This is a genomic window from Micromonospora sp. NPDC050495, from assembly GCF_040655175.1.
In the GTDB taxonomy this organism is placed as follows: domain Bacteria; phylum Actinomycetota; class Actinomycetes; order Mycobacteriales; family Micromonosporaceae; genus Micromonospora.
In genome coordinates this window covers 1-42,621 of record NZ_JBFAJK010000044.1, presented here as the reverse complement: position 1 = coordinate 42,621, position 42,621 = coordinate 1, and the positions used below count along the sequence as shown (strand labels likewise).

Here is a 42,621-nt window from a genome sequence, read left to right as displayed (position 1 = left end):
ACCCCGGCGCGCGCCCGAGTCCCCGCCCGCCCCGTCGGGCCTCCCGGGCGGGGTTGTGCACAGACCGGCGGGCGGGCGCGGCGCGCGCCGCGCCCGCCCGCGATCCGCTCAAATGGCGAAGCCGCCGTCGGCGTCGATCACCGCACCGGTGACGTAACCGCCGTCCGGGCCGGCCAGGTGGGCCACCACGGCGGCGATCTCGCTGGGTGCCGCGTACCGGCCGAGCGCCGTCAGACCCGCGATGAACTCGGCGTTCGGTCCGTCCGCCGGGTTGGTGTCGGTGTCGGTGGGGCCCGGGTTCACCAGGTTGACGGTGATCCCCCGCGGCCCCAGCTCGCGGCCGAGCCCCTTGGTCAGGCCGATCAGCGCGGTCTTGCTCATCGAGTAGAGCGCCAGGCCCGGGAAGGGCGCCCGGCGGGCGACGTTGCTGCCGATGGTGATGATCCGGCCGCCCTCGCCCAGGTGCCGGGCCGCCGCCTGGGCGGCCACGAAGGGCGCCCGGACGTTGACCGCCAGGGTCCGGTCCAGCGCGTCGACCCCCAGTTCCTCGACCGGGCCGACCAGGAAGACGGCCGCGTTGTTCACCAGGATGTCCAGCCGGCCCAGCTCCCCGACCGTCCGGTCGACCGCCTCGCGTACCGCCCGGGGCTCGGCGCTGTCGGCGGCCAGCACCAGGGCCCGCCGCCCCGCCGCCTCGACCTGCTTGCCCACCACGGCGGCCCGCTCGGCGTTCGTCTCGTAGGTGATGGCCACGTCGGCCCCCTCGGCCGCCAGCCGCCGGGCGACGGCCGCGCCGATGCCCCGGGCGCCGCCGGTGACCAGGGCGACCTTTCCGTCCAGTGTCGTCATGGGACAAGCCTCGCCGGGCGGGGCGGGCGCGTCTGGCGGCGATCGGACGTCGCGTCGACCGCCCGGCTCACCGGTCGCCGTTGGGGGGTTCGACCAGGCCCCGGCGGTAGGGGCCCCAGGCGACGAAGCGCTCGAACAGCTCGCGGGGGGTCGGCCCGTCGTGCGGATTGAGCCGGAACAGGTCGTGGGTCGCCTCGTGGTAGAGGCCGGAGAGGTAGACGGCCAGGTCGACGGGATGGTCGGCGTACTCGACCTTGAGCAGCAGCCGGGCCTGCGCGCAGGGCCACGGCCCGCCGCAGGCCCGGCACAACCAGAGCGGCCGGATCGGCAGGTGCGGCGGCTGGCCCAGCGGATACGGCCGCGGCCGGTCCGGGTGCGGCCCCAACCGGGGTACGGGAAGCATGGCGCCACTCATGACGGCCCTTCTGTCTCGCGGAACGCACGGGGTCGGGGCCGCCCCGGCATCGGGGGATCGGGGCGACCCCGAGGCGGGCCGGACGGGAGGCGGCCCACCGGTGACAGTCTGTTGAGGACGGCACTACGCTCGGAAGGCATCCGGCCCCTCCGGGTGGCGGCTGAGCAGGGCCGGGACAGGTCGCGGGAGGCCGTGGGAAGTGGTGTGCCGAGCCGGGCGGAGGCAGGGGAGAACATGGGCGGGTCGTGGTTGGACTTCATCGCCGGCGAGTTGCGCCAGGCGCGGCTGCGGGCCGGCCTCAGCCAGGAGGACCTGGCAAAGCTGATCAACTACTCGGCTTCCCACGTGTCCGGTGTGGAGACCGGCCAGCGCCCGCCGAAGGCCGACTACCTCGCCGCGATGGACCAGGCGATGGAGACCGGCGGCATGTTTGGCCGGCTGCTTGACCGCGCCGTGCTGATCGAGGGCGTTCCGGGGTGGATGCGCGGGTGGGTCGACGACGAGCGGAAGGCCGACCTGCTGCGCTGGTACGAGCCCGCCTACATCCCGGGCATCCTGCAGACCGAGGCGTATGCCCGGCTGACGCTGGCGGACAACCTGTCGCGTTCCGAGCAGCTCGAGCAGCAGGTCGCCTCCCGGCTCGGACGGCAGGTGATTCTCACCGGCCAGCACCCGTGCCAGCTGGTCGCCGTCCTCGACGTGATGGTGCTGCGCCGGCCGCTGCGGGGGCATGCCGAGCTGATGGGGCAGCAGCTCGCCCATCTCGTGAAGATGGCCGAGCTGCCGCACGTGCAGATCCTGGTGGTGCCGGAGGAAGCCGGGCTCTACCCCGCGCTGCAGGGCGGCTTCATCCTGGCCACGCTCGGCGACGGCTCGGTGGTCGCCTACCTCGACCAACAGGTCCGTGCGCAGATGATGCACCGGACCGAGGACATCGTGGTCCTGCAACGGCACTGGGAGGCGGTCCGGGGGGAAGCCCTGTCCCGCCGCCAGTCCCTCGACCTGATCAAGGAGGCGGCGTGCTCGTGGACCTGACCGGTGCCCGGTGGCGCACCTCGACCCGCTCGGGACCGAACGGTGGTGCGTGCGTCGAGGTGGCCGACAACCTGGCGGGCGTCGTCGGGGTGCGGGACAGCAAGGACCGCACCGGTCCCACGCTCACCTTCGACCCGCCGGCCTGGCGCGCGTTCGTGGCCTTCGCCAAGCGGCGCTGACCTCGGCCGGGATCAGCCCAGCCGGCGGGCCAGCCAGGGCAGCAGCGCGTCGCCCTGTAGGCGCTGGAACGCCCGTACGGTCGGGATGCCGGGCGGTGGCGGCTGCCGCGCGCCGTCCAGGAAGAAGCCGGCGAAGCCGGCCAGCACCCCGGTCACGTCGGCCGGGTCGACGTCGGCGGTGAGCGGCCAGGCCCGCAGCAGCGCCTCCGGGTCGTGGCCGCCGTGGACCTGCACGTTGATCAGCACCAGCAGGCTGTCCAACCAGGCCGGGCCCCGGCAGGCCCACGGCCAGTCGACCACGCTGACCGTGCCGTCCGGGCCGATCAGCAGGTTGTCGGCCCGGACGTCCAGGTGGCACAGGGTCTGCCCGGCCAGCGCGGCGAGCCCGCGTTCCGCGGCGGCGCGCAGCCGCGGCAGCCGGGACCGGGCCCAGCCGTCCAGGTCGGCCGGCGGGTCGGCGGCGATCCGGTGCCAGCCGGCGAAGTCGTACCGGAGCTGGTCGGCGGCGTTCGGCGCGGCGGGCACGGTCGCCGGGGTGAGCACGGCGGCCATGGTCTCCAGGGTGGCGAGCACGGCGGTCAGCTCGGCGGCGTCCCACGGCGTCACCGGGTGTCGGCCCTCGACGTCGGTGAAGACCAGCGCCACCCAGTCGCCGTCGTCGTAGCTGCCGAGCAGCCGGGGCGCCGGCGTGGTCGCCGGCAGCCCGGCGGCGACCAGCGCCTCGGCCCGGTGCAGGGCCGGGCTGCGGTCGTTCTGGGCCGGGCTGACCGCCTTGACGAACGCGCGCCGGCCGCCGGCCGTGCGGACCCGGTCGGCGGTGCCGGGGGAGAAGCCGCCGGACTGCGAGACCGCGGCGGTCACCCGGTCGCCGAGGATCTCCTCGACCGCGGCCCGGACGTGGCCGGGCAGGTCGGTCCAGTGGATCCGGGTCTTCGTCGCGCTTTCCACCGCCTCACCGTGCGCCACGCCGCCCGGCCGGGCAACCGATTACCGCGGCCCGGCGGTGTAGCGCAGGACGACCACGCCACTGTCGAAGGGTCGGGTCTCGGTCAGGGTGAACCGGTGCGCGGCGAAGCCCCGGTCGACCAGCGGGATGCCGCTGCCGATCAGCACCGGGTTCAGCTTGACCACCAGCTCGTCGACCTCGTCGAGGAGTTGGCCGGCGAGGCTGCCGCCGCCGCAGAGCCAGATGTCGCCGCCGGGCCGCTGCTTCAGGTCGCGGACGAACGCCACCGGGTCGCCGTCGACGATCTGCACCTGCGGGTCGTCCGACGGGGGCAGCGACCGGCTGAACACGTACTGCTCGAGGTGGGCGTACGGGCTGGTCACCCCCAGTTTCAGGGCCGGGTCGTAGGTGGCCCGGCCCATCACCACCGCGTCGAACCGGCCGGTGGGCGGCGACGCGATGCCGAGCTGGGCGTGGGCGAATGTGGGGAAGGTCTGGGGCCATGCGGCGGTCAGGTGGGCCGCCACGTCGGGCTCCAGCGGGAAGAAGTCGTAGGACCCGTCGGGGGCGGCGATGAAGCCGTCGAGGGTGCTGGCGACGTAGTACACGAGCTTGCGCAAACCGACTCCGATGTCCGGGGCGACCACGACGACTGTCGTGGTTGAGCGAATGTACAACACCTGTCGTGGTTGTTGCTAGGGTGGCGGCATGGCCAGAAACCCGGCACGCCGTACCCTGCTCGCCGACGCCGGGCTCCGGGTGCTCGCCGCCGCCGGGGCGCGCGGGCTCACCCACCGCGCGGTCGACGCCGAGGCGGGCGTGCCGACCGGTACCGCCTCCAACTACTTCCCGTCCCGGGCGGCGCTGCTCGCCGGCCTGGCCCAGCGGATCTTCGAGCGGCTGGCGCCCGATCCGGCGGTCCTGGCCGAGCTCGGCCGGCGTACCCCGTCGCTGGAGCTGGTGACCGACTACCTGCGCTACATCGTCGAGCGCACCACGCGCGAGCCCGACCTCACCCGGGCGCTGTTCGAGCTGCGCCTGGAGGCCTCCCGCCGGCCCGAGCTGCGGCAGGCGCTCGGCGACGTGCTCCGCCGGGGGTACGCCGACGACGTGGCCTTTCACGTCGCCGCCGGGCTGCCCGGCGGCGCGTTCGAGGTGGCGCTGCTGCACTACGCGGTGGACGGGTTCCTGCTGGACCTGCTCACCACCTCCGTCGACGCCGGGTTCGACGCCGAGCAGGTGGTTTCCGCCCTGGTGTCCCGGCTGGTCGGCACCGTCCCCGGCGGACCACCGCCAACCGCCACCGGCCGATCGTGATCAAACCAGGTATGTCCCCGGGGCCAGCGGGAAAACCGGCGCGGAACCAGCCTCGGGGAGGAGCAACGGATGAGGGATGGCGCCGGACTGACCATCGGTGTGCTCGGCTCGTACGGCGGACGCAACCTCGGCGACGAGGCGATCCTGACCGGCCTGCTGGCCGATCTGCGCCAGCAGGAGCCGAACGCCCGGATCATCGTGTTCTCCCGGAACCCCGCGCACACCGCGCTGGCCCACCCGGACGTGGAGGCGGTGCCCTGGGAAGGCGTCAGCCGGGTCGACTCCTCGGCCATCCTGGCCCAGCTCGACCTGCTCATCCTCGGCGGTGGCGGCATCCTCTACGACAAGGAGGCCCGCCGCTACCTGCGGGTGGTCCGGGTCGCCCAGGAGCGCGGCCTGCCGCTGCTGACGTACGCGGTCGGGGTCGGCCCGCTCACCGAGGGGGTGGACACCGGCATGGTGCGGGAGACCCTGGCCGGGGCCACCGAGGTGACCGTGCGCGACCAGGAGTCGCGGATGGTGCTGGAGGAGGCCGGGCTGCTCAACCCGATCACCGTCACCGCCGACCCGGCGTTCCTGCTGGAGCCCGAGGAGTTCCCGGCGAGCTGGCTGCGCGAGGAGGGCGTACCGTCCGGCAAGCGCCTGGTCGGGTTGAGCGTGCGGGAGCCGGGCCGGGCCGCCGAACGGCTCGACGTCGACGGCTACCACCGGCTGCTCGCCCAGATCAGCGACTTCCTGGTGCACCGGATCGACGCGTACGTGCTCTTCGTGCCGATGGAACGCGACGACATCCGGCACTCGCACGGCGTCATGTCGCACATGGTCGCCGCCGAGCGGGGCCGGATCCTGCACAACGCCTACAACCCCCGGCAGGTGCTCGGCCTGATGAAGCACTTCGACCTCGCGGTCGGCATGCGCCTGCACTTCCTCATCTTCGCGGCCATGATGGGCACCCCGTTCCTGCCCCTGCCGTACGCCGGAAAGGTCTTCGACCTGGCCCAGCGGCTCGGGGTGCCGGCGCTGCGCGGGGTGGAGCGCGAGGTGGAGGGCCCGCTGCTGGCGGAGGTCGACCGGCTCTGGGACGAGCGGGAGGCGCGGGCCGACGAGACCGCCCGACTGGTGGCCGCCGTCTGCGAGCAGGCCCACGGCACCTCCCGGGTGACCCGGGGCGTGCTGGACAGCATCCGGTCGCGCAGCCTCACCCGGGTCGGTGCCTGAGTCGCCGCTCAGACCGCCGGACCTCGCCAGGCGTAGATCCACGGATGGCCCTCCTGGTCGTCCGACTCCAGCTCGTAGATCTGCGCCTCGGCCAGCCCCGCCGGCCCCAGGTGGTGGTGGGTCAGCGGCGGCCGGCCGTTGGTGTCCAGCTCCACGGTGACCGTCTCACCGTCGGCCCCGCCACCCACCAGGGGGATCTGCACCGTTGATGCCATGCGCCCATCCTGCCCCGGCGACCGCCGGGGCAGGACGCGAATAGCGGGGCTGCGAGCCGGCCGGGCCCGGGACTAGGGTCCGGAGATGGCGAACCCGACGATCGACCCGACCCTCGGTCCGGTCCTCGCCCGTACGGGTGACGAACGGGCGGTGCTCGACGCGTTCCTCGACTTCCACCGCGCCGTCGTGCTGCGCAAGGCGGACGGCCTGGCGCACACCGAGGCGGCCCGGCGTCTGGTGCCGTCCCTGACCACCCTGGCCGGCCTGCTGAAGCACCTGGCCCTGGTCGAGCGGAACTGGCTGCCCTGCCTCTTCGCGCCGGGGCCCGGCGACGTCTACCTCACCACCGAGGAGGAGGCCCGGGCCAGTTTCACGCTGGCGCCCGGCGAGACCGTGGCGGGCCTCGCGGACGCGTACCGGGCGGCCTGCGACCGCTCCCGGGCGGTCGCCGCCCGCTTCGACCTGGACCACGTGGTGCCGCACCCGCAACTCGGCGAGGTGTCGCTGCGCTGGGTGCTGGTCCACCTGATCGAGGAGACCGCCCGGCACGCCGGCCACGCCGACATCCTCCGCGAGCTGACCGACGGCGAGACCGGGGCGCTCTGACCCCGGATCACTCGAGCGGCAGCAGGCCGGCCGGGTACTCCATCCCGTCGTGGGCGCACGCCGCGGCGGCGACCCGGGCGGCGTACCGGGCGGCGTCGAGCGGGGACGCGCCGCGCAGCCGGGCGGCGATCAGGCCGGCGGCGAAGGCGTCGCCCGCGCCGTTGGTGTCCACCACCGGACCCGGCGGCGTACCGGCCGGCACCCGGATCGGCGGCGTGTCCGGGGCGTGCAGCGTCGAGCCGGCCGCCCCACCGGTCACCAGCACGGTCCGGGGCGCCAGCCCGGCGGCCACCTTGCCGGCCCGGTCACCGAGCCGGACGTCGCTGACGAAGACCAGCCCGGCCGCGTCGGCGAAGGGGCGGTGGTAGTCGTTCTCGCCGTCCCAGTCGTGCAGGTCGGTGGAGAGCGTCACCCCGGCGGCCAGCGCCGTGCGCAGCACCGGCAGCGCGTCCCGGGCCCAATCCATGATCGACACATGTACGTGCGCGGCGTCCCGGACCAGCGCGGTCAGCTCGGCCGTGGCGAACGGTGCCGGCCCCGACCAGGGGCGGGGATCGTAGAGGGACATCCGCCGGCCGGCCGGGTCGACCAGGTTCACCGACCGGCGGGTGCCGGCCGGGGCGGCGGCCAGCACGGTCCGTACCGAGGTGCGGGCCAGCGCGGCCCGGACCACGTCGCCGGCTGGATCCGCGCCGAGCACGTCCACCAGGGTCACCCGCAACCCCAGGGCGTGCGCGGCGAGCGCCACGCCCGCGCCGGTGTTGCCGATCCGCAGGTCGATCGGGGGCACCGCCAGCGAGTCCGCGGCGGGCAGCGGCAGGGCCGGCACCCGGGCGCGGATGTCCACGCCGAGGCCACCGATCACGAGCAGATCGACCATGGCGCCGACAGTAGTCCGGCCCGGCCGCCTATCCTTGCCCCGGACGTCGTCGAGGGGGAGTGCGTGCTGGTCATCCACGGGGTGTGGCTGCCCGGCGGCGGGCTCGCCGTGTGGGGCGAGGAGAGCACCCGGCCGGCCCGGGCGCCGCGCCGCCCCGGCCGCGCCCCGCGCGAGCGGCCGCACCCGTTCGCCGCCGACCACGCCACGCTGGCCGCCGCGCTCGGTGGGCCGCCGGGCCCGCCCGCCGCCGTACTGCTCCGCCTGCCCACCCGGGCCGGCTCGCCGCTGGACTCGCCCGAGCTGGTCCGGACCACCGTCGGGGAGCCGGTCCGCGGCCCGGTCACCCTCGCCGGCTGGCGGGTCCCGGCCCTGGTGTACGCCCCGGACGCCGCGTACGCCCTGCTCCGGGAGCTGGAGCCGGGCGAGGCGGTGCCCGGGGCCGGGCTGCGCCACCTCGTCGAGCTGGCCGCGTTCGCCGCCGACCTGGTCAGCCGTGGCCGGGTACTGCCCGGGGTCACCGACCCGGCCCCCACGGCGGACCCGGCCCGCACGGCAGACCCAGGCCCCACGGCGGACCCGGCCCGCACGGCGGGCGCGGTTCCTGCGGCGGGCCTGGACAGTCCGGGCGTGCGGGGCCGGCGGCACCTGCGTGCGGTCGACGGCTCCGAGGTGGTGACCGCGCGGGCGCTGTGGCGGCCGCTGCTCACCGGCACCGACGCGGCCTGGGCCCGGTCACTCGCCGAGGCCCTGCCGCCGGCCGCCCGCGCCGCCGTCGAATGGACGGCGGCCGTCCCACCCGCCGCCCCGGCGGCTGCCGCCGCGCCTGGTGGCGGCGTCCCGTCGGCGGTCGCCGGTGCGCCCGGGGGTGGCCTGCCGGCCGGGTCGGTGGGCGCGGTGGGGGCGGACGGCCTCGCCGAGCCGGCCGACGTGCTCGCCGCCGCCCTCGACGCGCTCGCCGACGCGGCCGCCCGCGCCGCCCTCGGCGAGTTGCGGCTGCACCGGGGGATGCGTCCGGGCGGGCCGGTGCCCCGCTGGCTGGCCGCGCTGACCGGTGCGGAGCGTGCCTTCAGCACCGAGCCCGCCGCCCTGGAACTGCTCCGCACCGAGCTGGACGCCTGGCAGCGCGACGCGGTCGGCGGCGCGGTCCGGGCCGCCTTCCGGCTCATCGAGCCGGCCGCCGACCCGGTGGCCGAGCTGGTCGAGGGGGACGCCTGGCGGATCGAGTTCGGCCTGCAACCGGTCGACGAGCCGGGCCTGGTGCTGGCCGCCGCGCAGATCTGGCGGGGATCCGCGCGGGCCCTGGCCGGCCGGGGGATCGACCCGCAGGAGACGCTCCTGGCCGAGCTGGGCCGGGCCAGCCGGCTCTGGCCGGAGCTGGACGCGGCGCTGCGGACCGCCACGCCGGAGGGCATGGAGCTGGACGCCGAGGGCGCGCACCGGTTCCTCCGGGAGGGCGCGCCGGTGCTGCACGCCGCCGGCTTCGGGGTGCTCCTGCCGTCCTGGTGGCGGCGGTCCTCGTCCCGCCTCGGCGCCCGGCTGCGGGCACGCGGCCGGACCGCGCCGGGCACGGTCGCCGCCGCCGCCGGTGGGCTGGGGCTGGACGCCCTGGTCGACTACCGCTGGGAGGTGGCCCTGGGCGACCAGCCGTTGACCGCCGACGAGCTGGCCTCGCTGGCCGAGGTGAAGTCCCCGCTGGTGCGGCTGCGGGGCCGCTGGGTGGAGCTGGACCCCAGCCGCCTGGAGGCCGGGCTGCGCCTGCTCCGCTCGACCGGTGAGCTGACCGTGGCCGACCTGCTGCGGATGGGCCTGACCGGCGACGGCGACCGGGCCGACGGGCTGCCGGTGCTCGACGTGACCGCCGACGGCGCGCTGGGCGAGCTGCTGGCCGGTACGGCGGAACGCCGGCTCACCCCCGCCGACCCGCCGCCCGGCTTCGTCGGCACGCTGCGGCCGTACCAGCGGCGCGGGCTGGCCTGGCTGGCCTTCCTCCAGTCGCTGGGGCTGGGCGGGATCCTCGCCGACGACATGGGGCTCGGCAAGACGGTGCAGCTGCTCGCCCTGCTCGCCGCGGACCCGCCGGAGGCCGGGCCCACCCTGCTGGTCTGTCCGATGTCGCTGGTCGGCAACTGGCAGCGGGAGGCGGCGAGGTTCACCCCGGAGCTGCGCGTACACGTGCACCACGGCGCGGAGCGGGCCCGAGGGGCGGAGTTCACCGCCGCCGTGCACGCGGCCGACCTGGTCCTCACCACCTACTCGGTGGCCGCCCGGGACGCGTACGACCTGGCCGGGATCGACTGGCACCGGGTGGTGGTGGACGAGGCGCAGGCCATCAAGAACGCCGCCACCCGGCAGGCCGAGGCGGTCCGCGCGCTGCCCGCCCGGCACCGGGTCGCGGTCACCGGTACGCCGGTGGAGAACCGGCTCGCCGACCTCTGGTCGATCATGCAGTTCGCCAATCCCGGCCTGCTCGGACCGGCCGCCACGTTCCGGAAGAAGTTCGCCGAGCCGATCGAGCGGCACGGCGACGCCGAGGTGGCCGGTCGGCTGCGCCGGATCACCGGCCCGTTCGTGCTGCGCCGGCTCAAGACCGACGCGTCGATCATCTCCGACCTGCCGGCGAAGCTGGAGATGGAGGTGCTCTGCAACCTCACCGCGGAACAGGCGGCGCTCTACCGCGCGGTGGTCGACGACATGATGGCCAAGATCGAGTCCACGGACGGGATGGCCCGGCGTGGCCTGGTGCTGGCCACCATGACCCGCCTCAAGCAGGTCTGCAACCACCCGGCCCAACTGCTGCACGACGGCTCGGCGCTGGCCGGCCGCTCCGGCAAGCTGGAACGCCTCGAGGAGATCGTCGACGAGGTGCTGGCGGCGGGGGAGCGGGCCCTGCTCTTCACCCAGTACGCCGAGTTCGGCGGCATGCTGCGCGGGCACCTGTCGGCCCGGACCGGCCGGGAGGTGCTCTACCTGCACGGTGGCGTCGGCAAGGCCGAACGGGACGCCATGGTGACCCGGTTCCAGTCGCCGGACGGGCCGCCGCTGTTCGTCCTCTCGCTCAAGGCCGGCGGCACCGGGCTCACCCTGACCGCGGCGAACCACGTGGTGCACGTGGACCGGTGGTGGAACCCGGCCGTGGAGGACCAGGCCACCGACCGGGCGTTCCGGATCGGCCAGCGCCGCCGGGTGCAGGTCCGCAAGTTCGTCTGCGCCGGCACGGTCGAGGAGAAGGTGGCCGCCATGATCGCGGACAAGCGCGGCCTGGCGCAGCGGGTGGTGGGCACCGGCGAGCAGTGGGTCACCGAGCTCTCCACCGACACCCTGCGGGAGCTGTTCACGCTGGAGTCCGGGGCGGTGGTCGAATGAGTCCCGAGCAACCCCGGTTCGCCGACTTCGGGCCGCCCCGGCGGGTCGAGGGTGGACTCCGGGCCCGCAGCACCCGCGGCGCCATCGGCCGCTCCTGGTGGTCCCGGCGGTTCCTGGAGGTGCTGGAGTCGTTCGCCCTCGGCACCCGGCTCACCCGGGGCCGGGCGTACGCGCGCCGGGGGCAGGTGCTCCGGCTCGACGTCGCCCCCGGACTGGTCACCGCCAGCGTGCAGGGTTCCCGGCCCGAGCCGTACCCGGTGCGGATCCGGCTCGCCGCGTACCCCGACGAGGTCTGGGAGCGGTTGGCGGCCGAGCTGGCCGGGCAGGCGTTCTTCAGCGCCCGGCTGCTCGCCGGGGACCTCCCCGCCGAGCTGGAGGAGCTGTTCGCGGCGGCCGGCGCGCCACTCTTCCCGGCCCGGGTGGACGAGCTGGACCAGCACTGCGGCTGCCCGGACTTCGCGGTCCCGTGCAAGCACCTGGCGGCCACCTTCTACCTGCTGGCCGAGGCGTTCGACGCCGACCCGTTCCGGCTCCTGCACTGGCGCGGCCGGGACCGGGCCGAGCTGCTGGAGCGGCTGCGTACGCTGCGGGGCGCCGACGCCGTGGACGCCGCGCCGGACGGCTCGGCGGTGCCGGCGGGCGGACCGGCCGTCCCGGTGGACGGTCCTGCTCCCGCGGAGCCGCCCGTGGCCGGGGCGGCGCGGGTGCTGGCCGGGCTGGCGGCGGCGTCGGCGGCGGACACTGTGGACCGGTTCTGGCTGTCCCCGGTGCCGCTGCCCGACCGGCCGCCCACCCTGCCGACCGGGCCGGAACTGTTGCTGCGCCAGCTCGCCCCGCCCGGCGCCGACCTCGGCGGACCGGGCCTGGTGGAGCGGCTGCGCCGGGCGTACCGGGAATTCGGCGGGCCCGACCCGGAGCCCGGGCCGCGCTGACGCCACCCCGACCCGTCCCGGCCCCGACCCGCGTGGTCGCAACCGCCCCGGTCCCCGCCGGCGTCGCCCCGCTCGCCGCGGGAGCCGGCACGGTCACAGCCAGCGTCGCCGGAACCGCCACATGAGGCCGGCGTTGGCCAGCAGCACCACGGCACAGATCGCGCCGGCGAGCCGGCCGGCGAGAACGGTCATCGCCGGCAGCGAGGCCCACAGCACGATCGTCAGCAGCATCAGGTACCGGCCACGGCGGGCCCGGGCCCGGGAATCGAGCCGGGCGAAGAAGTGCGGGTCGCTCTCTCGCAGTTGGCGGGTGATCTGTTCGAACCTGCGCTGATCCTCTTTGCTGAGCATGGCGGTGCCTTCCCCTCACGGCTTCAGCGGTTCGGCGGCATACCCGCAACGGCCGCCGGTCACGCGCCGCTGCTGCCGCTACTTTCGCCGGCCGCGCGAACCCGCGGGACCTTCGGGTCGGAGCACCTCAGCACGGGCTTATCGGTGACTTAAGTTTTGCTGTGCCGGGTAACGGCGCGCACAGCGTAGCCGCGGCCGAAAACGTTACGCGGCGGTGCGCCGCACCCGGGTCCGCCCTGCTCCGGACGGGGGCGACCGGAACGGGGCGTACCACGCGCCGGCACCGGGGGCTGAGCGGCGCCTTAAGTGCCCTCGGGAGTGCCGACGGCGGCCCTTGAGCGGCCCGGAACCCGTGGTTACTTTCCCGTAGCAACTCCTCCGGCACGTCGCCGCCCCGCCGCCCTCACCGGCCGCAGGCGCGCCGGCGCTGAAAGAAAACGGGACAGGAACATGGCCGAGCTGAACGTGCCGCCGCGACGTCCCCGGGACGATCGCGGCTGGGACGGACCCCACACCCCCCGCCCGGACGGGTACCGCGACCTGGACGCCGCGCCGTACGGCGGCCCGCACGCCGGCCCCGGGTACGGCGGGTACCCCGCCGCGGCCGGGCCGCAGGGCGGGCAGTGGGTCGGCCCCGAGGGCTTCGCCCCCGCCGGGTACGCCCCGACCCCCAACCCCGGACTGCCCAACCTGGACGATGACGACGAGCCCCGGTCGGGCCGGCGACGCGCCCTCGTCGCGCTCGGCGGCGCCGCGGTGATCGCCGGTGGCGCCGCCCTGACGATGTCCTCGCAGGTGCGGGGGTTCTTCGGCGGCGGCCCGGAGGCCGGCGACGCGACCGGCACGGTGGCCACCGACGGCACCGCGGCCCGGCCGAGCGGGCAGCAGCCCAGCACGGTGCGTACCTACACCGAGCAGAACGAGAGCTACATGGGCTCCCGGGCCGGTGCGGCGCTGAAGCGGAACTCGCCGTCCACCGGTCGGGTCTTCGCCAGCCCGGCGGCCGCCGCGGCGGCCACCCGGGTGACCGTGAAGACGGTGCTCGCCAAGGACCCGATCCGGCACCTGGCCAGCCGGGCCACCTTCGGCGCGACGCCGAAGGTGCTCGCCGACATCAAGCGGCTGGGCATCGACGACTGGCTGCGCGAGCAGCTCGAGCCCGAGAAGATCGCCCCGACGAAGGCCGAGCTGAAGCTGGCCGAGCTGCCCTCGCTCAAGCTGAGCCCGACCCAGCTGCGCGACCAGCGGGAGCAGCTCAACGAGCGGGGGGTCGACCCGGCGCGGGAGACCGTGGACGCCACCATCGCCCGGCAGATCTGGTCCGACCGCCAGCTCTTCGAGGTGATGGTCGACTTCTGGAACGACTTCCTGCACGTGGCCGCCGACTTCGACGGCGGCGAGAACTACCGCAACGCGTTCGACCGGGACGTCATCCGCAAGCACGCGCTGGGCAGCTACCCGGAGATGCTGGTGGCCGCCAACAAGCACCCGGCGCTGCTGCTCTACCTGAACCAGACCGACTCCCGCAAGGACGCGGTCAACGAGAACCTGGCCCGGGAGAACCTGGAGCTGTACTCGGTCGGCGTGGACGGCGGCTACACCGAGAAGGACGTCCGCCAGGCCGCGCTGCTGCAGACCGGCCGCGGCGTCGCCGACGGGAAGTACAAGTTCTTCCCGGAACGGCACTACCTGGGCAAGGTGAAGATCCTCGGCTTCAGCCACGCCAACAACTCCGCCGACGCGGCGGCGGCCGACAAGGTGATCGACCAGTACATCACCTACATCGCCCTGCACCCGTCGACCGCCGGGTACGTGGCCCGCAACCTGGCCACCCGGTTCGTCTCGGACACCCCGCCGAAGTCCCTGGTGGACCGGCTGGCCAAGGCGTACACCACCAACCGGGGGCAGATCCGGCCGGTGCTGGCCACGCTCTTCCGCTCCTCGGAGTTCTGGGCCGCGGTCGGCCAGAAGGTCCGCCGCCCGATGGAGTACCTGGTCGCCACGTACCGGACCCTCGGGGTGGGGCCGGAGGCGTCCCCCGGTTTCCAGGGCGACGGCCGGCGCACCCCGTTCGCCCAGGGGCTGCGGCAGGTCCAGGACAAGCTCCGCGAGCTGGGCCAGTACCCGATGGGCAAGCCCACCCCGGACGGGTACGCCGACGTCTACCTCGCGTGGACCTCGGCCGGCACGATGGTCGACGGCTGGAACGAGGCCGGCACGCTGATCGCGGGCGGGCGCCAGCAGTTCACCTACATGAAGCCCGAGAAGCTGGTGCCCCGGCCGCCGGCGACCGCCGGGGCGTACCTGGACGCGCTGGCCCTGCGGCTGGTGCACCAGAAGCTGAGCGCCCGGGAGAAGGCCCTCGTCCTGGACGTCGCCGGGGTGTCGGCGAGCACGAAGGTCGACGCCACGTTCAACGGGGCCATCGCCGCGGTCGCGCGGACGATCCTCGCGTCCCCCCAGCACCACCTCCGGTGAGGCATTCGATGGAGATGACCGTGAACCCGTACCCCCTGCACCCCGAATGCCCCGACCTGCGGCGGCTGGCCGACAACCCGGCCGAGGCGCTGCTGCGCGCCGAGGCCGACGTCGTGGCGGCCGAGAACGCCGCCGAGGCGGACCGGTACCGCCGGCTGGAGGAACTGGAGGAGGCCCAGCAGGACGGCCGGGGCGTCACCCGGCGGACCTTCGTGGCCGGCGCCGCCGCCACCGCCACCGCGCTGGCCACCGCCCAGTTCGTCACCACCTCGGCGTCGTTCGCGGCGACGAAGACCGGCACGCTGATCCACGTCTTCCTGTACGGCGGGCTGGACGGGCTGAGCCTGGTCGCCCCCGCCGACGACCCGGTGCTCGGCAAGGCGCGTCCCGATCTGCTGCTCGGCAACGACTCGCTGGCCCTCGGCCGCGGCTTCCAGCTCACCAGCGCGTTCGCCCCGCTGGAGAAGTGGCTCAAGGCCGGCCAGCTCGGCTTCGTGCCGGCGGTCTCCGACCCCCGGCTCTCCCGCAGCCACTTCCAGGCCGCGGACGCCTGCAACCTGGGCGGCCTGCCCGGCGAGACCGGCGGGCGCGGCTGGCTGGACAGCCTGGTCGACGCGCTCGGCAAGGGCACCGCGTTCCGCAGCGTCGGCATCGGCAGCACGCTGCCCCGCTCGCTGGTCGGCGTGAACGGCGCGCTCTCCCTCAACAACGTCGGCGAGCTGCGGCTCAACGGCGACGACCGGTACCGGGCCGCGACCGAGAAGGCCATCCGTGGCCTCTTCACCGGGATCAACCACCCGGTCGAGGAGGCGGTGAGCGAGGGCATGAGCGCGCTGGCCACCGCGCAGAAGCTCGCCGCGAAGCCGTACCAGCCGGCGGACGGGGTGACGTACCAGGGCGTCGGGAACGCCTTCAAGCAGCTCGCCCAGCTGATCAAGGGCGGGGCGAACGTCCGGGTGGCCACCGTCGGCATGGGCGGCTACGACACCCACGAGAACCAGGGCACCCGCAACGGCGGGCAGCTCTGGCGGCGGCTCAACGAGCTGGCCGGCGCGCTGGCCGCGTTCTTCACCGACCTGGGCGACCGGTCGGCCGACGTGACGGTCATGGTGTCCAGCGAGTTCGGCCGCCGGGTCGCCTCCAACCAGGGCGGCACCGACCACGGGCACGGCGGGGTCATCACCATCCTGAGCGGCCGCAAGCTGGCCGGCTCGCTGCTCGGCGCCTGGCAGGGACTGAACGATCTGGACAGCGGTGACGTACCCGAGTACAACAACATGTTCAACGTCTACGGCTCGGTCGCGCAGGGCCGGTTCGGCCTGACCGCGGCCCAGGTGGACAAGATCTTCCCCCGGCAGAAATTCACCCCCATGAAGCTCTACGCGTGACGTATCAGGATCTGCGTACCGCCGGCCGCCGTACCGGGGCACCCGCCCGGTACGGCGGCCCGTCGGCCGCCCCCGTACCCCCGCCCGGCCGGCCCCGGCGCGGCGCCGGCGGCCGGCGGGCGCTGGTCGCGCTCTTCTGGTTGGGCCTGCTCGCCGCGGTCGCGCCCTGGTGGCTGGACACCCCGCCGGGCTCCCTGGCCGGCACCGCCGCCGTGCTCACCGCCGCCGGCCAGATCACCGGCCTGATCGCCGGCTACCTGCTGCTGGTGCAGGTGCTGATGATGAGCCGGCTCGGCGTGCTGGAGCGCTGGCTCGGCGGGGAGCGGCTGTCCCGGGCGCACCGGGACATCGGCGCGACCCTGCTGGTGGCGGTCCTGGCGCACCTGTCCCTGCTGGTGGTCGGCTACGCCGGCCGGCAGCGCAACTCCGTCCTCGGCGAGGTCGGCGCGCTGCTCACCGAGTACGAGGACATGGTCTCCGCGTTCGCCGCCGCCGGGATCATGGTGGTGGTCGGCTGCACCGCCGTCCGGGGCCTGCGCCGGCGCCTGCCCTACGAACTCTGGTACCACCTGCACCTGACCAGCTACCTGGCGCTGCTGCTCGGCTACGGCCACCAGTTCAGCAACGGCGCGCAGCTCTACGAGCCCGGCCCGGTACGGACCGGGTGGGCCGCCGGGTACCTGCTGGTCGTGGCCGCCCTGGTCTGGGGCCGGGTGCTCGCCCCGCTGCACTTCAACCTGCGGCACCGGCTGCGGGTCGCGGACGTGGTGGCGGAGAGCCCGGACACCATCTCGATCTACCTGACCGGGCACCGGCTCAACCAGATCGACCTGCTCGGCGGGCAGTACTTCCGGTGGCGCTTCCTCAACGCCGGCGGCTGGTGGCAGTCGCACCCGTTCTCGGTCTCCGCGGCGGCCAACGGCCGGTGGCTGCGGCTCACCGTCAAGGTCGTCGGCGCGCACACCGCCGACCTGCGGGACCTCACCCCGGGCACCCGGATCTGGGCCGAGGGTCCCTCCGGCACCGTGACGGCGGCGCACCGGACCCGGGAGCGGGCCCTGCTGATCGCCGGCGGCAGCGGCATCGCGCCGCTGCGGGCCATGCTGGAGGAACTGCCGCCCGGCGCGGCCCTGATCTACCGCGCCCGCACCCCCGCCGACGTGCTCATGCAGCGGGAACTGGACTGGCTGGCCCAGGCCCGGGGGACCGCCATCTGGTACGTGGTCGGCTCCCGGGACGACCCGGGCCCGCGCCAGGTGATGAGCCCGGACGGGCTGCGCCGGCTGGTGCCGGACCTGACCCGCCGGGACGTCTACCTGTGCGGACCGGACGGGCTGGTCGAGCAGGCCGTCCAGGTGCTGCGCCGGGCCGGCGTCCCGCGCCGGCAGATCCACCTCGCCACCTTCGAGCTGTAGGAAGGCCGTCACCCATGCGCCGCGCGTTCCTCGCGATCACCGGCCTCGCCGCCGGCACCACCGCACTGGTGGCGCTCAAGGGCGCACCGGCCGCCACCCAGGCCGCCCCCGACCGACCGGTCGCCGAGGCGCCCGTCGTGCCCGGCGGCCCGGCCCGCCCCGCCGGCGCCGGTCCCACCCCGGCCGCCGGGGCCACCTCGGCCGCGCCGGGCAGGTCGGTGCGGCCCAGCCCGAAGGCGAGCGCCACCCGGGGCGCGGGCAGCGGCGGCGGCACCCGCACGAAGCCGGCCACCGCCGCGCCGAAACCGACCACCGCCGCGCCCCGGCCGGCCACCCGCACGGTCACCGGGCCGAAGGTCAGCTACCAGTACGGCTCGCTCCAGGTGCGGATCACCCTGAGCGGCAGCCGGATCGTCGACGCCACCGCCCTCGGCCTGCCCGTCGGCGGGCAGTCCGGGCTGCGCAGTGACGACGTGCAGGCCCGCTACAGCGGCACCTCGGGCGAGGTGGTCGCCACGCAGAGCGCCGACCTGAGCACCGTCTCCGGGGCCACCTACACCAGTGACGCCTACCGGCAGTCGCTGCAGGCCGCCATCGACCGGGCCTGACCGGCGTGGCCGCCGCGGCCCGCCCCGGCCTGCGCCGGGTCGAGCAGATCATGGGTACGGCGATCAGCCTCGACCTGGCCGACGACCTGCCCGCCGCCACCCTGCACGCGCTGGCCGAGGAGACCTTCGGCTGGCTCCGCGAGGTGGACGCGCGGTTCAGCACGTACCGGGAGGACAGCGAGGTGTGCCGGGTCGACCGGGGCGAACTGCGGCCGGCGGAGGCGTCGGCCGACCTGCGGGCGGTGCTGGCGCGCTGCGCCGACCTGTGGCGGGAGACCGACGGCGCCTTCGACGCGTACGCCACCGGCCGGCTCGACCCGTCCGGCTACGTCAAGGGCTGGTCGGCGCAGGTCGCCTCGGACCGGCTGGTCGCCGCCGGCGCCCCCAACCACTGCCTGAACGCGGGCGGGGACGTCCGGGTACGCGGCCACTCCGCCACCGGCACCCCATGGCGGATCGGCATCCGGCACCCGTGGGACCCGACCGCCACCTGCCTGGTGCTGGCCGGCATGGACCTGGCCGTGGCCACCTCCGGCAACTACGAACGCGGGCACCACGTGATCGACCCGCACCGGGGCGTACCGGCCCGGGGGCTGCGTTCGGTCACCGTGGTCGGCCCGGACCTGGGCGTGGCCGACGCGTACGCGACCGCCGCCATGGCCATGGGCGAGGCCGGCATCGGCTGGCTGGACCGCCTCCCCACGCCCTGGCAACACGCCGTCATCACCGACAACGCCCACCTCCTGCGCTCCCGCACCCTCCCGTACCTCACCTGATCCCGCCGGTGGTTGGTGGGGACGCAGGGAGGTCAGCGGAGGGGGCGGTGCAGGGTGGCGGGGCGGGAACCGGTGGGACGGGGGCGGCCGGGGCGGGTGAACCAGGGGCGGGTGCCGGCCCAGCGGCGGGGGCGGCGGTGATGCGGTGCGGGTTCTCCCGTGCCGCCGGTGTGGCGGGCCGCGTCGTCCCTGGACATGGTCAACCCCCGCTCTGGGCGCGAGCGCGCCGTCACCGGTTCAACGAGCACGGCATCGGGAAGGTCGCTGTCTGCGGTCCTGTCGGGTCAGCGACCGCCTGCGGGTCTGACGGGTCGGCGGCCGCCCGCGGGGCTGTCGGATCAGCGGCCGCGTCGGGGGAGCGGGAGCTGACCGGGCAGCAGTTCGGGGGCGAGCGTGATCCCGGCCGCCCGGAGCGCCGCGATCAGCGCGTTCTGCACCAGGTACGAGTCGGGCAGCTGCCAGCGCGCCTGCTCCGGGGCGACCGCCCAGCGCACCGTCCCCTCGGGCAGCCGCGTGGGTGGCGCGGCGATCCACGAGCCGGGGCCGTGCCGGACCACGTGGAAGCAGTGCTCCAGCTCCGGGCGCAGCGGGTCGCCCGGGCGGACCAGGAACATCCACCGTCCGGTCGGGGTGACCAGGACCGGCCCCCGTACGCCGAAGCCGGCCGGGTGGGTCGCCACGGCGTCCAGCACCCGGCGGCCGAGCTGGGCGGCGACCTCCAGCACGTCGAACGAGCGCCCGGTGGGCAGCAGCACCCCGTGCGGCCGGTCCCGCCACCAGGTGGCCACCCGGGCCGGGTCGGCGCTCGCCGCGTGTTCCCAGTTCTCCAGGGCGGGATGGCAGCCGATCGTCGGGCAGCCGGCCCGGCCGCAGACGAACCGGCGGTTGGCCAGGCACGCGCCGGGGGTGACCGGCCAGCCGTGGGCGGCGTACCGGACCGCGACCCGGCGCAGCCGGACCCGCTCCAGAGGCGACAGGTGAGCGACGCGTGGCCCGACATTCCCCCACATGTGTGCCATCCCCTCTTCTCTTGCGCCCGGACACGCCCGCGTCACACGTCGAGCGCCGTCACTGCCGTAACCCGTGCTCGTTGAGCTGACGGAACGGCTCATGCAACTTGCACGGAAACTACGAGGACTGGCCGTACGGCTGACGCACAGACTGTGCGACCAGGGCAAACCTGGTGGACGTGGGGGAACCGTCCGCAACCGCGAGGGGGAGGAGCAGGGATGGACGAACTACCCATAGGTCGTCGAGTGGCCTACTGGCGTGGCCGGCGCAAGATGTCCCAGCAGGTCTTCGCCGACCGGCTCGGCAAGTCCAAGAGCTGGGTGGACAAGGTCGAGCGGGGCGTCCGGCGGCTGGACAAGTTCTCCGTCGTCTACGAGATCGCCGACATCCTCCAGGTCGACGTGCAACTCCTGCTCGGCAAGGACCCGGAGCGGCGTACCGACGCGCTCAACTGCATCGACCAGGTCGAGGTCGAGGAGATCCGGGCCGCCCTGGAGCGGTACGACTCGATGAGCGCCTACTTCGACGCGGCGCCGTACCCGCCGCCGCTGACCGACATGCGCAAGGCGGTCAACCACGCCTGGCTCACCTACCAGTACGGTCGGTACGGCATGCTCACCCGCGCCCTGCCGAAGCTGCTGCGCGACGCCCAGGCCGGCGACGCCGGCTACGGCGGGGACGACGAGGGCCGGGAGGCCGCCCACCTGCTCGGGCAGGTCTACCAGATCGCCTCCTCGGTGCTGCGCAAGCTCGGCGAGTGCGACCTGGCCTGGCTGGCCGCCGACCGTTCGATGGCGGTGGCCCAGCGGGCCGACGACCCGCTGCTGGCCGGCGTGGCCACCACCCGGGTCTGCAACGCCCTGGCGGCGATGGGCCGCCCCCGGCCGGCGCTCGAACTCAACGTGCGGATCGCCAACCGGCTCGCCCCGGGCGGCGGTAACGACGTCACCCCGGAACGCCTCTCCGTCTACGGCATGCTGCTGCTCCAGGGCGCGATGGCCGCCGCCCGGATCGGCGACTCCGCCACGGTCGACGACCTGCTCTCCGGCGCCAAGGAGGCGGCCGTCCTGCTGGGCGGGGACCACAACCACTACTGGACCTCGTTCGGGCCGACCAACGTGGAGCTGCACCGGGCCGCCGCCGCGGTGGAACTCGGCGACGGCGGCCGGGCGGTGGAGACCCACCACGCACTCGTCGAGCCGGCGTTCAGCGCCCTGCTGCCCGAGCGCCGGGCGCACCACCTGCTCGACATCGCCCGGGGTTTCGCCCAGATCGGCGACGTGGCGAACGCCGGGGAGATGCTGCTGCGCGGGGACCGCCTGGCGCCCTCCGAGATCCGCTGCCGGCCGATCGCCCACGAGGTGATGTCGGACGTGCTCCGTCGCACACGGGGTGCGCCGCCTTCGCCGATCGCGGAGTTGGCTGAGCACATGGGAGTCGGAGTATGAGCGGATGAGCGGTCCGCACACCAGCAACGGGCACCGGCGGGTGCTCTACGTCATCGCCTGCGGCTCGCCGCTGGCCCGTCACGTCAACCGGCTGGTCGACCTCGCCCAGCAGGACGGCTGGGACGTCTGCGTGGTCACCACGCCGGACGGCGCGAAGTTCGTGGACCGGACCGCGCTGGCTCGGCAGACCGGCCATCCGGTCCGCACGCACTACAAGAACCCGGGCGACCCGGACGTGCTGCCCGCGGCGGACGCGATGATCGTCTGCCCGGCCACGGTGAACACGGTCAACAAGTGGGCGGCCGGCATCACCGACACGCTCGCCCTCGGGCTGCTCGTCGAGGCGCAGGGCCTCGGGGTGCCGATCGCGGCCGTGCCGTACACCAACTCGGCGATGGCCGCCCACCCGGCCTTCCGGGCCGGCGTGGCCCGGCTGCGCGAGTGGGGCGTGCAGGTGGTTTTCGGCGAGCACGTGGTGCCGCTGCACGCGCCGGGCACCGGCGAGCGGCACCTGGACGCCTTCCCCTGGGCGGCCGGCCTCGCGGCGCTGCGCGGCGCGCGGGCGCCGGTGGCCCCGGTCGGCTGAGCGGCCCCCGCACGGCCGGCGGGCGCCGTCCCGCCGGCCCACCACCACGACGCGTCGCGGACAGACGACCCGGACCGGGCCCGGACGCCGGTAAGCTGGCCGGCCGTGAGCACAACCGGATCCGCGCTGACGGTCGCTGACGTGGTGGCCGCGCTCGACGCCCGCTATCCGCCCGCCTGGGCCGAGGAATGGGACCGGGTCGGCCTGGTGCTCGGCGAGCCCGCCAACCCGGTGCGCCGGGTCGCCTGCGTCGTCGACGTGGTGCCGGAGACGGTGGACGAGGCGCTGGCCGCCGGGGCCGACATGATCGTCGCGCACCACCCGCTGCTGCTGCGCGGGGTCTCCTCGGTGGCCGCCACCACGTACAAGGGGCGGATCGTCCACCGGCTGATCAAGGCCGACGTGGCCCTGTACGTGGCGCACACCAACGCCGACGTGGCCGACCCCGGCGTCTCCGACGCCCTGGCCGCCCGGTTCGGGCTGACCGGGCTGCGCCCGCTGCACCGCCCGAGTGCCGGCTCGCCGGCCGACGGCCCGGGGCGGGGCATCGGCCGGATCGGTACGCTACCCACCCCGATGACGCTGGCCGAGCTGACCCGGCACGCCGCCGCCGTGCTCCCCGTCACCGCCTGGGGAGTTCGCGCCGCCGGGGATCCCGGGCGTATGGTTCGTAGCCTCGCGGTCAGCGGCGGCTCGGGGGACAGCTTCCTCGCCGAGGCGACCGCCGCCGGCGTGGACGCGTTCCTCACCGCCGACCTGCGCCACCACCCGGCCGGCGAGCACCTCGCCGCCGGTGGCCCGGCCCTGCTGGACGCCGCCCACTGGGCGACCGAACGACCCTGGCTGGACGAGCTGGCCGCCCGGCTCCGGGCCGAGCTGGGCGTCGAGACCGTGGTGTCCGACCTGGACACCGACCCGTGGACCGTGCACGCCGCCGCGCCCCGACCGGACGACAAGGAGCCCCGACCGTGAAGGCTGACCCGAAGGTGCAGCGCCGCCTGCTCGACCTGCAGGCGCTCGACACCGCCCTCGCCCAGCTCGCCCACCGCCGCCGGTCGCTGCCCGAGTTGGCCGAGCTGGACACCCTCGCCCGGGAACTGTCCGCGCTGGAGGACGAGCGGGTCCGGGCCCAGGTGGCCGTCGACGACCTGGACCGGGACATCGCCCGGCTGGAGAAGGACATCGACCAGGTCCGGGCCCGCAAGAGCAAGGACGAGGCCCGGCTCGCCGCGGGCAGCGGCCCGGCCCGTGAGCTGGAGGCGCTCCAGCACGAGCTGGTCTCGCTGAACCGCCGCCAGGGCGACCTGGAGGACGCCGAGCTGGAGCTGATGGAGCAGCGGGAGACCGCGCAGGGCGTACTCGACGGGGTGGAGCGGCGGATCGCCGAGGCCCGGGACCGGCGGGCCGCCGCCGAGCAGCGGCGCGACGAGAGTCTGGCCGAGATCGCCAAGGACGAGGAGTTCAAGCGCGGCGCCCGCCAGCCCCTCGCCGGTGACCTCCCGGCCGACCTGGTGGCCCTCTACGAGCGCATCCGGGCGGACACCGGCCTCGGCGCGGCGCTGCTCACCGGCGCCCGCTGCGGCGGCTGCCGGCTGGAACTCTCCGGCGCCGACCTGGCCCGGATCCGCAAGGCCGACCCGGACGACGTGGTCCGCTGCGAGGAGTGCCGGCGGATCATGGTTCGGACCAACGAGTCGGGGCTGTAGCCCATGGCGGTGCGCGCGGTCGTGGTGGAGGCCGACGGCGGGTCCCGGGGCAACCCCGGGCCGGCCGGCTACGGCGCGGTGGTGCGGGACCCGGAGACCGGCGAGGTGCTGGCCGAGCGGTCCGCGGCGATCGGCACCAGCACCAACAACGTCGCCGAGTACCGCGGCCTGATCGCCGGGCTGGAGGCCGCCGCCGAGCTGGGCGCGGCGGAGGTCGAGGCGCGGCTGGACTCGAAGCTGGTGGTGGAGCAGATGTGCGGCCGCTGGCAGATCAAGCACCCGGGGTTGCGGCCGCTCGCCGCGCAGGCCGCCGGCCTGGTCGGCCGGTTCGAGCGGGTCCGGTTCAGCTGGGTGCCCCGGGAGCGCAACACGCACGCCGACGCGCTGGCCAACGCCGCGATGGACGCCGCCGCCGCCGGCACGGCGCCGGCGGCGGCGGCGCCCCGGACCGCCGAGCCGCCCCGCCAGGTCGCCGCTGCCGACTCGGCGGCCCGTGCCGCCGCCCGCGAGGTGGCCGCCCGCGCCGCCGTCGGCCGGGCCACCGGCACCGACCCGGCCACCACCCCCGCCTCCTGGGAGCCGCGGCCGACCGAGGAGGCCACCCGGCTGATCCTGGTCCGGCACGGCGAGACCGAGCGCACCGTGCAGAAGCGCTACTCGGGGCGGGGCGACGTGGCGCTGACCGACCGCGGCCGGGCCCAGGCCCGGGCCACCGCGGCGCGGGTCGCCGCGCTGGCGCCGTCGGTCGCGGCCGTGGTCAGCTCGCCGCTGTCCCGCTGTACGGCGACCGCCGAGGCGATCGCCGCGCTGGTCGGTGACCCGCCGGTCCGGGCCGACGACGACCTGATCGAGTGCGACTTCGGCGTCTGGGAGGGGCGCACCTTCGCCGAGGTACGCGGGGACTGGCCGGGCGAGTTGGACGCCTGGCTCGCCTCCACCCGGGTGGCGCCGCCCGAGGGCGAGTCGTTCGCCGCCGTCGCCGAACGCACCGGGCGGGCGGTGGACCGGCTGCGCCGGGCGTACCCGGGGGAGACCGTGGTGGTGGTCTCCCACGTCTCGCCGATCAAGCTGGTGCTGCGCGACGCGCTGGCGGCCGGCGACGCCTTCCTGCACCGGCTCTATCTGGACACCGCCGGCATCTCGGTGCTGGACCTGTACCCGGACGGCGGCGTCGCGGTCCGCTCGGTCAACGACACCGCGCACCTGAACGACATCTGACCGCCCGCCGCCCGCCGCCCGCCGCCCGCTCCGGCACGGCGGGCCGGCCGCCGCGCCGCCGTGACCTGACGTCGCGGCCGGCCGCCGCGCCGCCGTGACCTGACGTCGCCGCCCGGCCGCCGCGCCTTCGCCGTTCGGCGCACGCGGGCCGCCGCTCGGCGCATCACGGTCGTTCCGCCGAACGTGACCGCGCTCACAGGGTCGTAGCCTCCGGCCGTCACATGGCAAGTCACTACTTCCCGGAGGTGTGTCACATGGCTGCACCCGGACCGGAGGCGCCGACACCGGCGCGATCCAGGGCGAAGGATCACAGCCCGTGGAACTGGTTGCTCTTCATCCCGATCGTGGTGCCGCTGATCCCGGCCTTCTTCAACGCCGACTCACCCCGGCTGTTCGGATTCCCGCGCTTCTACTGGCTGCAACTGGCCTGGATCCTGCTCGGCGTCGGCACCACCACGCTCGTCTACCAGATGACCAAGAAGCGGGGTGACCGGTGAGCGCGAGGAGTGAGTCGGGCCTGCGAGCCCCGCAGTCGCGAACGAAGGGGGTCCAGTGATGTGGCGGGATCACCTGACCGAGATCATCGTCTTCGCGCTGCTCTTCCTGCTGGTCAGCGCGATGGGTTTCGTGGCGGCCCGGTGGCGGGCGCCGCGGGACATGGCGCACCTGGACGAGTGGGGTCTGGGTGGGCGTAGCTTCGGCGGCTGGATCACCTGGTTCCTCGTCGGCGGTGACCTCTACACCGCGTACACCTTCGTGGCGGTGCCGGCGCTGATCTTCGGGGCCGGTGCGGCGGGCTTCTTCGCCGTGCCGTACACGATCGTCATCTACCCGTTGGTGTTCCTGGTGCTGTGCCGGCTCTGGTCGGTGTCGCACCGGCACGGCTTCGTGACCCCGGCCGACTTCGTCCGCAACCGCTTCGACTCGCCGATCCTGGCGTTGCTGGTGGCGATCACCGGCATCGTGGCGACGATGCCGTACATCGCGTTGCAGCTGGTCGGCATCGAGGCGGTGCTCAAGACGATGGGCGTCACCGGGGACAGCGCGCTGGCCCGGCACCTGCCGATCATCATCGCGTTCGCCATCCTGGCGGCATACACGTACCAGTCCGGGCTGCGCGCGCCGGCGCTGATCGCGTTCGTCAAGGACTCCCTGATCTACATCGTGATCCTGGTGGCGGTCGTCTACCTGCCGTACAAGCTGGGCGGGTGGGGGAGCATCTTCGACGCGGCCGACGCGAAGTTCAAGGCGACTCCGGCGCCCGGCGACGGCATCCTGCTCAACGCCAACAACCAGCTCCAGTACGTCACCCTGGCGTTCGGCTCGGCACTGGCGCTGTTCCTCTACCCGCACAGCATCACCGGCGTGCTGGCCAGCCGGAACCGCGACGTGATCAAGCGGAACATGTCCGCGCTGCCGGCGTACAGCCTGCTGCTCGGTCTGATCGCGCTGCTCGGCTACATGGCCATCGCGGCGAACGTGAAGCCGCTGCCCGGCGCCAAGGCCGGCAGTGTCGACGGCAACACCGTGGTGCCGCTGCTCTTCGACAGCCAGTTCCCGGACTGGTTCGCGGGCGTGGCGTACGCGGCCATCGGCATCGGCGCGCTGGTGCCGGCGGCGATCATGTCGATCGCGGCGGCGAACCTGTTCACCCGCAACATCTACAAGGAGTACCTGAAGCGGGACGCCAGCCCGGCGCAGGAGGCGAACGTCTCCAAGATCGCCTCGCTGGTGGTGAAGGTCGGCGCGGTGGCCTGCATCGTCTTCCTCGACCCGCAGTTCTCCATCGACCTGCAGCTCATCGGCGGTGTGATCATCCTGCAGACGCTGCCGGCGGTGGCCCTGGGCCTCTACACCCGCTGGTTCCACCGAGGCGCGCTGATCGCCGGCTGGGTGGCCGGCATGGGCCTGGGCATGTGGATGCTCTACCAGATCGGCAACCCGACCACCGGCAAGAAGCACTTCGCCGGTTCGGCGTTCCCGCTCTCCGAGTTCGGCTTCGACACCAAGAAGACGATCTACGTGGGCATCGTGGCGGTGCTGGTCAACCTCGCGGTGGCTGCGCTGCTCACCCTGGTGCTGCGGGCGACGAAGGTGGCCGACGGGGTGGACGGCACCACCCCGGACGACTACTTCGCCGACGAGGGCGACCCTCGGGTCACCCCCGGCACCGAGCGCGACGCCGACTCCGCTCGGGAGCCCGTCGCCTGACGGAAAGTAGGGGCCCCCGCGCCACGCCTGCTGCGTGCGCGGGGGCCCCGCGCTACGCCTGCGTGGGCGGGGGCCCGCGCTACGCCTGCTGGGTGGGCCGGGCCCCGCTCCACCCGCTCAGCGGCGGCGGTTACGCGAGTCGAGCGCCTGGTTCAGACGGTGCAGCAGTTCCGCCAGGTTGTCCCGGTCCGTCTCGGACCAGGTGGCGAGCATGTCGCCGTAGAGCCGGGTGCGGGCCGCCCGCACCGCCGCCATCCGTTGCAGGCCGGCCGGGGTGGGGGAGATCACCGTGCCGCGCCCGTCGGCCGGGTCCGGGGTACGCGCGATCAGGCCGTCCCGTTGCAGGGCGGAGACCTGTCGGGTGACCGTGGAGCCGTCCAGGTTGAGCCGGGCGGCCAGCGCCGACACGTTCTGCGGGCCGGCGCTGTCCAGGTGCCGCAGGATCACGTACGCGGCCCGGTCCAGCACCCGGTGCTCGGCGCTGCCGGTGGCCCGGCGGGTCGCTTCGCCGAACCGCATGAGCAGCGCGACCTCGGTCTCGATCCGGCCGAGTGTGACATCTCCCGCGTTGGCGTCCTCGCTCATAGCTGTAGGATACAACTTGATTACCTGCATAATACAGCTATCCTGGAGGTCGCGGAGTGGATCGGCGTTCCGAGCCCAACCGCAGTGCCATCTACGCCACCACCCTGGTGGCCTTCCTCGCCATCGCCGGCATCGCCGTGGTCGACCCGATCCTGCCCGCCATCGGCGCGGCCATCGGGGTCACCGCCTGGCAGGTCGAACTGCTCTTCACCGCGTACATCGCGGTGATGGCCGTCGGCATGATCCCGGCGACCCTGGCCAGCGGGAAGTTCGGCTTCAAGCCGGTGCTCATCACCGGCGTCTCGGTGGTCGGCCTGGCCGCCATCCTCGCCTCGTTCAGCAACGACATCGTGCAGCTCTCGGTATTGCGCGGCGTCTGGGGGCTGGGCAACGCAATGTTCTTCGCCACCGCCATGGTGGTGCTGGTCAACCTCGCCAACGACCGCGAATGGGTGGTCGGCCTCTTCGAGACCGCGCTCGGCCTCGGCTTCGCCGTCGGCCCGCTGATCGGCGGCCTGCTCGGCGAGATCAGCTGGCGACTGCCCTTCTTCGTCTGCGGCGTGTTCATGGTGCTCGCCCTGGGCGTCGCCGCCCGCAAGCTCCGCGAGCCGGCCCGCAAGCAGGCCCCGGTACGCGTCGGCCAGATCTTCGCCACCTACCGCAAGCCGGCGTTCATCACCCTCTGCGTGGTCACCGCCGCCTACAACTTCGTCTTCTTCGTGGTGCTCGGCTACACCCCGCTCTACCTGCACCTCGACGTCATCCCGCTGGGACTGGCCTTCACCGGCTGGGGGCTCGGCCTGGCCGCCGGCATCCTGCTGATCGGCCACCGGCTGGCGCACCGGATCGGCGCCGTGCAGACCGTCGGCGTCGCGATCGGCGGCCTGCTGGTCTGCATGGTCCTCTTCGCCACCTCCACCGGCACCGCCATGTCGCTGGTGGTGCTGGTGCTCGCCGGCCTGTTCATGGGCCTGGCCAACGCCAACCTCACCGACCTGGCGCTCGGCCTCGGCTCCGCCGACCGCCGGGTCGCCACCGGCGCGTTCAACCTGGTCCGCTGGGGCGCCGCCGCGCCCGCCCCGATCATCGCCGGCAAGCTCGCGGAGCACAGCCTGGCGCTGCCGTTCTGGGTCGGCTTCGGGGTGCTCGCCGTCGGCGTGCTGGTCTACCTCGCCTTCGCCCACGTGATGGCCGCCGGCTACGGCGAGCGGGTGCTCTGGTCGCGGTGGAACTCCGCCGCCCGGCGCAACGAGCACGCCGCCGAGGAGCCGGTCGGCGAGGCGTACTGACTCGGGCCTCGGGCCTCGGGTCTCGGGTCTCGGGCTTCGGGCCTCCCGGCCGAACCGCCCCGGTGCGACGCGCGCCGGGGCGGTTCGCTGTCCGGGGTCAGTGCAGCGCGCGGTAGAGCAGGTAGAGCCCGATCACCGTGCCGAACACCACGATCATGCTCTTCAGCAGCACCGGCGGCAGCCGGCGGACCACCCGGGCGCCCACGTACCCGCCGACCAGGGTGGCCGGCGCGACCACCGCGACGGCCGCCCAGTTCACCGGGCCGAAGAGCGCGAAGACCACCAGGGTGGTCAACCCCACCACGGCCGAGAGCAGGTTCTTGATCGCGCTCACCCGGGCCAGGGTGGTGTCCAGCACCAGCGCCAGCCCGGCCACCAGCATCACCCCGAGCGCCGCGCCGAAGTAGCCGCCGTACACCGTGCCCAGCGCGACCATGGCCTGCACCGTGACGGTCCGGCGGCGCGGGCTCAGGTCGGCCGGGTGGCCGACCAGCCGGCGCAGCGGATCCTGGAAGGCCAGCACGGCCGTCGCGCCCAGCACCAGGAAGGGCACCACCAGCTCGAAGGCCCGCGCGGGCGTGGCCAGCAGCAGCACGCAGCCGACGGCCGTGCCGAGCACCGCGGTGGGCAGCAGGCGCCACAGCGCCCGGCCCGGCGGCAGGTCGGCCCGGCTGCCCGCCACGCTGGCCACGTACCCGGGAAAGACCGACACCGAGTTGCTGACGTTGGCCGGGACCGGGAGCAGGCCGGTCGCGATCAGCGCCGGGAAGGTGATCAGCGAGCCGCCCCCGGCCACCGCGTTCACCGTGCCCGCGGCGAGACCGGCGGCGACCAGCAGTGCGGCGTCGGAGAGGTCCATGATCTCAAGAGGCTAGTACGGCCCGCCGGTAACTCAACTTTTCGGCATCCTGCCGCGTCGTTCCCATCGACCGGGCCGAGCGAAGGGAGCGAGCCGTGCATCGTCACGACGGGGGGTCGACGGGTGGATGACCCGGAGTTCCGGGAGTTCGTCGAGGTCCGCTACGCCGACCTGCTGCGCACCGCGTACCTGCTGACGGGCAGCCGCGACGCCGCGCAGGACCTGGTGCACGAGGCGCTGCTCAAGGTGATGCGGCACTGGCGGCGGGTCGACGAGCCGATGGCGTACGTGCGCCGCGTGATGGTGAACGAGCGGACCAGCCGCTGGCGCCGCGTCGGGCTGCGGGAGCTGCTCACCTCGACGCTGCCGGAGCGGGCCGGCCCGGACAGCACCGAACCCGTGGTGGTGCGGGACGAGCTGCTCACCGCGCTGGACCGGCTACCGGTCCGGATGCGTACCGTGCTGGTGCTGCGCTACTGGGAGGACCTGCCGGAGGTGGCGGTCGCGGCGGCGATGGGCTGTTCCGTCGGGACGGTGAAGAGCCAGGCCGCCCGCGGGCTGGCCCGGCTCCGGGACGTGCTGGGTGGACCGCGGCCACGGATGGCCGGCGGGTTGCTGGGGGAGCGGGCATGAGCGTGGACGAACTGCGGGCCGGGCTGACCCGGATCGCCGGCACCGTGGTGCCGGACCCCGACCCGTACGAGCGGCTGATCCGCCACGCCCGCCGGCGCCGCCGGCGCCGCTTCGCGGGACTCGGGGCGGCGGTGGCCGCGATCCTGGCGGCGGCGCTGGCGGGACCGGCGGCCCTCACCGCGTCGGGCCCGCGGCCGGCGGTGGACGACTCCCCGGTCGGGCACGGCCACCCGATCGACTCGCCGTGGGCCCGACGTCTGATCGACTCGCCGACCCGGGGCAGCCTGGCCGGGGACCGCGCGCTCATCGCCGAGGTGGCCCGCCTCTTCGACCGGAACCGGGCCGAGGTCCTGATGGCGGACGACCTGCCCACGGTCAAGGTGCTCTACGCCGACGAGTCCGCCGGGTTCCGGCAGGTGGTGCTGGTCTACCACTCGGCGACGTCGGCGGCGCTGGTCGACCGGGAGGGACCGGTGGGCGCGTCACCCGCCCGGCTGCTGCGCGGCGACGGGTCGAGCAACCTGCCGGCCGCACCGTTCCCCCTGTTCACCGCGACCTCCCAGACCTCCGGCGCGCCGCGGCAGTGGCTGCTCGGGCTGGCCCCGGCCGGCTGCCGCGTCCTGCTGGGCCGGGCCGCCCACCCCGACGACCTCGGGCTGCGACGGCAGTGGCAGGCCGTCGCCACCGACGGCTACGTCCTGGTCGACCTGGCGTCGGCCGGTGGCTGGTGGCAGGTCGAGTGCGACGGGCAGGTCCGGCAGGCCGGGCCGATGTGGGCCGCCGAGATGGAGGGCCTGGACGGGACGTACCCGGACGACGGCCGGTGGGCGGCGAGCGCCGAACCGCCCAATCCGACCGTGGCCCGGCAGGCCGGTCGGATGTACGCGGCCCTGGCCCGCCAGTCCGGCCTGGCCGACGGGACCCGGCCGGTGCTCCGCTGGTCCGGCCGGCTCGGCCCGGCGGAAGGCCAGGCGGTGCTGCTCGCCCCGCCGGGCAGCGGACCCACCCTCCTCCTGGTCGGTGAGACCGGCGCCGGTCCACTGCTCGCCGTCGGCACGGCCCGGGACACCGCCCCGGCCGAGCCCCCGCCGCCCGACGGGCCGCTGCCACCGTCCCTCGTGGCCACCGGCTACGCCCCGGCGGACGACCTGCTGGCCGTCCGGATGCCGGGTCGCGACGGCGGCCGGGCCGTGCTCACCGACAAGCTGCTGGTGGTAAGCCGGCGCGGCGTGGCCCGGATCGAGGCGGTCATCGACGGTACGGTCCGGGCGAGCGCGCCGGTGACAGACGGGGTGGCCCGGCTCACCCTGCCCGTCGGAAGCCCGGTCCTGCTGCGTGGCGTCGACCGTGACGGCGTGGTGCGCTCCTCCGGTCCGCTCCGCGAACCGGCCACCGGCGAGCGGATCTTCAACGAGCCGATCGTGTCGGCCTGGTGACGGACACCCGGTACGGGGGCGGCAGCCCTCCCGTACCGGGGCGGAAATGGGCGGGGCGCGCCCGTCGTTAGGATGGGTGCGCGACGGACGAGTCGACCGGGCGGTCGCGTCGACGGGCTGCGGCCCGTCGCCGAGGAACGTCCGGACTCCACAGGGCAGGGTGGTTGCTAACGGCAACCCGGGGTGACCCGCGGGACAGTGCCACAGAAAACAGACCGCCGGCCCGTAACGGGACGGTAAGGGTGAAACGGTGGGGTAAGAGCCCACCAGCATCCCGGGTGACCGGGATGGCTCGGTAAACCCCACCCGGAGCAAGGCCAAGAAAGGGCCGTCACCGCAAGATGACGACCCGCGCAGACGCTTGAGGGCGGCCCGCCCGATGTCTGCGGGTAGGCCGCTGGAGCCTGCCGGCAACGGCAGGCCGAGATGGATGGCCGCCGCCGATGCGCCCTCGCGGCGCGTCGGTCACAGAATCCGGCGTACAGGTCGACTCGTCCGTCGCCCACCAGCTCAGAGCCGTGACCATGGCTCTGAGCTGGTTCTATGTCCGGGTGTCGATGGTCGTTCATGGTCAACATTGGCCGGCGTTTGACGGCCTGACGCCCTGGAGACGCCTGAGCGCCGGCTCAGTTCAGCGACACTATGGAAATCGCTTCCGGCATGCGGACGACGGGCCCTACCCTGCTTGCTCGCAGACGATCCGGTCACCGGCCCGCCGCCGCAATCCGACACCGAGGAGTTGCCGATGCCCCACGTGACGCTTTACGCGCTTGAAGAGGAACTGGTCGGGCATGAACACAACCTCATCGAGGAACTGACCAACGCCGTCGCCTCCGTGTATGGCGCGTGGGCTAGAAGTTCGGTGGATGTCAGGCTGATCGGCGTTCCTACCGGTCGATGGGCCCGCGGCGGAGCGGCGGTCGCTACAGCCGCCCCCTCGGTCACCTTCGGCATGCGGGAGGAGGTGTTCGCGCGAGAGGACGCAGCCAGAGTCATCGCACAACTCGTCTCCGCCTTCACCGAAGCCGTTACTGCCGTGTTCGGGGAGGATCATCGCGACGAAGTGCTCGTCGAACTGGTCGGCCAGCCCACGTCCCGGTCCGGGCTCGGCGGGAAGGTCATCAGTGTCGGCAGCTAGTGGAATCTCTTCCCGAGTCGGGCTGGCTATGCCGCTGCGGGCCGCCTGAGGGCCGGCGTTTGATGGTTCCGGAGCGGAGCCGGCGGCTGTGGAGGAGGGTCGGGCACCTCCTGGCGGTGGAGCTGGTGCCGCGACCCGGTGATCCGGTGGCAAGCCAGTCCCGGGGTTGGACTGGCGCGGCAGTCGGAAGCCCTGACGCACGATCAGGCCGACCCGGTGGCGTCCGTCGCGGGCTTCGATGATCCCATTCGTGGATGAGGTGGGACGAGTGCGTGCCGGAGTTGCTGGAGCACCTGGGGGAGATGGGTCTGGTCGGGCTGGTCAAGATTGACGGGGAGCGGGAGCGCAAGCCCTGGACCGTAGTGATCTCGGGTCAGCGGCTCGATGGCGCGTCGATCAGGGTCGACGGCCACAGCCTCGATTACTGCCTGAAGCATGCGGTCGCCGCGCTTCACGAGCGCTTCCCAGACGAACTCGCGCTGAGCTGATCCGACGTGGGGCGGTGTCCCGGCGGCTGTCGGTGGCTCACCGCCCCGCACCGCGCGGAGCGCGGTGCCTTGATCGGCTGGGCCAACGCGGTAGCGGTCGAACTGATGACGATCTACCTCGGCCTGGAACTGCGCGCCCGCCGCCGCGCCGGTCGACCCGTCGGCCTGGTCGGCTCGCTGCTGGTGGCGTTCGCGCTGCTGTCCCTCGCGGCCCACGTCGCGGAAGCCGAATCGTCGGTGTGTGGCTGGACCGTGGCGGCGGTGCCGTCGCTGGCCTTCCTTGCCCTGGTCAAGGTCGTCCTGTCCAACGCCCCGGTCACCCCGCCGGCTGTCGAGCCGGACCAGCCCGGCGCGTACCGCTACGACGAGCCGACGGAAGCCACCGAGGTCGAACCGGTCCGCCCGACTGTGCCGACGCCGTCCGTCGTTCCGGCGGTGCTGCCTGCGGCCGGCGTCGTCCAGCCGCACCGGCCGCAGGTCGTCGGGATCATCCGATGAGGGCCACCCACGCCGCCGGCCGGCGGCTACCGGAACTCGTGTACGACCTCGATCAGACCGACGATGTGGGCGTTGAACTCGTCCAGCTCCTCGGCCGGCACCCACAGCTCCAGGATGGTTTGCCCGCCGGCCTGGCGCACCGGGTAGCGCTTCAGGAACTCCGACTCCACGTGGAAGCGGGTCACGTAGCCGACGCCGGAGGCCGGCACGTTCCAGTCCCGGGCGATCATGATCGCGTAGTCCTCGTTCAGGACCGGGTAGAAGATCGGCTGATCGGGCAGACGCGGCGGCCACGCCCGCCATCCGGACTGGCGGACGAGATCCAGCTCTGCCGGCCCGGTCGGGCGCCACAGCACCGTCGTACCGTCATCGCTGTTCATGTTGACCTCGCCGTGTGGGTTGATGGTGAGCCCGGACAGTACCGGTGCACCGTTCTCCGGGACCACCGCATTCGGCGCTCGGCGGGGGCGGACGGTTGACGGCGCCGACTCTGCCCGGCCGCGCGCCGGCCGCCCCGACCCCGCCTGCTGTTCCTCGGCCGAGCGGCCCAGCGCGTGATCGGCAGGCTCGGTGAGGATCCATCGATACAGCGTTTGCCATGGGCGTAGTTCGCGGGTACGTCACGCCATGGCGCACCGGTGTGCGTCCGCCGGAAGCCGGACCTGCCCCGCAACGGCCGACCGAACGCGCCCCGGAGCGTATCGGCGCGCCTCAGCCGACGCCGTCCCGCACCGGATAGTGGATGATGACCGACCGCCGGTGGGCGTAGTTGGCGACATCGGCAGCCACTCGCTGGCCTTGCGGCGACGGTCGGTCCGACCGGAAGGGAGCGATGATGAGGCGACCAACACTGTTCCTGACTGTGGGACTCCCATGCTCCGGGAAGACCACTGCTGCTCGGCGCATCGAGATCGAGCAGGAGGCGCTTCGTCTCACCAAGGACGAATGGGTGAAGGCTCTCTACGGGCACGAGAATCCGCGATCGGCTGGGGACGTGATCGAAGGACGGCTCATCCAGATCGGGCTGCGCGCCCTTGAACTGGGCAACAGCGTCGTGATCGACTTCGGCCTCTGGAGCCGAGACGAGCGCTCCGCGCTACGCCAGGCAGCAGCAGACCTGGGCGCGAGGGTGGAGCTGCGCTACTTCAGCGTCACCCCGGCCGAGCAGCGGAGCCGACTTGATCAGCGCCAAGCCGAGGCGGCACACACGACCTGGCCCATGTCCGACGACGAACTCGCCGGGTGGGCGGCAACTTTCGAGGTCCCAACGCCAGGCGAACTCGACGGCAGTGAACCCGTTGATGACCCACCGGCCGGATTCGCGACCTGGGACGAGTGGCGCGGACACCGCTGGCCGCCATCGGTCTCCTGACGCCTGCTCCGCGCAGCGCTGCCACCACCGCTCATCGGCACAGGGCCGCCCGGAGGCCTCACCCGAACGTCGTCCCATTGCCCATCGGTGCCGGCGGTGGATGCGGACCTGACGACGCTCAACCGGTGCCTGGCCGGGGTGCCTGGGACGCGATCTGGTCATGCAGGCGGCTCTGTGAACCCCACAGGTAGTAGGCGGGGACCCCTCGGTACACGCCGGACCGGTAGATGCCGATGCCCGGGACGGACGCGCCGGCGCGTACCAACGGCGCCTGGATCACCGCCGCCTTCCAGACGAGTTCGTCCCAGCTGAACGAGGTGCCGTTGTCAGCTTCGACCCGAACTCCGGCTCGTTCGCGGCCCTTCGGCCCGAACGGAAGCAGATACACCTCTGACACGGCGAGCGCCTCGCCCTCCGGACCGCCCGCAGCCCGCCGGCGCCGCGCCAACGCCTCGGTCGACTCCGGTGCTTCCGCCGGCCACGACAGCACTTCGCACTGCCCGACAGCGAACGGAAGGTCTGGCCGGTGCAGCGCCACCTCGTCCTTGGTCAAGGGCTCGGAGCGGACGTACGCGGCCTTCTCCGTGAGGGCGGACGCAGTGGCGACGTAATAGCTGACCCGTCGCTTCTTGACCTCACCGAGGTCGGCCAGGCCCCACCTGCCGAGGTGCGGCCACCACGTGTCGTACATGACCACGCCGCGGTCATGCGCGATGACCCGCAATGGCCGGTCGTCGTGCGGCCACCGGAGTACCGCTCCCACCGCAATCCTGGCCGGCCCCATGTGTGTGGACCCTACCTACGGGCACGGGACACCCCGGTGTGGCGGCAAGGGACCGCTCAGGTCGGGTTGGCGCACTCCTCCGACGCCGCCTCGCCCTGGGCGGGGTGGGGTCTGTCCCGCCGCCGCTCTTGGCTGCGCCGACCTCGTGGAAGAAGAACGCGTTGATGCCGACCATGACTCCGTAGACCGACAGCGGGACGGCGACGACCTGGGACAGGATGGCCCACGGCCTGGTGGCAGTCATGCCGAGCCAGGTGAGCGCGACGGCTGCCATCAACATGAGCGTGGCGAGGACGATCCCGGCCGTGTCGCGGGAAACCAGCTCACGCGCTTGCCGGTTCCGGACAGGGTATCGCCGCCGATCCATGCGATAGGGGCCTGCCAGGGCGGCCGGCAGCCTGCGACATGAAGGTCCTCGCCCACGGGCCTTCGCCGGCCCTGGCATCCTGTGCCGATGCAGAGCGTGTACGAGGTTGCGGGCGGCAGCGCGGGCCTGCTCCGCCTGGCGGCGGCATGGCACGCCCGGGTGATGGCCGACGAGGTCGTCAGCCACGCGTTCAGCCACGGGTTCCATCCTCAGCACACCGAGCGACTCGCCGCCTACTGGGCCGAGGCGCTCGGCGGTCCCACCAGCTATTCCGAGACCTACGGAGACGAGACGTCGGTGGTGCGGATGCACAGCGGCAACGGCCCACACGAGGAGATGGACCGCCGCGCGATCGCCTGTTTCGACCGGGCCCTGGACGACGTGGGACTCACCGCCGACCCAGTTCGAAAGGTGCTGCACGACTACTTCGCCTGGGCCACCACGACGACCATGGCCCGCTATCACGAGTCCGCGGATGACGTCCCGGCGGGCTTGACCATTCCACGATGGTCGTGGGACGGGCCGCAACGCTGAGCCGGGTCAGGAGCGGCTGCCGGTGGCTCCCACCGGCACGTCCGCTTGCTCAGCGGCGGTGGTCGACGCGACCGTAGCGAGGCTTCCAGTCGTGGACGAGAAGCCCGAGCAGCACCTCGTCCATGAACTCGCCCAGCACCCAGGCCGACGAGCGCAGCACGCCCTCGCGGACGAAGCCGTTGCGCTCGGCGGAGCGCAGCATCGCGGCGTTGTCCGACAGCGTCTCGATCTGCAGCCGTTGTAGGCCGCGCACCACGAAGCCGTAGTGGCACAGCACCGCGACCACGTCGGTGCCGTAGCCCTTGCCGCGGCAGGACGGGAGCAGCCCGAGGCCGATGTGCGCGGACCGGTGGTGGTTGTCGATGCCCCACAGCGTGGCGGAGCCGACCAGCGTGCCCCCGGTCAGCTCCACGACGGAGAACGTGACGTGCCCCTGATCCGTGTCGTCCACCACGAGCCGGGGGTCCTTCGCGCCGGGCGTGATCGGCCGCCACGGCCGGCTCTCGGACCGCGAGGAGTAGACCACGTCGTCGTAGAGCTCGGCCCGCAGGATCGGGATGTCGTCCTCGTGCCGGCCCCGGAGCCCGACCGTCTTGCCCTTCAGCATGCGCGCTTCCTATCTGGCCGGCCGGCCAGCGGCTAACTGGTCCGGAGGTGTACCCGAGGTAATTATGGGCCGGCCGTCCTGCCCTGGCCTGCGGCTATGGCCTGTGGGACGTGAACAATCCGGACCGAAACGTGACGGAGAGGACCTGGCTGTCACCCCAGGGTTGACATTCCGAAGTCGCAGAATGATGCTGACGACGTGAGCAGTAACCCCAGGGGTGACAACCTCCTCGGAAGCGCTGCACTCTCCGACGGGGCGGAGTGGGCACGCGTCCTCGCGCATCGCGGCCGGGATCGGGCGACGACGTTCGATGCGGTCGTGGAGCGATTCCGTGCCGCTGGCGTCACGCCGGAAGAAGTCGAATCTCATCTCAGCGACGCAGGGGATCGGCTGTACGCGGCGGCGACGTCGGGTGGGGAGGGGTGGGCCGCCCAGTTCGGTGGCGCACGCGCCGTCGCGCTGCTGGCTGCGGAGATCAGCGCTCTGATGTCGCATCTCGTCGCCCGCGCCGCGAGTGTGAGGGCGGTCTGTGTCGAGGCATTGCTCGACGAGTTCAGCGCGGTCGCCGTTGCCGAAGCGCTCGGCGTGGCCCGACAGAAGGTCTACGGACTCGGCAGAGCAAACGTCGACGCCGACTACGTGAGGAAGACTCCTTGAAGGCCAGCGTGAACGACACGCACGAGACGGTGGCCCTGCCTGGTCCCGCGGTGATGCGGTTGCTGCATCCGACCGATCTTCCTGAGGCGCGAGAGATCTACCAGCGTGGATGGTGGTTCGGACGCGTCATGAGGTCGGTCGTCGTCTCCATGAAGGTGCTCCGATGGCGTTGAACAGACGGGACCTGCCGTCGCGGACGACCGGGACGTCTCCACGCTGGATCGTTCTCGGTTTCCTGATGGCCAGTTTTGCGTGGGCTCCGATCATTGCGATGTCGTTCACCGCACCTCCGACGGTGTCGCTCACCGCGGTGTTCGTCGGTGGCCTCGCGGTGTTCGGGTTCGCTCTGCTGCTTGTCCTGGTCGACGCGGTTGATCCCGGATGCGTCCCCGCCGCGGGAATCCGGAATACGGTGCTGCTGATAGCGGTCTCCCTGGTGCTGTGGGCGCCGAGTTACTCCTGGGCAGAGCCGGGCGAACAGCCCTGGGCCTGGCTCGCAGGCTTCGCCGTCGCCGCGAGCGCGCTGGCGAGTTGGCGGGGCGGCGTCGCGGCGACTGTCGTGCTGGTGAGTGCCGCTGGGGTCGGGGGTGCCGCTTTCGAGGGGTCACCCATCCCCAGCGTGGTCACCAGCCTGGGCTGCGCCGTAGCGGTGTGGGCGATGTGTCAGGTGCTGGTGTGGGTTCACCGACTGTGGTTGGCTGCGCAAGACGGGCGGGAAGCTCAGGCCGAGCTCGCTGTCGCCGAGGAGCGGCTGCGCGCCGACCGTGAGTTGCACGATGTACTCGGACGCCGTCTGGCTGTCATCGCGCTCAAAGCCGAACTCGCGGCCGGCTTCGCTGCGGGGGACCCGGAGCGAGCCGCAGTAGAGAGCAATAGCATCCGGGATCTGGCGAACGGAACGCTCCGTGAAGCGCGACGCGCGATCCACGGAGAAACCGCCACCGACCTCCCGACCCAGTTGCAATCAGCCGACCTCGTGCTCGGTTCGGCAGGAATCCGTACGACGATCGACGCTGATCCGAAGGCTCTCGCACTCGTACCAGCATCGCTTGCCGCCCTCCTGGCAACGGTCATCCGGGAGGCGGTCACGAATGTGCTGCGCCACAGCGAAGCCCGCAGCGCATCGATCGTGATCTCCGCCACGACTTCACTGGTGACCTTGCGCGTGGTCAATGACGGTGTCAGTCGATCTCTACCGGCGCACGACACCGACGGGACCGGCATCGCGGCACTTTCGGCCCGCTGCGCCGCGGTGGGGGCCACTCTCGTTGCCGGCCGTAGCGGGGAAGACTGCTTCGAGTTGCGTCTGGAGTCCCGCGAGGACCTTGGGCGACCATCATGAGCGAGCCAATCCGGGTCCTCCTCGCCGAGGACGACGAACTGATCCGAGACGCGCTGGCTGGCCTCCTCGAGCGCGAGGAAGACATCCACCTCGTTGCCACGGCGCGCGACGGCCGCGAGGCAATCGAGCGCGCCGTACTCCATCGACCCGCCGTCGCGGTCATCGATCTGCAAATGCCGAAAGTGGATGGGCTCGGGGTCATCGGCGAACTGGCGCGGGTGCTTCCAGAGTGTGCGGGAGTGATCCTCACCGGTCATGGCCACCCGCACGTGCTGCGCAGGGCCCTCGCCTCGGGTGCGCGTGGCTTCCTGGCCAAGGGGGCGCCGGGCACAGCGCTGGCTGATGTCGTGCGGCGTGTGCACGAAGGGAAACGCTACGTCGACCCCGTGCTGGCGGCAGACGCTTTGACGCTGGCCCCGTCTCCGCTGACGGCTCGCGAGACCGACGTGCTGGCGACCGCGCAGGAAGATCGCCCCATCCGGGATGTTGCGCAAGAACTCTTCCTCTCGCCGGGCACCGTGCGCAACTATCTCGCGACCATCAACCGAAAGCTCGGAGTGGACAGTCGTGCCAGCGCGCATCGAGTGGCCCGTGAAAACGGGTGGGTCTGAGCCGGCAGCCCTGCCCGGTCTGCACGGGGTCTTCGTGATCGATTCACGGGTTCACCGGGCAGGACCGTGGCCGAGGCTTTCGAGCATGAACACCCAAGCGAAGCTCCACGATCACCGACACGACATCTCTGGGCAGAAGCGGGGAATCTGGCACCACCTGCTGGGGCGTTGGCCGTCCGTTCTCGGTCTGCTTGCTCTCTTCGCCAATGTCGCGGATGGCGGCGACTCTCATGTGACTGCGATGATCATCGTCATCGCCTCCATGTGCTATCTCGCGGCGAGCGCCATAGGTTCCCAGCGCAGCGGTTGGATCATGGTCGGGGCGGCAAGCGTCGCCGTCATCCTCGCCCGCCTCACCGGGCTCGACCCCACTGCGACCCTACTGGTCATGGGGGTAGGGTTTGCCGTCCTCGGCTTCCTCCGCGGTAACGACATCGACCGTCGCGAACTCGGAGCCCAGACGCTGGCATTCTTGGGCTTCAGCGCCGTCGCTCTCACCGCCATGATGGTGAATCCCGTCGCCGCGCTGTACCTGGCCGCCCTCGCCGCCATCGGTCACGCCGCCTGGGACGTGGTGTACTTCGTCCGCAACAGGGTCGTACCCCGATCGCTTGCGGAAGCCTGCTTCATGCTCGATCTCGGCCTGGGTGTGGCGATGTTGTTCACCGCCTGGATTGCGCCCCTCTGAATCGGCGCCGAACCGCAGCGGATCAGTCCGAGCGCCGCCTGCGGCCACCGCTGCGTCCTGGCCAGTCCACTACGCCCGGCAAGCCTTCGTCGAGCCATGATCACGATCCCCGGCTGGAGGATTGGTTCTGCAGCAGGCGGTGGCGGAGGCTGTCGGGTCCTAGTGGTTGTCCGTCGAGGTGTTCGCGGCGCAGCTCGTGCATGAGGTCCTGCTGGAGCCGCGTGCCGCCGGCGGCCAGCGCCGCGGCGGCGCTGCCCAGGTCCGGGTCGGCCGGCAGCCACCTGTTGCCCCAGGCGCCAATCGCCGTGAGGACCGGCACGAAGTCGATCGCCGCCTCCGTCAGGTGATAGCGCACCTTCTGCCGGTGGTGCTCATCCCCATGACGCGTGAGCATGCCCGCGGCTACGAGCTTGTTGAGTCGGCTGGTCAGGATGTTCGTCGCGATCCCTTCCGTCGACCCGGTCAGGATCTCGCGGAAGTGCAGCGGGCCGCGAAACGTGAGGTCGCGCAGGACGATGACGCTCCACCGGTCACCGAGGAGCTCGGCGCAGAGATTGATCGGACAGGCGGATCGCCCGACGGCGACGTCGAGCACGCCATCTTCCAGTTGCGTCATGCAAGCAGTCTACGTTAGGGTTTGACCGCTTGCAAAATGCAACCGGGAGGAAGAGGTAATGGACCGCTATCTAGTGATGACGAAGTTCGTGCCCGGCCACGGCCCCGCCGACGGATCGCCCGAGCACGCGGAGGAAATGCGCGCCTGGGATCGCTTCAACCGCGAACTCGCGACCTCGGGACGGCTCGTGCAGTCCTTCGGTCTCGATCTGCCGGCAGGCAACCTTCCCGCCAAACGGCCTGGCGGCGACGACGGTGAGCTGGTGTTCGCCCAGTATGTGATCGAGGCCGACTCACTTGCGGACGTCGAGCAGTGGGCTCGCCAGATGCCCGTTCTGAAATACGGCAGTGTGGAGATCCGCCGGGTGCTGTTCGAGGATGCGCCATGAACAGCCCCGCACCGTGGCGGGCACTGGTGCTGTTGGCGCTGCCCGCATTGGTCGTGGCGATGGATCAGAACGTTCTCTTCCTCGCGCTCCCGACCCTGACGGCCGAGCTGGGAGCATCCGTCGTGAGCCAGCTGTGGGTCAGCGACATCTACGGCCTCATGGTGGCGGTGTTTCTGATTCCCTTCGGTGCCCTGGCCGACCGGATCGGCCGTCGCCGGCTCCTGCTGGCCGGCTCTGCCGGATTCGCGATCTTCTCGCTGATCGCCGCGTTTGTCGGGGTACGGCCTGGAGTGCAGAGCTAGGTACAGCTGATCTTGCAGAGGTGCGCACTGGTTGTCCGTCGTCAGCGGGTGACTGAGGGTGAGGCTGCTCGGGTCGTGATCGGACCGGCGTGGGGCGGCTGGCGGTGGGGGCGATGGATGAGCAGCGGTGGCTGGATGTGCGTCGGTTCCGGGCGTTGCACGAGGCTGGTGCGAGTGTTTCGGAGATCGCTCGTGAGACGGGCCTGAACTGGCGGACGGTGAAGAAGTACCTGGCTGCTGGTGGCGGCGAGGTGGCGCCGCCGGTTGCGGCGCGG

The 42,621-nt window shown here is 73.1% G+C and carries 49 protein-coding genes and 1 other RNA gene; 36 read left to right on the top strand and 14 right to left on the bottom strand.

What is annotated here, in order from left to right:
* Window positions 1–108 precede the first annotated feature (108 nt).
* Complete coding sequence (locus AB0I11_RS28585; RefSeq protein WP_357327343.1) at window positions 109–849, bottom strand: SDR family oxidoreductase; 741 nt, start codon at window positions 847–849, stop codon at window positions 109–111.
* Window positions 850–916: 67 nt separating this feature from the next.
* Window positions 917–1,264, bottom strand: a complete 348-nt coding sequence (locus AB0I11_RS28580; RefSeq protein ID WP_357327340.1) for a hypothetical protein — start codon at window positions 1,262–1,264, stop codon at window positions 917–919.
* Between the two features lie 234 nt (window positions 1,265–1,498).
* Between AB0I11_RS28580 and AB0I11_RS28575 the strand changes: the two genes are divergently transcribed.
* Together AB0I11_RS28575 and AB0I11_RS28570 are read left to right on the top strand one after the other, a co-directional pair.
* On the top strand, window positions 1,499–2,299 hold the full coding sequence (locus tag AB0I11_RS28575) for a helix-turn-helix transcriptional regulator (protein ID WP_357327338.1): 801 nt from the start codon (window positions 1,499–1,501) through the stop codon (window positions 2,297–2,299).
* Window positions 2,290–2,478, top strand: coding sequence for a DUF397 domain-containing protein (locus tag AB0I11_RS28570; RefSeq protein WP_357327361.1), 189 nt, complete (start codon window positions 2,290–2,292; stop codon window positions 2,476–2,478). Before AB0I11_RS28575 ends, AB0I11_RS28570 begins: the two co-directional genes overlap by 10 nt.
* 12 nt (window positions 2,479–2,490) lie before the next feature.
* Here the strand turns inward: AB0I11_RS28570 and AB0I11_RS28565 are convergent, their stop codons facing one another.
* Both AB0I11_RS28565 and AB0I11_RS28560 read right to left on the bottom strand, forming a co-directional pair.
* A complete protein-coding gene (locus AB0I11_RS28565; RefSeq protein WP_357327335.1) occupies window positions 2,491–3,426 on the bottom strand; it encodes a phosphotransferase in 936 nt (311 codons plus the stop codon).
* A gap of 39 nt (window positions 3,427–3,465) precedes the next feature.
* Window positions 3,466–4,044, bottom strand: coding sequence for a dihydrofolate reductase family protein (locus tag AB0I11_RS28560; protein ID WP_357327332.1), 579 nt, complete (start codon window positions 4,042–4,044; stop codon window positions 3,466–3,468).
* 88 nt (window positions 4,045–4,132) lie between these two features.
* On the opposite strand from AB0I11_RS28560, the gene AB0I11_RS28555 reads away from it, so the two are divergent.
* Both AB0I11_RS28555 and AB0I11_RS28550 read left to right on the top strand, forming a co-directional pair.
* Window positions 4,133–4,741, top strand: a complete 609-nt coding sequence (locus AB0I11_RS28555) for a TetR family transcriptional regulator (protein ID WP_357327329.1) — start codon at window positions 4,133–4,135, stop codon at window positions 4,739–4,741.
* A 69-nt stretch (window positions 4,742–4,810) separates the two neighbouring features.
* Entirely contained in the window at window positions 4,811–5,959 is a 1,149-nt protein-coding gene (locus AB0I11_RS28550) for a polysaccharide pyruvyl transferase family protein (RefSeq protein ID WP_357327326.1), read from the top strand.
* An 8-nt stretch (window positions 5,960–5,967) separates the two neighbouring features.
* Here AB0I11_RS28550 and AB0I11_RS28545 read toward each other — a convergent pair whose 3' ends face one another.
* Complete coding sequence (locus tag AB0I11_RS28545; RefSeq protein WP_357327323.1) at window positions 5,968–6,174, bottom strand: hypothetical protein; 207 nt, start codon at window positions 6,172–6,174, stop codon at window positions 5,968–5,970.
* An 85-nt stretch (window positions 6,175–6,259) separates the two neighbouring features.
* On the opposite strand from AB0I11_RS28545, the gene AB0I11_RS28540 reads away from it, so the two are divergent.
* Complete coding sequence (locus AB0I11_RS28540) at window positions 6,260–6,781, top strand: DinB family protein (protein ID WP_357327320.1); 522 nt, start codon at window positions 6,260–6,262, stop codon at window positions 6,779–6,781.
* 7 nt (window positions 6,782–6,788) lie between these two features.
* Here the strand turns inward: AB0I11_RS28540 and AB0I11_RS28535 are convergent, their stop codons facing one another.
* Window positions 6,789–7,661: a carbohydrate kinase family protein gene (locus AB0I11_RS28535; protein WP_357327317.1), complete on the bottom strand. Its 873-nt coding sequence runs from the start codon at window positions 7,659–7,661 to the stop codon at window positions 6,789–6,791.
* A gap of 63 nt (window positions 7,662–7,724) precedes the next feature.
* On the opposite strand from AB0I11_RS28535, the gene AB0I11_RS28530 reads away from it, so the two are divergent.
* Together AB0I11_RS28530 and AB0I11_RS28525 are read left to right on the top strand one after the other, a co-directional pair.
* Complete coding sequence (locus tag AB0I11_RS28530) at window positions 7,725–11,024, top strand: SNF2-related protein (protein ID WP_357327314.1); 3,300 nt, start codon at window positions 7,725–7,727, stop codon at window positions 11,022–11,024.
* Window positions 11,021–11,956 carry an SWIM zinc finger family protein gene (locus AB0I11_RS28525; protein WP_357327311.1) on the top strand — a complete coding sequence of 312 codons (936 nt, stop codon included), beginning with the start codon at window positions 11,021–11,023 and terminating at the stop codon, window positions 11,954–11,956. Before AB0I11_RS28530 ends, AB0I11_RS28525 begins: the two co-directional genes overlap by 4 nt.
* A gap of 93 nt (window positions 11,957–12,049) precedes the next feature.
* On the opposite strand, the gene AB0I11_RS28520 is transcribed toward AB0I11_RS28525, so the two are convergent.
* Entirely contained in the window at window positions 12,050–12,307 is a 258-nt protein-coding gene (locus AB0I11_RS28520) for a DUF3040 domain-containing protein (RefSeq protein WP_357327308.1), read from the bottom strand.
* Between the two features lie 450 nt (window positions 12,308–12,757).
* Between AB0I11_RS28520 and AB0I11_RS28515 the strand changes: the two genes are divergently transcribed.
* From AB0I11_RS28515 to AB0I11_RS28495, 5 genes are read left to right on the top strand one after another with little or no spacing between them, the layout of a single operon-like run.
* A complete protein-coding gene (locus tag AB0I11_RS28515; RefSeq protein ID WP_357327305.1) occupies window positions 12,758–14,785 on the top strand; it encodes a DUF1800 domain-containing protein in 2,028 nt (675 codons plus the stop codon).
* A gap of 14 nt (window positions 14,786–14,799) precedes the next feature.
* Complete coding sequence (locus AB0I11_RS28510) at window positions 14,800–16,173, top strand: DUF1501 domain-containing protein (RefSeq protein ID WP_357327359.1); 1,374 nt, start codon at window positions 14,800–14,802, stop codon at window positions 16,171–16,173.
* Window positions 16,170–17,588: a ferredoxin reductase family protein gene (locus tag AB0I11_RS28505; protein ID WP_357327302.1), complete on the top strand. Its 1,419-nt coding sequence runs from the start codon at window positions 16,170–16,172 to the stop codon at window positions 17,586–17,588. The genes AB0I11_RS28510 and AB0I11_RS28505 overlap by 4 nt, the downstream gene beginning before the upstream one ends.
* Before the next feature lie 14 nt (window positions 17,589–17,602).
* Window positions 17,603–18,196, top strand: coding sequence for an FMN-binding protein (locus AB0I11_RS28500; protein ID WP_357327298.1), 594 nt, complete (start codon window positions 17,603–17,605; stop codon window positions 18,194–18,196).
* A 50-nt stretch (window positions 18,197–18,246) separates the two neighbouring features.
* Window positions 18,247–18,972, top strand: coding sequence for an FAD:protein FMN transferase (locus tag AB0I11_RS28495; RefSeq protein WP_357327356.1), 726 nt, complete (start codon window positions 18,247–18,249; stop codon window positions 18,970–18,972).
* A 338-nt stretch (window positions 18,973–19,310) separates the two neighbouring features.
* Here the strand turns inward: AB0I11_RS28495 and AB0I11_RS28490 are convergent, their stop codons facing one another.
* Window positions 19,311–19,982 (bottom strand): bifunctional DNA primase/polymerase, encoded by a 672-nt coding sequence (locus AB0I11_RS28490; protein ID WP_357327352.1) that lies wholly within the window; start codon window positions 19,980–19,982, stop codon window positions 19,311–19,313.
* Between the two features lie 219 nt (window positions 19,983–20,201).
* Here AB0I11_RS28490 and AB0I11_RS28485 point away from each other — a divergent pair, with 219 nt between their 5' ends.
* The 7 genes from AB0I11_RS28485 to mctP all read left to right on the top strand — a co-directional run bounded on the left by AB0I11_RS28485 (window position 20,202) and on the right by mctP (window position 27,152).
* Window positions 20,202–21,431 carry a helix-turn-helix domain-containing protein gene (locus tag AB0I11_RS28485; protein WP_357327295.1) on the top strand — a complete coding sequence of 410 codons (1,230 nt, stop codon included), beginning with the start codon at window positions 20,202–20,204 and terminating at the stop codon, window positions 21,429–21,431.
* 4 nt (window positions 21,432–21,435) lie between these two features.
* Window positions 21,436–22,017 (top strand): flavoprotein, encoded by a 582-nt coding sequence (locus AB0I11_RS28480; RefSeq protein ID WP_357327292.1) that lies wholly within the window; start codon window positions 21,436–21,438, stop codon window positions 22,015–22,017.
* A 141-nt stretch (window positions 22,018–22,158) separates the two neighbouring features.
* Window positions 22,159–22,989 carry a Nif3-like dinuclear metal center hexameric protein gene (locus AB0I11_RS28475; RefSeq protein WP_357327349.1) on the top strand — a complete coding sequence of 277 codons (831 nt, stop codon included), beginning with the start codon at window positions 22,159–22,161 and terminating at the stop codon, window positions 22,987–22,989.
* A complete protein-coding gene (locus AB0I11_RS28470; RefSeq protein WP_357327289.1) occupies window positions 22,986–23,723 on the top strand; it encodes a C4-type zinc ribbon domain-containing protein in 738 nt (245 codons plus the stop codon). The genes AB0I11_RS28475 and AB0I11_RS28470 overlap by 4 nt, the downstream gene beginning before the upstream one ends.
* A 3-nt stretch (window positions 23,724–23,726) precedes the next feature.
* Window positions 23,727–24,941 carry a bifunctional RNase H/acid phosphatase gene (locus AB0I11_RS28465; protein ID WP_357327287.1) on the top strand — a complete coding sequence of 405 codons (1,215 nt, stop codon included), beginning with the start codon at window positions 23,727–23,729 and terminating at the stop codon, window positions 24,939–24,941.
* Window positions 24,942–25,195: 254 nt separating this feature from the next.
* On the top strand, window positions 25,196–25,438 hold the full coding sequence (locus AB0I11_RS28460) for a DUF3311 domain-containing protein (RefSeq protein WP_357327284.1): 243 nt from the start codon (window positions 25,196–25,198) through the stop codon (window positions 25,436–25,438).
* A gap of 58 nt (window positions 25,439–25,496) precedes the next feature.
* Window positions 25,497–27,152, top strand: coding sequence for a monocarboxylate uptake permease MctP (mctP, locus tag AB0I11_RS28455; RefSeq protein WP_357327281.1), 1,656 nt, complete (start codon window positions 25,497–25,499; stop codon window positions 27,150–27,152).
* 117 nt (window positions 27,153–27,269) lie between these two features.
* Here mctP and AB0I11_RS28450 read toward each other — a convergent pair whose 3' ends face one another.
* Window positions 27,270–27,737, bottom strand: coding sequence for a MarR family transcriptional regulator (locus tag AB0I11_RS28450; RefSeq protein WP_357327278.1), 468 nt, complete (start codon window positions 27,735–27,737; stop codon window positions 27,270–27,272).
* Window positions 27,738–27,793: 56 nt separating this feature from the next.
* On the opposite strand from AB0I11_RS28450, the gene AB0I11_RS28445 reads away from it, so the two are divergent.
* Window positions 27,794–29,026 (top strand): MFS transporter, encoded by a 1,233-nt coding sequence (locus tag AB0I11_RS28445; RefSeq protein WP_357327275.1) that lies wholly within the window; start codon window positions 27,794–27,796, stop codon window positions 29,024–29,026.
* 97 nt (window positions 29,027–29,123) lie between these two features.
* Here the strand turns inward: AB0I11_RS28445 and AB0I11_RS28440 are convergent, their stop codons facing one another.
* Window positions 29,124–29,885, bottom strand: coding sequence for a sulfite exporter TauE/SafE family protein (locus AB0I11_RS28440; RefSeq protein ID WP_357327272.1), 762 nt, complete (start codon window positions 29,883–29,885; stop codon window positions 29,124–29,126).
* Window positions 29,886–30,008: 123 nt separating this feature from the next.
* Here AB0I11_RS28440 and AB0I11_RS28435 point away from each other — a divergent pair, with 123 nt between their 5' ends.
* The 6 genes from AB0I11_RS28435 to AB0I11_RS28410 all read left to right on the top strand — a co-directional run bounded on the left by AB0I11_RS28435 (window position 30,009) and on the right by AB0I11_RS28410 (window position 34,078).
* A complete protein-coding gene (locus AB0I11_RS28435) occupies window positions 30,009–30,518 on the top strand; it encodes a SigE family RNA polymerase sigma factor (RefSeq protein ID WP_357327269.1) in 510 nt (169 codons plus the stop codon).
* Window positions 30,515–31,954, top strand: a complete 1,440-nt coding sequence (locus AB0I11_RS28430; RefSeq protein ID WP_357327266.1) for a hypothetical protein — start codon at window positions 30,515–30,517, stop codon at window positions 31,952–31,954. The genes AB0I11_RS28435 and AB0I11_RS28430 overlap by 4 nt, the downstream gene beginning before the upstream one ends.
* 88 nt (window positions 31,955–32,042) lie before the next feature.
* Window positions 32,043–32,452, top strand: an RNA gene (gene rnpB, locus AB0I11_RS28425) — RNase P RNA component class A.
* Window positions 32,453–32,639: 187 nt separating this feature from the next.
* Window positions 32,640–33,092: a tautomerase family protein gene (locus AB0I11_RS28420; protein WP_357327263.1), complete on the top strand. Its 453-nt coding sequence runs from the start codon at window positions 32,640–32,642 to the stop codon at window positions 33,090–33,092.
* Window positions 33,093–33,364: 272 nt separating this feature from the next.
* The gene (locus tag AB0I11_RS28415; protein ID WP_233607874.1) at window positions 33,365–33,580 is read left to right on the top strand and encodes a hypothetical protein; all 216 of its coding nucleotides are present in this window, start codon (window positions 33,365–33,367) and stop codon (window positions 33,578–33,580) included.
* A gap of 105 nt (window positions 33,581–33,685) precedes the next feature.
* Window positions 33,686–34,078: a hypothetical protein gene (locus AB0I11_RS28410; RefSeq protein WP_357327258.1), complete on the top strand. Its 393-nt coding sequence runs from the start codon at window positions 33,686–33,688 to the stop codon at window positions 34,076–34,078.
* A 26-nt stretch (window positions 34,079–34,104) separates the two neighbouring features.
* Here the strand turns inward: AB0I11_RS28410 and AB0I11_RS28405 are convergent, their stop codons facing one another.
* Window positions 34,105–34,458, bottom strand: coding sequence for a hypothetical protein (locus tag AB0I11_RS28405; protein WP_357327256.1), 354 nt, complete (start codon window positions 34,456–34,458; stop codon window positions 34,105–34,107).
* A gap of 452 nt (window positions 34,459–34,910) precedes the next feature.
* Here AB0I11_RS28405 and AB0I11_RS28400 point away from each other — a divergent pair, with 452 nt between their 5' ends.
* Complete coding sequence (locus tag AB0I11_RS28400; RefSeq protein WP_357327253.1) at window positions 34,911–35,450, top strand: ATP-binding protein; 540 nt, start codon at window positions 34,911–34,913, stop codon at window positions 35,448–35,450.
* A 118-nt stretch (window positions 35,451–35,568) separates the two neighbouring features.
* On the opposite strand, the gene AB0I11_RS28395 is transcribed toward AB0I11_RS28400, so the two are convergent.
* Window positions 35,569–36,213, bottom strand: coding sequence for a hypothetical protein (locus AB0I11_RS28395; protein WP_357327250.1), 645 nt, complete (start codon window positions 36,211–36,213; stop codon window positions 35,569–35,571).
* Window positions 36,214–36,688: 475 nt separating this feature from the next.
* On the opposite strand from AB0I11_RS28395, the gene AB0I11_RS28390 reads away from it, so the two are divergent.
* Window positions 36,689–37,135 carry a group II truncated hemoglobin gene (locus tag AB0I11_RS28390; RefSeq protein WP_357327247.1) on the top strand — a complete coding sequence of 149 codons (447 nt, stop codon included), beginning with the start codon at window positions 36,689–36,691 and terminating at the stop codon, window positions 37,133–37,135.
* A gap of 49 nt (window positions 37,136–37,184) precedes the next feature.
* Here the strand turns inward: AB0I11_RS28390 and AB0I11_RS28385 are convergent, their stop codons facing one another.
* Entirely contained in the window at window positions 37,185–37,742 is a 558-nt protein-coding gene (locus AB0I11_RS28385; protein WP_357327244.1) for a GNAT family protein, read from the bottom strand.
* 198 nt (window positions 37,743–37,940) lie between these two features.
* Between AB0I11_RS28385 and AB0I11_RS28380 the strand changes: the two genes are divergently transcribed.
* From AB0I11_RS28380 to AB0I11_RS28360, 5 genes are all read left to right on the top strand, one after another.
* Window positions 37,941–38,399, top strand: coding sequence for a hypothetical protein (locus AB0I11_RS28380; RefSeq protein ID WP_357327240.1), 459 nt, complete (start codon window positions 37,941–37,943; stop codon window positions 38,397–38,399).
* Entirely contained in the window at window positions 38,396–38,572 is a 177-nt protein-coding gene (locus AB0I11_RS28375) for a hypothetical protein (protein ID WP_357327237.1), read from the top strand. The genes AB0I11_RS28380 and AB0I11_RS28375 overlap by 4 nt, the downstream gene beginning before the upstream one ends.
* Window positions 38,563–39,741, top strand: coding sequence for a histidine kinase (locus tag AB0I11_RS28370; RefSeq protein WP_357327233.1), 1,179 nt, complete (start codon window positions 38,563–38,565; stop codon window positions 39,739–39,741). The genes AB0I11_RS28375 and AB0I11_RS28370 overlap by 10 nt, the downstream gene beginning before the upstream one ends.
* Window positions 39,738–40,352 carry a response regulator transcription factor gene (locus AB0I11_RS28365; protein ID WP_357327230.1) on the top strand — a complete coding sequence of 205 codons (615 nt, stop codon included), beginning with the start codon at window positions 39,738–39,740 and terminating at the stop codon, window positions 40,350–40,352. The genes AB0I11_RS28370 and AB0I11_RS28365 overlap by 4 nt, the downstream gene beginning before the upstream one ends.
* 85 nt (window positions 40,353–40,437) lie before the next feature.
* A complete protein-coding gene (locus tag AB0I11_RS28360; RefSeq protein ID WP_357327227.1) occupies window positions 40,438–41,040 on the top strand; it encodes a hypothetical protein in 603 nt (200 codons plus the stop codon).
* Between the two features lie 100 nt (window positions 41,041–41,140).
* On the opposite strand, the gene AB0I11_RS28355 is transcribed toward AB0I11_RS28360, so the two are convergent.
* Complete coding sequence (locus AB0I11_RS28355; RefSeq protein ID WP_357327223.1) at window positions 41,141–41,656, bottom strand: helix-turn-helix domain-containing protein; 516 nt, start codon at window positions 41,654–41,656, stop codon at window positions 41,141–41,143.
* 58 nt (window positions 41,657–41,714) lie between these two features.
* Here AB0I11_RS28355 and AB0I11_RS28350 point away from each other — a divergent pair, with 58 nt between their 5' ends.
* The 3 genes from AB0I11_RS28350 to AB0I11_RS28340 all read left to right on the top strand — a co-directional run.
* Window positions 41,715–42,044, top strand: coding sequence for a YciI family protein (locus AB0I11_RS28350; protein WP_357327220.1), 330 nt, complete (start codon window positions 41,715–41,717; stop codon window positions 42,042–42,044).
* Window positions 42,041–42,346, top strand: coding sequence for an MFS transporter (locus AB0I11_RS28345; RefSeq protein WP_357327217.1), 306 nt, complete (start codon window positions 42,041–42,043; stop codon window positions 42,344–42,346). Before AB0I11_RS28350 ends, AB0I11_RS28345 begins: the two co-directional genes overlap by 4 nt.
* Window positions 42,347–42,459: 113 nt before the next feature.
* Window positions 42,460–42,621 (top strand): helix-turn-helix domain-containing protein (locus tag AB0I11_RS28340; protein WP_357327346.1); only part of this gene is annotated, 162 nt, incomplete at its 3' end.

Excerpts from the sequence above, each read along its gene's own strand:
- AB0I11_RS28585 (WP_357327343.1), bottom strand. The coding sequence starts at position 849 with ATGACGACACTGGACGGAAAGGTCGCCCTGGTCACCGGCGGCGCCCGG.
- AB0I11_RS28580 (WP_357327340.1), bottom strand. The coding sequence starts at position 1,264 with ATGAGTGGCGCCATGCTTCCCGTACCCCGGTTGGGGCCGCACCCGGAC.
- AB0I11_RS28575 (WP_357327338.1), top strand. The coding sequence starts at position 1,499 with ATGGGCGGGTCGTGGTTGGACTTCATCGCCGGCGAGTTGCGCCAGGCG.
- AB0I11_RS28555 (WP_357327329.1), top strand. The coding sequence starts at position 4,133 with ATGGCCAGAAACCCGGCACGCCGTACCCTGCTCGCCGACGCCGGGCTC.
- AB0I11_RS28550 (WP_357327326.1), top strand. The coding sequence starts at position 4,811 with ATGAGGGATGGCGCCGGACTGACCATCGGTGTGCTCGGCTCGTACGGC.
- AB0I11_RS28545 (WP_357327323.1), bottom strand. The coding sequence starts at position 6,174 with ATGGCATCAACGGTGCAGATCCCCCTGGTGGGTGGCGGGGCCGACGGT.
- AB0I11_RS28540 (WP_357327320.1), top strand. The coding sequence starts at position 6,260 with ATGGCGAACCCGACGATCGACCCGACCCTCGGTCCGGTCCTCGCCCGT.
- AB0I11_RS28535 (WP_357327317.1), bottom strand. The coding sequence starts at position 7,661 with ATGGTCGATCTGCTCGTGATCGGTGGCCTCGGCGTGGACATCCGCGCC.
- AB0I11_RS28525 (WP_357327311.1), top strand. The coding sequence starts at position 11,021 with ATGAGTCCCGAGCAACCCCGGTTCGCCGACTTCGGGCCGCCCCGGCGG.
- AB0I11_RS28520 (WP_357327308.1), bottom strand. The coding sequence starts at position 12,307 with ATGCTCAGCAAAGAGGATCAGCGCAGGTTCGAACAGATCACCCGCCAA.
- AB0I11_RS28515 (WP_357327305.1), top strand. The coding sequence starts at position 12,758 with ATGGCCGAGCTGAACGTGCCGCCGCGACGTCCCCGGGACGATCGCGGC.
- AB0I11_RS28510 (WP_357327359.1), top strand. The coding sequence starts at position 14,800 with ATGACCGTGAACCCGTACCCCCTGCACCCCGAATGCCCCGACCTGCGG.
- AB0I11_RS28500 (WP_357327298.1), top strand. The coding sequence starts at position 17,603 with ATGCGCCGCGCGTTCCTCGCGATCACCGGCCTCGCCGCCGGCACCACC.
- AB0I11_RS28495 (WP_357327356.1), top strand. The coding sequence starts at position 18,247 with ATGGGTACGGCGATCAGCCTCGACCTGGCCGACGACCTGCCCGCCGCC.
- AB0I11_RS28490 (WP_357327352.1), bottom strand. The coding sequence starts at position 19,982 with ATGTGGGGGAATGTCGGGCCACGCGTCGCTCACCTGTCGCCTCTGGAG.
- AB0I11_RS28485 (WP_357327295.1), top strand. The coding sequence starts at position 20,202 with ATGGACGAACTACCCATAGGTCGTCGAGTGGCCTACTGGCGTGGCCGG.
- AB0I11_RS28480 (WP_357327292.1), top strand. The coding sequence starts at position 21,436 with ATGAGCGGTCCGCACACCAGCAACGGGCACCGGCGGGTGCTCTACGTC.
- AB0I11_RS28465 (WP_357327287.1), top strand. The coding sequence starts at position 23,727 with ATGGCGGTGCGCGCGGTCGTGGTGGAGGCCGACGGCGGGTCCCGGGGC.
- AB0I11_RS28460 (WP_357327284.1), top strand. The coding sequence starts at position 25,196 with ATGGCTGCACCCGGACCGGAGGCGCCGACACCGGCGCGATCCAGGGCG.
- mctP (WP_357327281.1), top strand. The coding sequence starts at position 25,497 with ATGTGGCGGGATCACCTGACCGAGATCATCGTCTTCGCGCTGCTCTTC.
- AB0I11_RS28450 (WP_357327278.1), bottom strand. The coding sequence starts at position 27,737 with ATGAGCGAGGACGCCAACGCGGGAGATGTCACACTCGGCCGGATCGAG.
- AB0I11_RS28440 (WP_357327272.1), bottom strand. The coding sequence starts at position 29,885 with ATGGACCTCTCCGACGCCGCACTGCTGGTCGCCGCCGGTCTCGCCGCG.
- AB0I11_RS28430 (WP_357327266.1), top strand. The coding sequence starts at position 30,515 with ATGAGCGTGGACGAACTGCGGGCCGGGCTGACCCGGATCGCCGGCACC.
- AB0I11_RS28410 (WP_357327258.1), top strand. The coding sequence starts at position 33,686 with ATGACGATCTACCTCGGCCTGGAACTGCGCGCCCGCCGCCGCGCCGGT.
- AB0I11_RS28405 (WP_357327256.1), bottom strand. The coding sequence starts at position 34,458 with ATGAACAGCGATGACGGTACGACGGTGCTGTGGCGCCCGACCGGGCCG.
- AB0I11_RS28400 (WP_357327253.1), top strand. The coding sequence starts at position 34,911 with ATGATGAGGCGACCAACACTGTTCCTGACTGTGGGACTCCCATGCTCC.
- AB0I11_RS28390 (WP_357327247.1), top strand. The coding sequence starts at position 36,689 with ATGCAGAGCGTGTACGAGGTTGCGGGCGGCAGCGCGGGCCTGCTCCGC.
- AB0I11_RS28385 (WP_357327244.1), bottom strand. The coding sequence starts at position 37,742 with ATGCTGAAGGGCAAGACGGTCGGGCTCCGGGGCCGGCACGAGGACGAC.
- AB0I11_RS28370 (WP_357327233.1), top strand. The coding sequence starts at position 38,563 with ATGGCGTTGAACAGACGGGACCTGCCGTCGCGGACGACCGGGACGTCT.
- AB0I11_RS28365 (WP_357327230.1), top strand. The coding sequence starts at position 39,738 with ATGAGCGAGCCAATCCGGGTCCTCCTCGCCGAGGACGACGAACTGATC.
- AB0I11_RS28360 (WP_357327227.1), top strand. The coding sequence starts at position 40,438 with ATGAACACCCAAGCGAAGCTCCACGATCACCGACACGACATCTCTGGG.
- AB0I11_RS28355 (WP_357327223.1), bottom strand. The coding sequence starts at position 41,656 with ATGACGCAACTGGAAGATGGCGTGCTCGACGTCGCCGTCGGGCGATCC.
- AB0I11_RS28350 (WP_357327220.1), top strand. The coding sequence starts at position 41,715 with ATGGACCGCTATCTAGTGATGACGAAGTTCGTGCCCGGCCACGGCCCC.
- AB0I11_RS28345 (WP_357327217.1), top strand. The coding sequence starts at position 42,041 with ATGAACAGCCCCGCACCGTGGCGGGCACTGGTGCTGTTGGCGCTGCCC.